Raw genomic sequence first — 57,671 nt, 5'->3', positions numbered from 1 at the left:
GTGGCCCCCCGTAGCAGCTGCCGAAGGCTGCGTTAAAGTCCGCAGGACTTTCATGCAATCATAAATCATGCGCACGCTTCGCGAGCGGACGCAGCCTTCGGCAGCTGCTACAAGGGTTACGGCATGCGTGGCTGTGATCAATCGCCGCCAGGCGCCAGCATCAGGTTCGGCGCCAGGCGTTGGTAACCTTCCAGGTCCAGACGCATGTCCAGCGCCAGACTGCTCAGGTCCGCCGAGAGGGCTTCGGCGTCGGCGTCATTTTCCAGGTAGAGCAGTTTCAGGTAGCTGTTGCAGCCGGGACAGATTTCAGCCCGCAGTGGCGCCTGGCTGGCCGTGTGGCGGTCATTATCGAGGCTGACGTATTTGAGCCCCTTGCTCTGTTCGCAGTAAACGCACTTGACCCGCACCACATGCCATTCGCAGGCGCACAGCGAACACACCAGGTAGCGCAGCCCGTTGTACTTGCCCCGTTGGTGGATCACCCCGGCCATGGCCGGCGAGCCGCAGGCCGGGCATTGGCCCAGGCTGGCGCAAGGTTTCAGCTCGCCAGCCTGCATGCTTAGCAGCCAGTGGCTCCAGGCCGCCTGCAAGGCAGCGCCGAGAAACGGCACCAGCGCCGCCGGCAGCCCTGCATATTGGCCGCTGAGCAAGGCAATCGCCCAGACTTTGCGTTGCGAGACACGGGCGCTGCGCAAGGTCGCCACGGCCTGTTGCACCGTAGGCTGCGGCGGTGCCTGGTAACGCCGCAGCAAGGCATCCAGGTACGGCAACCAGCCGTCCTCGCGCACCAGACTGTCGGCGGCCAGCGGCGGCATGCCATGTTGCTGGCACACCATCAGGTGTTCAGGGTCCAGTGCCGTCGACACCGGTGGCTCGTCCAACAGGCTCTGCTGGAGGTGGCACAGACCGGCGACCAACCGCAGGTAGTCGGCCAGTGGATGCCCGCTGGCCAACTGTTCCAGGCGCACAGCACGCAAAGTGAACAGGTTGTGCGGTGGCAGGCGCAGGAACGGCGGCGTGCTCGCCGACGCTTCGATCTGTCCGGGCTCCAGTATCAGGCTCAAGGTGTCATCCCTTTTTGGTTATCTGGCTGTCCGGCGTCTCGTCGCGGGTTACCTCACGGTACCAGAGCTCATGGTGTTTCTTCGCCCAGGCGCGGCTGACCCAGCCATGCACCATCGCGCTGACCGAGCCTTTGATCCAGATGGCGGCGTAAATATGCACGATGATGCTCAGCACCAGCACGAACGCCGCCAGGGCATGCAGCAGGGCTGCCAGGCGAATGGAGGTGATACCGAAGTACTGGCTGAAATAGGCCCGCCAGATCACCAGCCCGCTAAACAGTAGCACCAGCATGCAGGCCAGCAGGACCCAGAACAGTAGCTTCTGACCGGGATTGTATTTGCCAATCGGCGGTACGCCCTGCTCTTCGTTACGCATCACCCGGTCAATCCGTTTGAGCCACAGGCGGTCGTTGGCGATAAAAATATTAGCCCGCCAGAAGCGAATCACCAGCCCCAGAAAAAACACGAACATCAGCACGCCCATGAACGGGTGCAGGATGCGCGTCCAGGGGCCCCCACCGAACAGTTGGCTGAGCCAGAACAGCGCTGGATGGAACAGTGCCAACCCCGACAGAGCCGCCATGACGAACAGTATCGCCACCAGCCAGTGGTTGGTGCGTTCGTTGGCGTTATAGCGCAGGATCGTTTTGTCTTTCATGGTCGTCTGCCGTCCTGCGGTCCAGGTTTGTTCGGGTCATAGACATGCACGGCCGGGTCGACCTCGTGCACGCTGTCGTCCTTGCCGGCCGGGTGCTCGTCTTCCTCCACCCGCTGCGGGCCGATGCGTACGTAATGGAAGAATCCGGCCAGCACCGCGGCCCCCATGGCCAGTAACGCCAATGGCTTGCTCACGCCCTTCCACAGTCCTACCAACGGGCTGATGACCGGCTGATTCGGCAGGCCGGCGTACAGCGATGGCTGGTCGGCGTGGTGCAGCACGTACATCACGTGGGTGCCACCCACTCCCGCCGGATCGTACAGACCCGCGTTGTCGAAGCCCCGTGACTTGAGGTCAACGATGCGCTCGGCGGCATGCTCTTTCATGTCCTCCTTGCTGCCGAACACGATGGCGCCGGTCGGGCAGGTCTTGACGCAGGCTGGCTCCAGACCGACTGCCACCCGGTCCGAGCACAGCGTGCACTTGTAGGCCTTGTGGTCCTTCTGCGAAATACGCGGAATGTCGAACGGACAGCCGGTGATGCAATAGCCGCAGCCAATGCAATGGTCCTGGTCGAAGTCGACAATGCCGTTGGCGTGCTTGATGATCGCCCCCGGGCTGGGGCAAGCCGCCAGGCAGCCAGGTTCGGCGCAGTGCATGCAGCCGTCCTTGCGAATCAACCATTCCAGATTGCCCTGAGGGTTTTCGTACTCAGTGAAGCGCATCAGTGTCCAGGTCTCGGCGGCCAAGTCCTGGGGATTGTCGTAAGTCCCGTGGGTGTGGCCGACCTCGTGGCGCAATTCATTCCATTCCGAACAGGCGACCTGGCACGCCTTGCAACCGATGCACTTGGTGGTATCGATCAGCTTGGCCACTTCCTCCTGCTGTCGAACCGAGGGCGGCGCGGTGGTGGTAGCCGAACGGGCAATGATGTCTTGACTGGCCATTTATATTTTCTCCAGGTTGACCAGGAATGACTTGGATTCCGGGGTCTGGGTATTGCCGTCACCGAGGAACGGCACCAGGGTGTTGGTCAGATAGCCATGCCGGGTCGCTCCGGTGAAACCCCAGTGCAATGGAATGCCGATCTGGTGCACGGTCTGGTTGTTGACCTGCAGCGGACGGATCCGCTTGGTCACCACCGCCACTGCCTCGATATGCCCGCGTTTGGAACTGACCCGCACCCGGTCGCCGGCGGCAATGCCCTTCTCCTTGGCCAGCACTTCGCCGATCTCGACGAATTGCTCGGGCTGGGTCACGGCATTGATCGGGCAATGCTTGGTCCAGAAGTGGAAGTGCTCGGTCAGCCGGTAACTGGTGGCGGCATAGGGGAAGTCCTTCGCCGTCCCGAGCGACTCCCAGACGGAATCGAAGATGCGCCCGGCCGGGTTGCTGGTCGCCTTTTTGTTGTTGGGGTGCAGCGGGTTGATGCCAATGGGCGTCTCGAACGGTTCGTAATGCTCCGGGAACGGCCCTTCGTTCATCTTGTCGACGGCAAAGAACCGCGCCACCCCTTCGGGGTTCATGATGAAGGGGTTCATCCCCGCTTCCGGCGCCACGTCGGCCTTGTAGTCGGGCACGTCGGTGCCGCTCCAGACCTTGCCGTTCCACCACACCAGGCGCTTCTTCGGATCCCAGGGCTTGCCCTGCAGGTCAGCCGAGGCACGGTTGTAGAGAATGCGCCGGTTCATCGGCCAGGCCCAGGCCCAACCCAGGTTCTGCTTCATACCGTAGGGGTCGCTGTTATCGCGGCGGGCCATCTGGTTGCCCTGCTCGGTCCAGCTGCCGCAGAAGATCCAGCAGCCGGACGCTGTGCTGCCGTCGTCCTTGAGCTGGGCGAAACCGGACAGCTGCTGCCCGGCCTTGACCGTCGTCCCCGTGGCGTCGGTGACGTCGGCAATGGCGTAGCCGTTGAACTCCTTGGCAATCTCCTCGGGCGTCGGCGAGTCGGGCACCTTGTAGGGCCAGCTGAGCTTGAGTATCGGCTCGGCGAAGGCACCGCCGTTGGCCTGGTAGCGCTGACGCAAACGTATGAACAGGTCGCTCATGATTTTTACGTCGGTACGTGACTGTCCCGGGCCCTCGGCTCCCTTCCAGTGCCATTGCAGCCAGCGACCGCTGTTGACCAGCGAGCCGTCCTCTTCGGCAAAACAGGTGGTCGGCAGGCGGATGACTTCGGTCTGAATGCTGGCTGTTTCGACATCGTTGTAAGGCCCGACATTGCGCCAGAATTCCGAGGTTTCGGTGGTCAGCGGGTCCATCACCACCAGCCACTTGAGTTTGGCCAGCGCGACCATCACACGGTTCTTGTCGGGCAAGGCGGCGATGGGATTGAAGCCCTGGCAGACGTAGCCGTTGACCTGCCCTTTGCCCATCATGTCGAACACTTTCAATATGTCGTAGCCGGGAATGTCGAGCTTGGGCAGCCAGTCGTAGCCCCAGTGGTTGTCGGCGGTGGCGTTGGCGCCGTACCAGGCTTTCATCAGGCTGACGTGGAACTTGCCGTAGTTCTGCCAGTAGGACAACTGCCCGGGCCGCAACGGCTTGAGCGCACGCTTGGCAATGTAGGTGTCGTAGTCCTGTTCGGCATCGCCCGGCAGTGTCAGGTAACCGGGCAGCAGGTTCGACAGCAACCCGAGGTCGGTCAGGCCCTGGATGTTGGAGTGCCCGCGCAGGGCGTTGACGCCCCCGCCCGGCATGCCGACATTGCCCAGCAGCAGCTGCACCATGGCCGCGCTGCGGATCATCTGCGAGCCGGTCGAATGCTGGGTCCAGCCCAGGGCATAGAGGATCGTCATGGTCTTGCCCGGTTGCGAGCAGGTGGCGATCTCTTCCCAGATTTTTTTCATGGCATCTTGCGGCATGCCGCAGATCTGACTGGTCAGTTCCAGGGTGTAGCGGCTGTAGTGCTGCTTCATCAGCTGGTAGACGCAGCGCGGGTGCAGCAGGGACGGATCGACTTTGGCAAAACCGTCCTCGCCGATTTCATAGCCCCAGCTCGACTTGTCGCTGTAAGTGCGTTTGGTCGCATCGTAGCCGGTAAACAGCCCGTCCTCGAAACCAAAGCCTTCCTTGACGATGAACGACACGTCCGTATAGGCGTGCACGTACTCGTGCTGGATTTTGTTTTCAGTGAGCAAATAGTTGATCAGACCGCCCATGAAGGCGATGTCGGTGCCGGTGCGAATCGGTGCGTAATAGTCGGCCACCGAGGCGGTACGGGTGAAGCGTGGGTCGATCACGATCAGTCGCGCCTGGTTGTGCGCTTTGGCTTCGGTCACCCATTTAAAGCCACAAGGGTGGGCTTCGGCGGCATTACCGCCCATGACCAGGACCAGATTCGCGTTGGCGATATCAGTCCAGTGATTGGTCATCGCGCCACGGCCATACGTTGGGGCAAGACTTGCCACCGTCGGGCCATGTCAGACACGTGCCTGGTTATCAAACCCCAGCATGCCCAGACTGCGAACGACCTTGTGGGTCATGTAACCGGCCTCGTTGGAGGACGCGGAGGCAGCGAGAAAACCCACCGTCAGCCAACGATTGACCGTCTGGCCCTTGGCGTTCTTCTCGATGAAGTTGGCGTCACGGTCGGCCTTCATCAGATCGGCGATGCGATCCAGTGCGTCATCCCAGGACACCCGTGTCCACTCGTTGCTGCCCGGCTTGCGCACCTGCGGGTATTGCAGGCGGCTGGGGCTATGGATGAAGTCCAGCAGGCCCGCGCCTTTGGGGCACAGGGTGCCGCGGTTAACCGGGTGGTCGGCGTCGCCTTCGATGTGGATGATGCTCTGGGCGACGTTCTTGGCCGTATCGCCCTGGCTGTACATGATCAAGCCGCAACCCACTGAGCAGTAGGGGCAGGTGTTGCGGGTTTCATGGGTATGGGCCAGTTTGAAGTGGCGCACTTGCTCGGCGAAGGCGGGTGCCGGGGCCATGCCCAGCGCGGCCAGGCTCGAGCCTCCTAGGCCGATGGCGGCGACCTTGAAGAACTGACGACGGTTGAGGTCCATCGTGCACTCCTGATCAGGTGGAGTTACCCGGTACATGGCCGGGATCTCTTGGACGATCACGGCGACGGTTTTACGGCCGCCGACACTTGAAACTTTAGTCAAGATTGCAAGGAATGTATTGAAACCTGATCGTCGGTGGTGTGCTCAGCGTTCATGAACACATCTTGTGAGCAGCGCAAGGGAACAAGCATGATCTGGTCAAGTAATCCAGGACACCGGTAATGGTGTTTATGCGAGGCTTTTAAATGATATGAATGATCGACATGCCCCATAGGCTGAAGATCATAGTGTCCCTGCATTCCATGCAGTTGATCTCTTGAGTTCTCCGAACTAAAGACTCCCAGACCTGGAAACTAATGCTTCCAGATGGCGGTGCTCCCGCCAGTTTCTTTCTTTGGCACGTGATCCATGGGGGTCAAAGATCTGGTTACCGCCATTGCGAATCACCCATGAAGACCTGAATCTATCGGGAGGCGTCAGAGCGACTCCCTCCAACGGGCACTCCCATTTCAGGCTTGGTCATGAGGCGTTCAGCCGCCCCACTCCACAGGGCTTCAGAACGTCTTGCCGACGCTGGCCACCAGGGTTGCGCCGCACAAGTCGTCGTAACCGGTAAAGCTCAGGCATTCGCTTTTCGAAAGATCAGTATCGATGTAACTCACGCCCCAGGTAATGCCGACAAAGTCACGACTCAGTTTGATTTCCCAATCGTGGTAGTCGGGCCGGCTGTTGCCATTGGCGCTGAAGAATACGTCGTCCTTGTAGTCAACGTACTCAAAGCGCGCTTGCAGGCCGATTTCCGCGGGCAGCACGGTGTGGTAGCCGATAAACACCGAAGAAACGTCTTCGTCTTTTTTGCCCTTCTGGAAATTGCCATCTTCATCGACGTAGTCAGGGCCTTTCATATTGTTGACGTATTTGCCACCGAGCAAGACGCCATAAACATCAAGGGTGGACTGGATGTCGCTCTGGTTGTACTGGCTTGCACGCGGGTACTCGTACTTTGTGTAGAAGGTGTCGAGGCTGATGTTGTCGGCAATTTGCCAGAAATAGCCGCCATAGTATTCGAGCTCCTGACGCGTACTGGAGTCATCGCCAAAGTCGACATTCGAGGTCCAGATACCGGCATACAAGCCGCTGGAGTGGTTGAGGGTGATCGCCAGTTGCGCCGCAGGGTCGCCGAGGGTTTGCGAGATGCCGCTAGCGCGATAATCACTGACCAGGGTGGGAGTAATGGCGAGGACGAAGTTGTCGTTGAGTTCCAGCGCCTGAGCGCCGATCAGTGGCGACAGCGCAAGGCCGGCAAGCACGAAGACAGACAATGCGTTCATATGGATTCTCTTATTTTTATGAGTGCGCGGGTGATTTTGGGCAAGGCAGCGCCCAACGCCCCGCAACGCGCGGCGTCAGGTGTGTTACGTGGCGTGGGCGCGTGGGTTGTCAGGCGTCGGGGGCGTAAACCTGCTTGCCGGCGAAAAAGGTTTTCAGGACCTTGGTGTCGAACAACTCGTCGTCGCTGACCTTGAATACATCGCGGTCGAGGATGATCAGGTCGGCCTGTTTGCCGGGCTCCAGAGAGCCAATCTGCTGATCCAGACGCAGGGCTTTGGCGGCGTTGATGGTGTAGGCGTAGAACATGGTCTGACGATCAATGCTTTCCTTGGCATTCAGCACACCCAGCGGACCTTTCCGAGTGTTGGCCTGAGCAATGGCGTTCCACGGATTGGGGCTGGAAACCGGCCAATCGCTGGCCCCGGCAATCATGGCGCCAGCTTTATGCAGGGACTGCGCGGGATACTGGTAACGGTAGGCAAAGGCACTGATATAGGGTTTGACCAACTTCACCGTGTAGTCCTCACCAGTGGCCCAGAGTAGCTGCATGGAGGCGATCACCCCAAGCTGCTTGAAGCGCGGAAACTCTTTGGGGTTGACCAGTTGCAGGTGGCTGATGCTATGGGCCATCGGCGTCGGGTTGAGCTTGCGTGCATATTCAAAGCCATTGAGTGACTCACGGACCGCGCGGTCGCCAACGGCATGCATGTGCACGATCCAGTTGCGCTTTTCTGCCGCCACCACCAGCTCACCAAAGTGCGCCGGGTCGATTAGCAATTGGCCACTTTTAAGACTGTTCTTGAACGGGTCGATAACCGCGGCGGATTGCCCTGGAAATTCCATGATGCCGTCTGCAAAGACCTTGATACCCGGGAAGGTCAGGTTGGGTACGCCCTCGAATTTTTTCATCACCTTGGCCAGAACTTCCAGGTCGGCCGGCTTGCTTTTCGGATTGGTGATCAGCAAAGCGGCGACGTGTGCGCTGAGTTCGCCCTTCTCTGCCAGTTCGCGGTAGAGCGGCAGTACGCCGTAACTCTGCTCAGTCGGGGTGAATTCGAATAGTGAGTCACCGCTGCCGGCATTAGCCGCTGCGTCCATCCAGGCGGTGACGCCGTACTGGTTGTTGATTTTCACCGCCTCGCGGGTGGCGTTCAGCATGAGCTCTGCGGGGGGTGCGGGAAGTTGACTGCGGACCCGGTCCCAGCCATTTTCTGCAAAATAACCATTGGGTGTGAAGTCCGCTTCGTGGCCGATATAGTTGCGCTCTTTTTCCGGCAGGCTTTTGACCAGTGCAGCATCGATCTTCAGGCGCTTGAGCATTGCGTTATTGGCCCAGCCGGTATGACCGTCAATACCGTTCAGTACCACCGGTTGCTCGGCCCAGCGTCCCTGATTGAAGCGTTTGCCGAGTTCGCGGCTTTGTTCCCAATAGGCCGAGCTGACCCCGGCAATGCTAACCACGTCCGCCATGCGCGCGTGACCGGCCTGATCCTCAGTCAGGATCCATCGCTCAAGGTCGGCCAGCGGTTTTACTTCGTCATTTAGATTTGCGCGCAGGCTAGCCAGACCGGCCATCACCGGGTGACTGTGGCTGTCGATCATGCCCGGCATCAAGACCTTGCCGGCGAGATCGATCCGTTGCGTATGGGCGTCGGCCAGTGCGTTGATGTCTGCATCGCTACCGACTTTCAGGATCTTGCCGTTTTCTACCGCAACTGCTTTAGCCAAGGCTTGCCCGGGAATGCCGGTAAATACCTTGCCATTGGTGAGTACCAGGTCCGCCGCCGCCATGGCCTGCAGTGAGGGGAGCGTTAGCATTGCCGCCAGTAAGCACGGGGTAAATCGCTTCATCTGAACATCCTTTTATGTTTATATTTTTGTTTTTATCTTGGTTTTGCTCTTGGCGACTGAGCGAATCAGTGGCCTGCGATTTCCTTGAGCCGGTACCAAAACATGCCCAATGCCAACAACGGAGAGCGCAGCAGTTTGCCGCCGGGAAAAGTCATGTGCGGCACGCTGGCGAACAGGTCGAAACCTTTGCTGTGTTCAAGGCTGATGGCTTCAGCCACCAGCCGAGCCGCCATGTGCGTGGTATTGAGCCCATGCCCGGCGTAAGCCTGGGCGTAGAACACATTAGGCTGAGCCTGCAAGCGACCAATCTGCGGCAGTCGGTTGGCGCCGATGCCAATCATCCCGCTCCACTGAAAGTCGATGCGTTTAGCCGCTAGCTTTGGAAACACCTCGATCATTTTCGGGCGCATGTAGCCGGCGATATCCTTGAGGGTCCGTCCTGAGTAGTGACACGCGCCACCAAACAGCAACCGCCGATCCGCCGACAAACGATAGTAATCCAGCCCCACACGCTGATCGCACAGCGCCCGGTTGCCGGGTATCAGTGTCTGGGCAAGGGCCTCGCTCAACGGTTCAGTCGCCACGACGTAGCTGCCGGCAGCAAGCACCTTGCCGCTGAGTGCCGATTCCAGATCACCCAGATGGGCATTGCCGGCGAGTACCAGCGTCTTGGCGTGAACCACACCGTTGGCGGTGTGCACACGAATGCTGCTGCCATATTCGATACGAACGGCCGCACTGTTTTCGCACAAGCGTACGCCCAGACGTTGGGCCAGAGCGGCCTCGCCCAATGCCAGGTTGAGCGGATGCAGATGCCCCGATCCCTCGTCTATCAGGCCGCCGACATAGCGATCAGAACCCACTACTTTGTGCATGTCGCGTTGTTCGACCAGCTCGACCTTGTGAGGGTAACTCTGGTTTTTGAGTGCCTCCTGCTCCGCCAACAGGTTCTGAAAATGTCGGGGGGTGTTCGCCAGTTCACAGTGGCCCCAGCGCAAATCACACTCGATGCCGTGCTGCTGTACCCGCTGACGAACCAAATCAACCGCGTCCAGGCCCAATTGCTCAAGCACCTTTACGCCTTCGCTACCGATGGCTTTTTCGTGCGCACCAAGGTCGTGTCCAATGCCACGAATCAACTGACCGCCATTGCGTCCGGTGGCGCCCCAGGCTATCTGGTGTGCCTCCAGAACGATCACCGAGTGGCCCCGTTCAGCCAGTTCGATCGCGGTATTCAATCCGGTGAAACCAGCACCGACGATGCACACATCAGCCTGTGCCTGGCCTTCAAGTGGCGGGCAGTCGAGCTGACGATTTCGAGTGGCGCTGTAATACGACTGCGGTGAAGAAAACTGGGACGTCATAAGAGCTACTGCCTATCAGTTGCCGGGCGCAAGTTGCAACCCGGCGCAGGGGTTAACGCCCGGACTTGAGGTTGCTCCAGGAACGATTCATCCAGCGCATGATGTCGGGTGGCAGTTGCGTCGAGACGTAGAGCTTTGCCTGTACCGATTCGGGGGGATAGATCGATGGATTGCCGGTGATGTCCTCACTCATCAGTGCCGTAGCCGGGGTATTGGCGTTGGCGTAGCCCACATACTCGCTGACCTTGGTAATCACCTCGGGTTTGAGCAGATAGTTGATGAAGGCATGAGCTTGTTCGGGGTTTTTGGCATCGGCCGGAACGGCCAACATATCGAACCAGAGGTTGCCGCCCTCCTTCGGGACCGTGTAGGCGATCCTGACTCCGTTCCCGGCCTCCTGGGCACGATGGATTGCCTGGTACACATCGCCTGAATAGCCGAAGGCGATGCAGATGTTTCCGTTGGCCAGATCCGAGACGTATTTGGAGGAATGGAAATAGGTGATGTAAGGACGCAAGGTCAGCAGTTTGCGCTCCGCGACCTTGTAATCTTCCAGCCGGGTGCTGTTGGGGTTCAGTCCCAGGTAATTGAGCATTGCCGGCATAGCCTCGTCTGCGGAGTCCATGAAGGCGACGCCGCAGGCCTGCAGCTTCTTGAGGTTCTCGATCTCGAACAACGTGCTCCAGGAGTCGATGGTGTCGACGCCCAACACCTGTTTTATCTTCTGAACGTTGTAACCAATGCCATTGGTACCCCACAAATACGGCACGGCGTACTGATTTCCCGGATCGTTGGCTTGCAGGCGTTGCAGCAACACCGGGTCGAGGTTCTTCCAGTTGGGCAGTTGCGTCCTGTCGAGCTTTTGAAAAGCCCCGGCCTTGATCTGCCGACCGAGAAAGTGATTGCTCGGCACCACCACGTCATAGCCGGTATGCCCGGCCAGCAACTTGCCTTCCAGGGTTTCATTGGAGTCGAAAACGTCATAGACCGGCTTGATGTCGGTTTCCCGCTGGAAGTCAGCGAGCGTGGTTTCAGCGATGTAATCGGTCCAGTTATAGATATTCACCATACTTTGCGCAGAAGCCTGGCCAGCCAGACCGCAGAGCGTTGTGAGCATGAGTTTTAGCGCGAAACGTTTCATTCACATGTCCTTGCTGTGGGTACATTTGAGAATGTGGGGCACTACACGCTGAGCAACAGGAACTCCCGTTCCCAGGAACTGATGACCTGCTTGTAGTTCTCGTGCTCGACCCGTTTGACCGCGACAAAGCCTTTGGTGAAACGCTCGCCCAGATACTCTTTGGTCATGTCCGAGTGCTCCATGCGTTCGAGCGCCGCCTCCAGGGTCAGCGGCAGGCGCAGGTTGCGCCGCTCATAACCGCGGCCGACCACCGCCGGGCTTGGCTCGATCCCCTCGACCATGCCCACGTAACCGCACAGCAGGCTGGCCGCCAGGGCCAGATAAGGGTTGGCATCAGCACCGGCCAGGCGATTTTCGACCCGACGATTCTGCGGATCCGAATCCGGCACACGCAGACCGACCGTACGGTTTTCCTCGCCCCATTCGACGTTAACCGGCGCCGAGGTATCAGGTAGAAAACGACGGAACGAATTCACATTGGGCGCGAACAGCGGCAGGGTTTCGGGAATGTATTTCTGTAACCCGCCGATGTGGTGCATGAACAACTCACTCATGCTGCCATCGGGATTGGAAAACACCGATGCACCGGTTTTCAGGTCCACCACGCTCTGGTGCAAATGCATCGCGCTACCCGGCTCGCCGGTCATTGGCTTGGCCATGAACGTGGCGCTGACATCGTGTTTGAGAGCCGCCTCGCGCAGCGTCCGCTTGAAAACGATGATCTGATCGGCCAGGGACAACGGATCTCCGTGACGGAAGTTGATCTCCATCTGCGCAGTGCCTTCTTCGTGAATCAAGGTATCCAGGTCCAGGCCTTGGGCCTCGCTCCAGTCATACATGTCTTCGAACAGCGGATCGAATTCGTTGGTCGCCTCGATCGAATAGGACTGACGCCCTGTTTCCTGGCGACCGGAACGGCCAATCGGTGGTTTTAACGGGTAATCCGGGTCAGGGCTGCGTTGAGTCAGGTAGAACTCCATTTCGGGCGCAATGATTGGCTTCCAGCCGCGCTCCGTGTAGAGCCTCAACACCTTTTTCAGGATGTTGCGCGGCGACAGTTCAATCGGATTCCCTTGCTTGTCATAAGTGTCGTGAATCACCTGTGCGGTGGGCTCCAGAGCCCATGGCACGATAAACACCGCGCCTTCGTCCGGGCGGCAGTGCATGTCGATATCCGCCGCATCCAGCAGGTCGTAGTAGATATCGTCTTCGACGTAATCGCCGGTGACCGTCTGCAACAACACACTCTCCGGCAGGCGCATGCCCTGCTCGTTGAGGAACTTGTTGGTTGGAGATATTTTGCCCCGAGCAATGCCGCTCAGATCAGAGATCAGGCACTCGACTTCAGTGATTTTGTTTTCTTTGAGCCATTGGCTCAGTCGATCCAGATTGCCTTTCATAACGCCTCGTACAGGGAAATGCCCGAGCGCCCCATGGCGGCCCAGTTCCGTGCTTCAAGGAGATAGTGCAATCGTGAGGCGGCTGGCTTCTATCCGATTTGCGCGTTTGTTCATGCCCCATTTTGGGGCGTGAACGCGTGGGCGTTGGCTACTTAGCGCGAGCGCAAGAGTGTGCAGCTGGGAAGCTCGCCGAACAGGCCGCGATAGGCCTCTGAGAAACGCCCCAAGTGCCAGAATGACCAGCGCATGGCGATTTCCGCCACGGTGGTTTCACCTGCCGAGGTGCGCAGCAAATCACGGCGTGCGAAGTTCAATCGGCGCAGTCGTTGCCATTGGCTGGGAGACACACCGGTAAAGGAGGTGAAGCTTTGCTGCAACTGACGCACAGACACCCCGGCGCCACTGGCCAGTTGCAGGGCATTGAAATGCTCTTGCGGGCAAGCCATGACCAGATCGAATACCCGCTGAATGAGCCGGCGGTCATGGGCCAGATGTTTTTGGCTTGCCCGATCCAGGGTCTGGCTCGGGCAGTCGAGGATATACAGGCAATCGTCGACCAGCTGTTGCGCCAGGCCCTCTTCGACCACCTGGGACGGTCCTGCGACCAGTTGTTGCAGCGTGCTGCTCAACCAGCGACCGAAGACCTGGCTTTGCTGGGAAACCAGCGGCGTCAGGAACAATCCATCAAGACTGCTCAAGTTCAGGCTATTGAGTTGTTTGAGGTACTGAGGACCAATCACGACGGCTACTTCTTTATAGTTTTCCGGCGTGATCCAGGTGTTTTGACTTTCCTCGTTGAGTAAATACAGCGAGCCATTGCGAGTATCGAAACTGAATACCAATGAATCAGCGGGCGCATGGAAATGCTGTTCTATCCGCGTATTCATGCGCTCTTCATACACCTCAACGCCACCCAGCTCCATGTGCACAACCTTGCCCTGGAAACAACCGGGTGACATTTGCTGGTAATGCTCCTGCCAACCGGCGATGACAAGTTGCTGATCCACATCCGCAGTGTCGTGGGATTGAATCTGCATGCTGTTTTCCTTCCTTGTATCCCCGCCCGGAGGCGCCGGACGAAGCCAGTAATAATTATTATCAGCGCACCCTATCAGCGTGTAAAAAACAGCGCAAACAGACTTGAAACCAGCGACATGCAGGCGTTCGTCAAATAGCAACGGGGGGCGCCGATTCAGCCATCGGGGCCTGGTTGGTGGGGCACCGGTTGAGGAGCATCTGCGCCTTCCCCTCTACAAAGGTGCTGGCATCAGGCCCAGTGGCGTGGGTCGTTCATGACTGCCTCATGCTCGGCAAACAGCTTGGGCAGCTCCACCTTGAGAAAGTCCACCCAGGTTCTGACCTTGGCATCGAGGAAACGCCGCGATGGATAGACTGCGTAGACATGCCGTTCACGTAGGCGATAGGCCGGCAGCACACGCAGTAACTTGCCTTCGCTGACCGGACGGGTCGCGGTATAGAAAGGCAGCAGGCTGATGCCCATGCCCGCTTCAGAGGCCTTGACCATAGACTCGGCGACATTGCTCTGGAAGGTCTTGCCGGGTACGAGGCTGTACCCGCCCCGCTCGTCATGGAATACCCATTCATCGTGGTACAACGGATCGAGCATGCGTAAGCAGCGATGCTCATTCAGGTCCACAGGCGCTCCCGGTACACCATGGCGTTGCAAGTATTGCGCGCAGGCGCAAGGCAGGCTGTAAATCTGCCCGATGACCTGTGCGACAAATTGCGAGTCGGCCAATTCCTGGGCAATCGAGATGACCACATCATGACCTTCTTCCAGCGGGTCCGGATTGCGCTGAGACAGGGTCAGCTCGAACACCACCTCAGGATGGAGCTCGCTATAACGGGCGATCAGCGGTGTGATCAGCACACCCAAACCGCTCAGGCTGTGCACCCGAAGCCGACCACTGGGGTTGAGATGGGCGTCGCGGGCTTCGGCGGTGGCTTCGTCCATTTCCTCGAGTATCTGCCGGCCACGCCGCAAAAAGCGCTCGCCGGCTTCGGTCAACCGCAGGCGCCGGGTGGTGCGTTGCAGCAGGCGCGCCTGCACATGCTGCTCCAGATCCGCCACCAACCGTGAAACTTGCGCGGTAGAGAAATCGAGTGCCTGCGCTGCTGCGGTAAAACTGCCGCTATCGACCACGCGGACGAATACCCGCAGGCTATTGAGCAGGTCCATATGCCCTCCGGGCGCACTGACTGTTGCGTTTCATGTAAGGCTGCATCAAGCAAACCCCTCTTTATCTACAACAGGCAAGGAATAGACTTCAGGCATCAGGATCACCAAGGAGAAAAATGAAATGAAAACGTTGATCAGTCTGTTTCTGGCAGTCATCGCCACCTCGGTCATGGCGGCCGGCGACGAACAAGTCCCTGCGACTCAGTACAACCCCGCGCAGCCACTCGATATCGCCAAGGTCATCTCGGTATCGCCCACTGCAAACGCCTGCGAAGTGGTGCCCGCGACCATGGTCTATGTCGATCACCAGGGTGAAACCCATCGCCTGGTTTACCAGGTCATGGGCGGCTGCTCGGGCAACTCTTGATCAAGCCCGGGCAGCGCTACTCATGCGACAAGCCGCGCCGCATGCAATGCCAGTTCATGCAGGCTGGCCAGCCGTTGCATGATGCGTTCGACCACCTCCACCCTGGCCACCGCACCCGTGCGCAGCTCGCCCATTGAGTGCAACGCGACCTCGGCCTTCTCCAGCCCCAACCGGGTTGAAACCGTCAGGTGCTCGATGCCTTGCCGCGCGTCCTCGGCGGACTTTTCCAGACCCGTAGCGATCTGCCTGATCTGAGCACTGGAGTCGGCGGCCTGGCGGGATAGATTGCGCACCTCGTCTGCCACCACCGCAAAACCTCGGCCATGGCTGCCGGCTCGTGCTGCCTCGATGGCGGCATTCAACGCCAGCAGATTGGTCTGTCGGGCGATGTCCTGAATGCTGCCGACAATGGAACCGATTCGTACCGACTGACTGCCCAGCTCGTCGAACACCTGATCCAGACGCTGCAAATAGAGGTTCAGATCACTGAGCACGCTCGCCGAAGATTGCATACTCTGCGCGCTGGACTTCACTCGCTCGCCCGCCGCCCGCGCCAACTGATCGGCGAAGCGCATGTCCTCCTCAGTCTGTAGCACCGCCTGGGTCAACTGCTCCAGGGTGGCCTGCACTTGTGCGCCCGGCCACACAGGTTCGGGCACCTGCGTCAGCGTCTGCACCACGGCCACTGGCGCACTGAGCACAGGCGGTTGCGGTTCGCGCTCCACGTCATCCTCGAGCACCACCACTGGCTGGCGGTGATAGAGCACGGCCCCGAGCAGCAACGCCAGATTTATCCCTGCGGCCAGCAACAGGCGCCCGCTATCGCCCCAGGCCAACACCACTGCACCTATGCCTGCTGCAGACAACAGCAACCCGGCCCAGACTTTTCGTGCCATATGAACCTCCATGCCGATCAACGCAGCGTCCAGGTGTAACTGAGGATCAGGCGGTTTTCGTCGATATCGCTGCGGTAGTTGGAGCGCGCCACGGCGTTGCGCACCCGCATCCCGAGCCCCTTCAAGGTTCCGCTCTGTACCACGTAGCCGAGATCGAGGTCGCGCTCGCGATCCTTGCCTTCGAAGCCCTTGCCGGTGTCGACGTTATTGCCTGTGATGTAACGCACTGTGCTAGTCAGACCGGGCAACCCCAAGGCCGCAAAATCGTAGTCGTAACGCACCTGCCAGGAACGCTCATCGGTGAAGGCGAACTCGTAGGTCGGTGCTTCGTTGCCCAGCGGCGAGACGTTGGCGAATACCCGTGGGAAGGCGCTATCGCCATACATCCCCTGATACCCGAGGTAGAAGGTATGGCCGCCGTGTCTGGCCGACAGCAAGGAGAAGAACGCCCGATTATCGATCGTGCCCAGCAGCTTTTTACCGTCTTCGCGGGCATCGTAGTAACCCAGATTGGCGCCCAGGGTCCAATCACCGAAAGGCTCGCTGTGTTTGAGGCCCAGGAAGCGCTGGCTGTAGATGTCCTCCAGTTGCCCATACCAGGCACTGACCGAGGTACGCTTGTTATTGAACGCGTAATCGGCGCCCGCATAATTGAAGCCATCACTGCTGACCTGGCGTTGCGGCAGATGACCGAGCATGGCCTGCAGTTTTTGCTCGCCAGCTTCGTTGCGCAGGCTGGTTGAGCTCAAATGACCGCCCTGCAGGGTCAGGCCATTGATCTCGCTGGAGGTGATGCTCGTGCCCTTGTAGCTGGGAGGCAGCAGACGGATATCGCTGAAGGCCAACACCGGGAGATTGGGTTGCAACTCGCCGACCCGCAGTTCGGTCTTAGAGTAACGCAGCTTCAGAGCAGCCTCCAGACGGCTGTAATCATTCGGCGCGCGACCATCGCCCTGCACCGGCAACAACCCGGTGTTGGCCCGGTCCGGGCTGCTGTCGAGCTTGAGGCCCAACAGCCCCATGGCATCCACGCCTACCCCGATCGGCCCTTGGGTATAACCCGATTTGAGGTTGAGGATAAAGCCTTGCGCCCACTCCTCGGCCTTCGACTGCTTGTTCGCCCCGACGATGTCGGAAAAGTCGCGGCTGAAGTAGTAATTGCGTGCCTGCAGGGTAGCGCTGGCATCCTCGACAAAGCCACCCTCGGCGGCCATCAGGCCGCTGGAAAAACTCAAGGCGACAGCCAGGGACAACACTGAACGAGTTGCTGGAAAAGTCTGTTTCATCGTTTTGCTCTTATTGTTATTGATCGACAGGTTGCAGTGCTCCACCCGCATCGGTTTCGATGTGGATGTCTTGGATCTCAGCGCGCCACCTCCTCCTGGCCGCGGGTTATCCGAGTAACGGAGTCGGGTCGCCGGGCACTCAGCAACAGGTGCGTGGACATGCCGAAAATCAGCCCCCAGAAGGCAGCGGACAAACCAAACAGGGACATACCCGATGCCGTGGTGAGCAAGGTCACCAGCGCCGCCTCGCGGTCATTCGGTACCGCCATGGCCCCCGCCAGTGCACCTGCGATTGCGGCGAACAACGCCAGCCCGGCCAAGGCTGCGATCAGCTCTTTGGGGAAGGCGGAAAACAGCGAGACCAGAGTGGCGCCGAAGATGCCCAGCAGCAGGTAGCAAAGGCCACCCACCACCCCGGCGACATAACGTTTGCCTGGGTCTTCGTGGGCCTCACGCCCTGTGCATATAGCGGCGGTAATCGCCGCCAGATTCAGACCATGGCAGCCAAAGGGGGCAAGAAGCGCAGTACCCAGCGCGCTGCTGGCGATGATCGGGCTGGCCGGCGTGGCATAACCGCTGGCACGCAGAACCGCCATGCCCGGCACGAATTGACCGGTCAGCGCCACCATCACCAGTGGCAAGGCGATATTCAGGGTCGCGCTCAGGCTGAAATGCGGTGTGATCCACACCGGTGTGGCCAGGCCGATCACCAGCGCCTCGCGATGCAAGTCACCCGCCAGCAAGGCGATGGAGCAACCGACCAGCAGTACCACCAACACCGCGTAACGCGGTATCACGCGCTTGCATACCAGGTAGGTGGCAAACATCGCCAGCACCAGTAGCGGCTTGCCTTGCAAGGACACGAACAACCCGGTACCGAAGCTGAACAGAATGCCGGCCAGCATCGCCGCCGCGATCGCCGCTGGCAGCTTGCTGATAATCCGGTCGAAGGCACCTGATACCCCCACCACAAAGATGATCAGACTGCTGATCAGGTAGGCGCCCACTGCCTCGTGCATGGAAATGCCCGGCAGCAGTGCCACCAGCAGCGCCGACCCGGGTGCCGACCAGGCGATGATCAGCGGTACGCGGTAACGCAGGCTCAGGCCGATGCCAAGCAATGCACTGCCAATGGAAATGGCCCACACCCAGGACGACAACACGTCACGTGGCAAATGGGCAGTCTCGGCCGCCTGAAAAATGATCACCAAAGGCCCGGCATAGGAAATCACCGTGGCGATAAACCCGGCGACCGCGGCGGACAGGGAAAAGTCGTGGAGCAACGCTTTCATGGGACCTCGCCGCAAGGCTCATCAGGCGATCCGTGGCACGCGGCCCGGATGCTCTTGTCAGGGGGAAATCGATTGATTCAGGAGCAACCGGGGAACACGGCGAACGCCATGCTCCCCTTCATCAGCCTCAGGCCCTGGCCGTAATCAGCGCGGACGCAACGCTGTTGGCACGGCGCCGGCTACTGATGGCGAACAAGGTCATGGCGATGGCGGCGATCGCCCCCGGCAAGGCAAAGGCCATGAAGTTAAGCTGCAACGGCAGGCTGATACCCAGCAGAGCGCCGCCCAACAGCGGACCGACGATGGCACCGTTGCGACCGATACCCGACGCCCAACCCAGCCCGGTGGAGCGAATGGCCATGGAGTAGAACTGTGCGGCACAGGCATACAGCAGGATTTGCGAACCGATGGTGGTGGCGCCGGCGATGGCGATCAGCAGGTAAAGTACCGGCGTCGGGCTCTTGAAGCCGAGCAAGGTGATTGACACTGCAGCGATGGTGAAGAACACCGCCAATACCCGTGGCAGATTGAGTTTGTCGCCCAACATCCCGCCGCCCACCGCGCCGAAGATTGCACCGAAGTTCAGCGCCAGCAGGAAAGACAGGCTCGAGCCCAGGCTGTAACCGGCGTTGGCCATCAGTTTGGGTAGCCAGGAACTCAGTGCGTAGACCATCAGCAGGCAGCAGAAAAAAGCCACCCAGAGCATCAGCGTGCGCAGTGCACGGCCTTCGCGAAACAATTGCAGGACGGGAGTGCCGGTGCCTTTCACTTCCGTCATGTGCAGACGGTCGCTGTCTTGCCAGGCATAGCCAGGATCCACGCGTTCGAGGATTTTGCGCGCCTCGTCATTGCGCCCCTGACGCAGCATGAAACCCACCGACTCGGGCAGGAAGTACATAATCAGCGGCAACAGCAGCAACGGCAGAACCGCCACATAAAACACCGCCTGCCAACCGAAGCTGGGGACCAACACGATGCCCAGGCCAGCGGAGAGCATGCCGCCCACCGAATAGCCGCTGAACATGATCGCCACCAGCGTGCTGCGGATTTTCTTCGGCGCGTATTCGTTCATCAGCGCCACCACGTTGGGCATCACGCCGCCAATGCCCAGACCGGCAATGAAACGGCAGATACCAAACTGCGTGGGGCTGCTGGCAAAACCATTGAGCACGGTAAAGCCGCTAAACAGGATGACGCACAGGGTGATGGTTTTCTTTCGCCCGATCTTGTCCGAGAGCGGCCCGAAAAACAGCGCACCGAACATCATGCCGAACAGCGCATAACTGCCCAGCGCCCCAGCCTCCAGCGGGCTCAACCCCCACTCTTTCATCAGCATGGGCAAGACAACGCCATAGATCACCAGGTCGTAGCCATCGAAGATGATGATCAGGGCACACCAGAACAACACCATCCAGTGGAAACGGTTGAAGCGCGCGTTGTCGATAACTTCATGTACGTCGATATTTCGCATGGCGTCTGTCTCTTGTTGTTATTTTTAGAACTGCATGGGTAAACCCCGAAACCCTCGTCGCCACCCACCACCGACAGGGTCACGCGGGTGATACAGCAGGCGTCATCCCCGGCACCTTGCTTGAGCATGTGCGGCAGTGCCGCGTGGCAGCTCCTCGATTGTTCTTGTTCAGGCCATGTGAGGTTATGAAGGCGAAGCGAGAGGCGATATCCGCTTTGTGCAGATCGCTATCCGTTTTGTGCAGGGGGGGTGAAATGCCAAGAACTTGGCCAGAGGGGAACACCGCTAGAGTCAGCGGAGCAATCGGCCGCGCGGCCGGGACTCGACGTTACTCACGCCTCTCTCGTGCGCATGCACCGCAAGAATCTCTACACCAAGCTGGAAATCAGCTCGCAGGCGGAGTTGTTTTCACTGTTCATCGACTGGTTGACGCAGAACCGGGAGACCCGAGTAGCCTGACGCCGAGCCGGCCATATCGGCACTCAACCTGGCGGGCCTGCCCCCTCCTCGGCGGTCATGCAGCACGTTGCGATGGCTTGCCTGCGTGCACTAACCCAGCAACTGACTCAACGCTGCGCGCAACTTTCCGGGTTTGACCGGTTTGTTCAACAGCGGTGCGCCGAGTTTTTGCAACGAGCGTCGACACTGATCACTGCGGTCAGCCGTGATGATGACGGCCGGGATAGGCCGGGCAAAATGTTCGCGCAGATGCTTGACCACCTCACAGCCGACGACGCCGTGATCCAGGTGAAAGTCCGCCAGAATCAGTTCCGGTGCCCGCCCTTGCAACGCCTGCAGTGCGCTGACCTCGTCGGTCGCCGTCACCACCTCACAGCCCCACTGCCCGAGCAGTGCGCTCATGCTTTCAAGGATGCTCAATTCGTTGTCCAGCACCAGCAAACGTCGGCCCGGCAAGGGGTTGCCTGTACCTGGCTGAGGCGCTGCCTGACTGATGGGCAGCGGCACTTCGCGGGAGATCGGCACGTCAATGCTGAACATCGAACCGCGTCCCGGCCGTGAGTGAACCTGGACCCGATAACCGAGGATTTTCGCGATGCGCTCGACGATGGCCAGACCCAGTCCCACCCCCTTGCGGTCGGCGGCGCGGCCGACATCCAGTTGGTTGAACTCAAGGAAAATTGAATCCAGCCGGTCGGCGGCGATACCGCGACCGGTGTCCCAGACTTCCAGGCGCAGGCAATTGCCCCGCCGTCTGGCGCCGAGCAGGATGCTGCCCCGATCGGTATAGCGGCAGGCGTTGCTGAGGAAGTTGCGCATGATCCGTGTCATCAGCCGCAGGTCGGTACGTACGGCAAAATCGCCAATGCGTACCCGCAGGTTCAAACCGGACGCCTCGGCGACTGACTGGAATTCCGAGACCAGCGGCGTGAGCAATTCATCGAGGCGGTAAAGCGCGATGTCCGGTTTGACCGCGGCCTGATCGAGTTTGGAGATATCCAACAGGTCCGTGAGCAAGTCTTCGGCCCCTTCCAGAGCCTGATGGGTGCGCTCGACCAACACCTGTTCGACGTCCGGCAAATCCCGCTCGCGCAAGGTCGAAATCAACAAGCGTGCGGCGTTCAGCGGTTGCAGCAAGTCATGGCTGGCGGCGGCCAGGTATTTGTCCTTGCTGCGATTGGCGGCCTGGGCGGCATCCCGGGCCTCGCGCAAGGCGTGTTCGATCTGTTCGCGCCGGGCGATCTGCTGTTGCAGATTGCGGTTGGCTTCCAGCAACTCGTCGGTGCGCGCCGCGACACGTTGCTCCAGTTCATCATTGAGTTGTTGCAGACGTTGCTGGGCCAGTTTGCGTTCGGTGATATCGGTGACAAAGCCTTCTACCAACCCATCCTGATCGGGTTTGAGCAGCAGGTTCATCAGCACATCGAGACAACTGCCATCCTTGCGCCGCAGCTGTGTTTCGTAACCAAGCAGGCTGCGCTGGCGTTGCAAGGTCTCGCCGATAGACTGCAATTGGGCGACACCGCCAATAAACAGATTGCCGGCCAGATCCTTCAGGGAAAACAACACTTCCTGTGGATCTTCGTAGCCGAGCATTCGTGCCAGTGCCGGGTTGGCAGCGCGCATCCCTTCTTGCAGGCTGGCCTGGAAAATACCGTGTACCGCATGCTCGAACAGCCATTTATAGCGATTGCGCTCGGTCTCCAGATCATCCAGACGCGCCGCCAGCTCCGGGTAATGGCTCTTGCGCGCCGAATGGCTGCCCAGCCCCAACAGCCCGGCCAGAGCACGCTGTTGTTCGTCAGAGGGCTTCGCCATAGACGACCTCGACATCACGCTGGCTCGACTCGCGCGGATTGGTAAGGATGCACGGGTCGTCCATGGCGTGCTGCGAGAGGAACGGAATGTCCGCCATGCTGACGCCGTGCAAGCCGAGGGTTTCATGGAAACCGATCGAGTGTTTGAGGGCGATCAGGTGTTCCACCAGTCGCCCACAAATCTGCCGGTGATTGAGGCCACGACAGTCGATACCGAAGGTCTCGGCAATCACCTTGAAGCGCTCCGGTGCCGAGCTGTAGTTGAACGCCACCACATGCTCGACCAGCACCGCGTTGCACAGCCCATGGGGCAGATCAAGAAAGCCGCCCAGGCTGTGGGACATGGCATGCACCGCACCGAGAATCGCATTGGAGAACGCCAGCCCGGCCTGCATGCTGCCAAGCATGATTTTTTCCCGCAGCGCGATGTCTGAGGGGTTGGCGATCATTTGCAGCAGATTGCCGTTGATCAGGCGCATCGCCTCCAGCGCATGAGGATCGGTCAACGGTCCGTGGCCCGTGGAAACGAAGGCTTCGATTGCGTGCACCAGGGCATCGATGCCGGTACAGGCAGACAGGAACGGGTCCATGCTCAGGGTGGTTTCCGGGTCGATCAATGACACGTCCGGCACCACCGCTTTGCTGACGATGGAGAACTTCATCCGCTCCTGCTGATTGGAAATGATCACGAATTGCGAGACGTCGGCCGAAGTACCGGCCGTGGTCGGGATCAAAATCAGCGGCGGGCTCGGCACCCGAATGGTGTCCACGCCTTCGAACTCAAGAATGCTGCGCCCGTGAGCGACAACGATACCGATGCCTTTGCCGCAGTCCATCGGGCTACCGCCGCCGACGGCGACGATCACATCGCAGTGGTTTTCCCGGTACATCTCGGCACCCAGCATGACCTCTTCCGCCCTGGGGTTGGGCGAGACCGCGCTGTACAAGCAGTAGTCGATACCTTGAGCCTGCAGGCTGGCTTCGATATCGGCGACCCAACCGGCGGCGATCACCCCGGGATCACTGACCACCAGGACCTTGCGTGCACCGAAGGTTTTTGCGTAGTTGCCGACGTTATGCCGGCAACCGGCACCAAAGATGATTTCAGGAGAAACGAATTTACGCAGCTGGCTGAGGTTCTGGCTCATGGAAAGCCTTTTTTATTGTTTTGAAGATAAACGCCAGCCTAAAGCATCTTGTTACGAATGCAATGAGACCAATGGGTAGCCTGTCATGCCGCTTTCGCGGGCAAACCCCAATGCCGGTGTAGGAGCGAACTTGCTCCGGGCGGCGTTCCGACGATGGACCTGAGTGCGACGCGTTTATCCAGAAAATCCGCGTTACCGTTAACGTCCATATCGCGAGCAAGCTCGCTCCTACAGGGATTACAGGTCGATATCCATCCCATCGAACGCCACTTCAATCCCGCGCCGCTCCAGCAGTGCGCGCTCGGCCGAGTCTTCGTCGAGGATCGGGTTGGTGTTGTTGATATGGATGAGAATCTTGCGCTGTTCGGGAAAACCCTCGAGCACCTCGAGCATTCCGCCGGGCCCGCTTTGCGGCAGATGCCCCATCTCGCTGCCGAGTTTGTCACCGACTTCACTGACGCGCATTTCATCGTCGCGCCAGAGGGTGCCGTCCACCAGCAGACAGTCGGCGCGGTGCATCCAGTCGAGCAAGTGGTCGTCGACTTGTCCAAGCCCCGGGGCGTAGAACAGGCTGCGACCGCTGCGCAGGTCTTCGATAAACAACCCGATGTTGTCGCCAGGTTGTGGATTGCCGCGATGGGGCGAATACGGTGGCGCGCTGCTGCGTAAGGCAATGGCCCGCAGTCGCAGGTGGCTACAGGCGGGAATGCTGAACGGTTCGCCGCTCAAGCCGATGGGCTGCCACTGCAGCCCGCCATTCCAGTGGCTCAGCATGGTGAACAATGGAAAACCGCTGCTCAGGTCCTGATGGACCATCTCGGTACACCAGACCTGATGCGGGCAGCCTTCGCGCAGGCTCAGCAAGCCGGTGCAATGGTCGATCTGGCTGTCCAGCAGGATCACCCCGGCAATCGCCGTATCACGCAACTGGCGGGCCGGTTGCAGCGGTGGGAATGATTCCAGCTGAACCCGAATGTCCGGCGAAGCGTTGCACACAATCCAGTCCACACCGTTATCGCTCAGGGCAATCGAAGACTGCGTACGCCGTTGCGCCCGCAGGCTGGCATTACGTACGCCTGCGCAATTGCGGCAGTTGCAGTTCCATTGCGGGAAACCACCGCCAGCGGCGGAGCCAAGAATCCGGATGTGCATAGGGCAGCGCTCCAATGTGCAGGCCCCGGCCAATGCAGGGATTGGCCGGGAAAACGATCAACGGCTGGCGAAATACATGGTCACTTCAAAGCCAATACGCAGATCGGTAAACGCGGGTTTAGTCCACATGGGTCAATCCTCTTCTTATGCCGGGCAATTCCGGTAGAGGCATTAATACACGGGCTGTGGCGCGACCGAATGCTACTTTCGAAGGAGGTTGCAGGGTGCATTGGTAGGGGGTGTTGGCGGGGGTGTCAGGCAGGGCCTCATCGCGGGCAAGCCTCGCTCCTACAGGATTGTGCAAATCCGTAGGAGCGAGGCTTGCCCGCGATGGGGTTGACGCGGTGTCCGCTAGATCAGAAGAACCCCAACGGGTTGATGTCGTAGCTGACCAGCAGGTTTTTGGTCTGCTGGTAATGGTCGAGCATCATCTTGTGGGTTTCACGACCGACACCGGACTTTTTATAGCCGCCGAACGCGGCGTGCGCCGGGTACAGGTGGTAGCAGTTGGTCCAGACACGCCCGGCCTTGATCGCCCGGCCCATGCGGTAGGCACGGTTGATGTCACGGGTCCAGAGACCGGCACCGAGACCGAACTCGCTGTCGTTGGCAATCGCCAGGGCTTCGGCTTCGTCCTTGAAGGTGGTCACGCCGACCACCGGACCGAAGATTTCTTCCTGGAACACACGCATTTTGTTGTGACCCTTGAGCAATGTCGGCTGGATGTAATAGCCGCTGGACAGGTCACCCTCAAGCCGCTCGGCAGCACCACCGGTGAGCAGTTCAGCACCCTCCTCCTGAGCGATTTTCAGATAGGACAGGATCTTGTCGTATTGCTGCTCGGACGCCTGGGCGCCGACCATGGTGTCGGTGTCCAGTGGATTGCCGCGCTTGATCTTGACGATTTTTTTCATCACCTCGGCCATGAACGGTTCGTAGATCGACTCCTGCACCAGCGCCCGCGACGGACAGGTGCAAACCTCGCCCTGATTGAAGAATGCCAACACCAGGCCTTCGGCGGCTTTTTCGATGAACTGCGGCTCGGCGTTCATGATGTCTTCGAAGAAAATGTTCGGCGACTTGCCGCCCAGCTCCACGGTGCTCGGAATGATGTTCTCGGCGGCGCAATGCATGATGTGCGCGCCCACCGGGGTGGAACCGGTGAAGGCGATCTTGGCGATGCGCTTGCTGGTGGCCAGGGCTTCACCGGCTTCGCGACCGAAGCCCTGAACGATGTTCAAGACGCCCGCCGGCAGTAAATCAGCGATCAGTTCAGCAAACACCATGATCGACAGTGGCGTCTGCTCGGCCGGTTTGAGCACCACGCAGTTACCGGCCGCCAGCGCCGGAGCGAGTTTCCAGGCGGCCATCAGCAGCGGGAAGTTCCACGGAATGATCTGCCCGACCACGCCCAGCGGTTCGTGGAAATGGTAGGCGGTGGTCAGTTCGTTGATCTCGGCGGCGCCGCCTTCCTGAGCACGGATGCAACCGGCGAAATAGCGGAAGTGATCGGCGGCCAGCGGCACGTCGGCGTTCAGGGTTTCGCGTACGGCCTTGCCGTTGTCCCAGGTTTCGGTGACCGCAAGGATCTCCAGATTCTGTTCGATGCGCTCGGCGATTTTCAACAGCACCAGGGAGCGGTCCTGAACCGAAGTCTTGCCCCAGGCATCGGCTGCGGCATGGGCAGCGTCCAGTGCCTTGTCGATATCGGCGGCGCTGGAGCGAGGGAACTCGGCAATCACTTCGCCCGTCACCGGGGAGGTGTTGGTGAAGTATTCGCCATTGACCGGTGCGACGAACTCACCGCCGATGAAGTTGCCGTAGCGTGGTTTGAAAGACACAACGGCGCCTGGTGTTCCGGGTTGAGCATAAATCATGGTGGGCCTCTATTTGGGTCGATGCCTGTCGGGCGGACAGGCGATGAATCGATGGTAGAGAGCCCCGCGTGCCGGACGAATGCGCCGTTGGCAGGGGGACTCTCGTTATTTGGTCGTAGTTTTCGTGTGTGTGTAGATCGTTCCCACGCTCTGCGTGGGAATGCAGCCCGGGACGCTCTGCGTCCCAAAAGCGGACGCAGAGCGTCCGTTGAGGCATTCCCACGCGGAGCGTGGGAACGATCATGGGCTTGCGTCCGATCAATGCTTGGCCACCACCAAGTCTTTCGGCAATTTGAAGGTCCAGAGCATGCCGCCCTGGTTGAAGTCTTTGACGCGCTTGGCCACTTCTCCACCCCACAACGGAACGGCGCCGCCCCAGCCGGAAAGCACCGAGATGTACTGTTCGCCGTCCATTTCCCAGGTGACGGGCGAGCCAAGCACGCCAGAACCGGTCTGGAATTCCCAGACTTTCTCGCCGGTTTTGGCGTTGAACGCTTGCAGGAAGCCCTCAGGCGTACCGGTAAAGACCAGGTTGCCCTTGGTGGTCAGCACCCCGCCCCAGAGCGGCGCGTAGTTCTTGTGACGCCAGACTTCCTTGCCGGTTTTCGGGTCGATGGCGCGCAATACGCCAATGTAGTCTTCGTTCAACGGCTTGATGGTGAAGCCGGCCCCGAGGAACGCCGCGCCTTTCTTGTAGGCGATACCTTCGTTCCAGATGTCCATGCCCCATTCATTGGACGGTACGTAGAACAGACCGGTGTCCTTGTTGTAGGCCATCGGCATCCAGTTCTTCGCCCCGAGGAAGGCCGGCGCGACGAACACTGAGCTGCCCTTGGCTTCGCTGCCCGGAGCGCCCGGACGGCTGGCCTCGTTGTAGACAGGTCGACCATCCTTGTCCAGGCCGCTGGCCCAGGTGATTTTGTCAACGAACGGGAAGCCGCGGATGAACTTGCCGTTGGTACGATCGAGCACGTAGAAGAAACCGTTACGGTCGGCCGTCGCCGCGGCTTTGATCTCTTTACCGCCTTCGGTGTAGTTGAAGGACACCAGTTCGTTGACGCCGTCATAGTCCCAGCCGTCGTGAGGGGTGCTCTGGAAGTGCCATTTGATGGTGCCGTCGTCCGGGTTAAGCGCCAGACGCGATGACGAATAGAGGTTGTCGCCAGGACGCAGGTGCGAGTTCCAGGGCGCCGGGTTGCCGGTGCCGAACAGCAGCAGGTTGGTTTCCGGATCGTAGTAGCCGCCCAGCCAAGGCGCGGCACCGCCGGTTTTCCAGAGATCGCCCGGCCAGGTCTTGCCCGCTTCACCGCCGGAAATGCCGCTCTCGATCGCTTTACCGTCCTTGTAGACGTAACCCATGTGGCCTTCTACAGTCGGCCGGGTCCAGAGCAAATCGCCATTTTTCGGGTCATAGGCCGAGATCTTGCCGACCACCCCGAACTCACCACCGGCCACCCCGGTAATCAGTTTACCGTTGATCACCAACGGCGCTGCGCTGATGGAGTAGCCTTCTTTATGGTCGGCGACTTGCTTGCTCCAGACCACCTTACCAGTGTTTTTATTCAGGGCCACGAGCTTGGCGTCGAGGGTGCCGAAAAACACCAGATCGCCGTACAGCGCGACACCTCGGTTGATCACGTCGCAGCAGGGGCGAATATCATCGGGCAGGCGCGCATCGTATTGCCAAAGCTTCTTGCCAGTGCGTGCATCCACCGCGAACACCCGCGAGTAAGAGCCGGTCATGTACATCACGCCGTCCTTGACCAATGGCTGCGCCTGCTGACCACGCTGTTTCTCGCCACCGAAGGAAAAGGCCCAGACCGGTCGCAACTCTTTCACGTTGTCGACGTTGAGGGTATCCAGCGGACTGTAGCGCTGGCCCTGGACACCCAGGCCGTTGGTGACGATCTGCTCCGGGTTTTTCGGGTCCTGGAGGATATCTTGATCGGTGACTGCGGCCAGGGCCGAGCCGGACAACAGCATAGCGCTGAGCAGCACGCTCAAGGCGAAGGGTTGGCGACGTGCGGGTTGGGTCATGACGGCTACCTCTGCGGTTTTTGTTGTACCCGGGAAATTTTCCCGGTCTGGTGCAGATTCTTGGTCGCCGCCGTCCTGCCAACAATTGCCCGCAGTGCGGAGTTTTCTAGTTCCTTGGTACAAGGAACGTGTAGGAGCCGAGCTTGCTCGCGATGGACGTTAACGATAACGCGTGTTTTCTGAATAAACGCGCCGCCCTTGAGTCAATCGCGAGCAAGCTCGCTCCTACAGGGGGGTGCATTACCGAGAGTTGTTATCCACCCGCTTCATCTGCCCACGCTCATAGCGCGGATACAAATGGCTGACGCTGCGGATCAGTTCATAGCGGCTCAGGCTGATACCCGCGAAGCGCTCGGGAATCGGGCTGCGGATCATCTCGCCCATTTCGCTGCCAGTGGCGGCACCCTCGCGCATCAACCGGTCGAGCCAGCCGAGGTAGTCGCGCATCTGCACGAAGGGTTTGTGGTCGGTGGCAATCGGGCCGTGGCCGGGCACGATCTGTTTCCACGGCAGGGCTTCGAGCTGATCGATATCCGCTTGCCACACTTCCAGTCCCGGGGAGTTAGGCGTGGTCAGGGCTCGCTCATAAAACACCAGATCACCGGCAAACAGCACACCGGTTTTCTCATCGAGGATCGCAAGATCGGCGCCGGTATGCCCGCGCAGCCCCAACAAACGCAACGGGTGACCACCGATGTTCAGGAGGCCGGGCGTTATCTCCTGGGTTGGCAACACCACCTCGGTGCCGCGCATCCAGTCGCCCACCAGTCGATACATGTTCTCGGCCATGGCATCGCCTTGCTGTCGCAACAATCCGGTAGTACCGGCCAGAGCACCGATGGGAATATCGCTGAACGCCTGGTTGCCCAGCACATGATCGGGATGATGGTGCGTCAACAAGACCTCAATCAGCGGTTTATCGGTGGTTGTGGCAATCGCTTTACGCAAGGCTTCGCCGTAGCGTTTCGACGGTCCTGTATCAATCACTACGACCCCGCGCTCAGTGACGATAAACGCGGTATTGACGATATTGCCGCCGTTGGCCTTGGCGAAATTGTCGGTGCTGCCTTCCAGCAGCCAGGTGTCCTCGGCGATCTGCCGGGGTTTGAGTTGATAGTCGAAGTCCGCCAGGGCTGGCAGGCTCAGACTCAGACATAACAGCAGCATCCAGCGCATGGCGCTCTCCTCTGATCAGGGAATCGCCGCATCGAATTCATTGCCGCTGTTATCGCGCAGCAACAGACGCGTCTGCCCTGCTCCTTCAATGTCAAAAGCCAGGTTCGGGTTCTCGCTGACCGCCGGGAACAGCTCAAGATTGGCCAGCACCTTGCCGCCGTCATCGCGCAACTCGGCATGATTAAGGAAGAACTCCGGAATCCCGCTGACCATGCCGTTATCCATCGGATGCGCTACCTGCACTCGCAGGCGACTGAACCCGCCGCGCGGATAACGCCCGCCAAGGACTTCGCCGATATGCTCCTCCCAGCCCGGCTGGGTGCGCACCACGCTGGGCGCCGTGCAGCCACCGCCAGCGGCGTCGATCAGGGTCGAGCCGACATGCCAGAGACCGTCGCGGGTCAGCACCGCCGCACGCAACGGCGTGGCCTGTTCGATACGGATGCGGATCGACAGCCAGGGCAACACCCGCTCCCCCGGCTGAAAATCGACGATTTTCGGCAACGGGTTGAGCTCGGCCCAGGCGAGAATCTTCACCACCTCACCCTTGAACACCCGGGCGTCAATTTCCAGCGGCACCTGCCGGGCATCCTCGGCGAACGGCGGCGCCAGCAGCTTGACCCGCTCATCGAACACGAACGGCGCATCGCCAAGCATCTGTTTGTGATAAAAGGCCCACATCACCGAAGGCACCGGATCCTTGCCCGAATCGACCTCGATGGCCTGCGCCGCCAATGGCAGCCAACAGGCCAACAGACAACTCGCTCGCCAGTTCATCGCCCGCTCCTATTGATACATCTGCGGTACTTCATAGCGCAGCCCGTACCCGGCATAGATCGCCTTGAGCGTACCGTCGCGGATCAGCCCTTCCAGCGCTTCTTCCACGGCATAGGCCAGTTGGCGATTGCTTTCATGCACCGCCATGCCAATCTCCCAGAGCTGTTTACCCATGTTCGGGTAGGCGTTTTGCGCCAGCGCCAATTGCGGGTCCTTTGCCAGATGCACCTGCCAGTCGATCTCGCCGCGCATTGCCATCACCGCATCCACCTCTGCGGCCTTCATTGCGGCAAAGGCTTGCGGCACGCCGGGGTAATGGTGGGTCCTGGCGCTGAGCATGCCGTTGAACACCGAGGTCAGGTAGAACGACGGCACACTGTCCACTTCGACGCCGATGGGGTGGTGTTCAAACACCGCGACGCTGCCCACCGAGTCGAGTCGGCGGCGGTCATACGCGACTTGCCAGGATTCGTTCTGGTAAGGGCCGAACATCACCACATGGCCGTTTTCCAGCTCGCCGAATTCATTGCGTTTTTGTGCGTAATCGCGGTCGTAAGGCACGCGCATCATCAAGTCAGCCAACTGCTGGTTGCGCAGCTGATTACCGCGCCAGATATAGTCGCGCAGGTCATCGTCGAGCTTCTCGCCTGCCGGTGCCCAAACCAACTCCAGGCGCACCCCGAGGGCTTTGGCCAACGCCTGCGCAAGCTCCACATCGACGCCCCGCGGCTGGCCGCCGTCTTCAAAGCTGTAGGGTGCGAAATCCTTGTAGACCGCAACCTTCAGCTCGCCCGCGGCGATCATCTGGTCGAAATTGCGCACCTGCGCCTGCACCGTCTGGCAGCACAGCAGCACAACGGTGAAAAACACAGTGAGCAGGCGCATGGGTTACTCCTCGACGTGCACGCTGTCCAGGTAGGTGCGTACTGCCCACAAGGCTTCCTGACTCAAGTAGTCGGCCATTTTCGGCATGTAGACACGACCATCGCGGACCGCGCCATGACGCACGCGCTCGACGAACCACTCATCCCCGGCGTCGCCGACATCGAGCTTGCGAAGGTCCGGTGCAATACCCCCGGACTTGGCTTCCAGGCCATGGCAAGCGGCGCAATTCTGGTTATAGGCCGAGGAGCCGATTTCCAGCGCCTTGTCGTGTTCCGGGGAGGTGCGATAGGGGTTCACCGCAGCCCAGCCATCACCATCAACCTGTACCCCGACGTCCTTGATCGGTGTCAGGCCTTTGGTTTCCACGGCTTGCGGCACGACGTTGCCGTGGGCCATTGCCGAACCCGCGCTGATCAAACCGGCCAGCAGCCCGGCGGCAAGCATGGCGTTGCGTATTGTTGTCATTGTTATGCCCTCAAGATTGCACGCAAAACCTCTCTGCAGAGGCTATGCCGCCATCTTAAGAACTGGCTTCGGTGAGCCGTATGCTGCTTTGGTTGTCGCCCTCTACTCCCTTGGTAGTAGGGCTTGCGGCGAGGGCCTGAAGCATGTGATCGTTCCCGCGCAGGAGCGCGGGAACGATCACATCTTGGACACGACTCGATTGTGTAGGGGCGTGGAGTTCCGGACTACACCGTCAGGTTGTGCGCCAGAGTGCCGACATGCCTAGCGCCCTGCGCATGCCTTGAGTTACGACCTTGGTACTGGCCCATTGGTACTTTCTGCATATTTCCCCGTACCCCGTCACTTCCTATGCTGGCGCTACCTGTAGTGGAGTGCCCTATGCGCCAGCTTGTCGGTTACGCCTTGTTCTACCTGCTGGCGATTGCCAGCGCCGCGTTGCTGGCGACCCAAAGCCAGGCGCAGGACGCCGGGTTGCAGGTCCGCATCGGCTACCTGGGCTATCGGCCCGATCCCGGCCCGCTGCTGTCGAACATCATTCCCGAACCCACCGACGCCGGGCTGCGCGGTGCCGAGCTGGCGATAACCGACAGCAACAGCACCGGGCGTTTTCTCAATCACAGCTACAGCCTGGTCAGCGCCAGCGTCGACAGTCCCGAAGCCTTGCTCGACGCAGCGAAGGTCCAGCACGACCAAGGCCTGCGGTTGTTCGTGGTGAATGCGCCGGCCGACAGCCTGCGCCAGCTCAGCGCCGCCCTGCCCGACAGCCTGCTGTTCAATGCCGGCAGTGCCGACGACAACCTGCGCAGCACCGACTGCCTGGCGAATGTGCTGCATAGCCTGCCGAGCCGGGCGATGCTCGCCGATGCACTGGCGCAATTTCTGGTGGTGCGCAAATGGCAGCGCCTGCTGCTGATTGTCGGCCCGACCCCGGATGACCAGGCCTATGCCGCCGCACTTCGGCGCGCGGCGAAACGCTTCGGGTTGCAGATCGTCGCAGAGAAACCCTGGTCCTTCGACAATGACCAACGCCGCAGTGCCCAGGCCAACATGCCGCTGTTCACCCAGACGGCTGAATACGACGTAGTGCTGGTGGCCGATGAGCGCGGCGACTTTGGCGAGTACCTGCCCTACCAGACCTGGTACCCGCGGCCGGTCGCCGGCACCCAGGGCCTGACCCCGACGGGGTGGCACAAAACCGTGGAAACCTACGGTGCCGCGCAGTTGCAAAAACGCTTCGAGGCCATGGCCGGACGCTGGATGAACGACCGTGATTTCGCCGCCTGGATTGCCGTGCGCAGCGTCGCCAGCGCCGTGAGCAAATTGCGCCAAACCGATACCCAGGCGATTCGCCAACTGGAGCTCAGTGATCAGTTGCCACTGGATGGTTTCAAGGGCCGCAAGCTCAGCTATCGCCCGTGGAATGGCCAGTTACGGCAACCGATACCGATCGTTCAGCCCCGGGCATTGGTCAGCACCTCGCCGCAAGACGGCTTCCTGCACCCCTTCAACGAAATGGACAGCCTGGGCTACGACAAGCCCGAAGTGACCTGCCGCTTTCCCTGACTCCTACAACGACAACAACAAGGAACCTGCCATGCGCCGCACCCTGCTTGCATCCGCCTTACTGCTCGCCACCGCGCCCGTGCTGGCGAGTACCGCCTGGGTTTCCAACGAAAAGGACAACAGCCTGAGCCTGATCGACATGCAGACCCTGCAAGTCACCGACACCCTGTCGGTCGGTCAGCGTCCACGCGGTCTGTTGCTGTCCCATGACAGCAAGCTACTGTACATCTGCGCCAGCGACTCGGACCGGGTCCAGGTGATGGACGTCGCCACCCGCAAAATCATCAAGGAACTGCCCTCCGGCAAAGACCCGGAGCAATTCGCCCTGCATCCCAATAACCGTTGGCTGTACGTATCCAACGAGGACGATGCGCTGGTCACGGTGATCGACACTGAAACCTCCAAGGTGCTTGCCCAGGTCAATGTCGGCGTCGAGCCGGAAGGCATGGCGGTCAGCCCCGACGGCAAATGGGCGGTGAACACCAGTGAAACCACCAACATGTTGCACTGGATCGACACCAGCACTCAGACCCTGGCCGACAGCACCCTGGTGGATCAGCGACCGCGCTTCGTCGAGTTCAGTCAGGATGGCTCGCGGCTCTGGGCCTCGGCCGAGATTGGCGGAACCGTGACGATTCTCGACGTGGCGACCCGGAAAATTCTCAAGACCTTGAAGTTCCAGATCAAAGGCGTGCACCCGGACAAGGTCCAGCCGGTTGGCGTCAAACTCAGCGCTGACGGTAAATACGCTTTCGTTGCCTTGGGCCCTGCCAACCATGTCGCGGTGGTCGATGCCAAAACCTTCGAGATTCTCGACTACCTGCTGGTGGGCCGTCGGGTCTGGCAGATGGCGTTTACCCCGGATCAGAGTCAGTTGCTGGCCACCAATGGCGTCAGCGGCGATGTGTCAGTGATCGATGTAAACAGCCTCAAGGTCATCAAGTCGGTCAAGGTCGGCCGTTATCCATGGGGCGTGGTGGTGACCCCATGAACGCCCTGGAAGTGACTGACCTGAGCTTCGCCTACGGCCCCCGTGAGGCATTGCGCCACGTGACGTTCAGCCTGCTGCCTGGGCGTTTCGCCGCATTGTTGGGGCCAAACGGCGCTGGAAAATCGACCCTGATCGCCCTGCTGACGCGATTGTATGATGTGCAGCGCGGTGACATCCGGGTTGGCGGTCACTCCCTGCGCAGCACCCCGCGTCCGGCCTTGCGCCAACTGGGTGTGGTGTTTCAACAGAGCACGCTGGACCTGGACCTCAGCGTCGAACAGAACCTGCGTTATCACGCAGCGTTGCATGGCTTGTCCCGTCGCCAGGCCCAGGCGCGGGTCGAGGCCGAACTGGCGCGCCAGGCACTGACCGAGCGGCGCCGTGAACGCGTCCGCGAACTCAATGGCGGCCACCGTCGTCGAGTGGAAATTGCCCGGGCACTGCTGCATGAGCCGCGCCTGTTGTTGCTCGATGAAGCCAGCGTCGGTCTCGATCCGGCCAGCCGCCTGGCACTTAACCAACACATTCGCAGCCTGTGCCGCGACCACGGTATCAGCGTGCTCTGGACCACCCATCTGCTGGACGAAGTGCAAGCCCGTGATGACCTGCTGATTCTGCATCAAGGGCGCCTCGTGGCCAGCGGCCAGGCCGATGCCCTGAGTCTCGAACACGGCGGTGACCTGACGTCGGCGTTCCAGCGCCTGACCACTTCAACGGCTTCGGGAGTCGCAGTTCGATGAACGCTTATTGGCAGTGTTTCAGCGGTATCGTGCTGCGTGAATGGCTGCGTTTTATCTTGCAGCGCACGCGTTTTCTCAGTGCGCTGGTGCGCCCTCTGCTGTGGCTGCTGGTGTTCGCCGCGGGTTTCCGGGCGGCGCTGGGCATCGCCATCATCGAGCCCTATGACACCTACATTCCGTACGAGGTCTACATCATCCCCGGTCTGGCCTGCATGATCCTGCTGTTCAACGGCATGCAGGGTTCACTGTCGATGGTCTATGACCGGGAAATGGGCAGCATGCGGGTGTTGCTGACCAGCCCCCTGCCCCGGGCCTTTCTGTTGAGCAGCAAATTGCTGGCGACCTCATTGATCTCACTGCTGCAGGTCTATGCCTTTCTCGCCATCGCCTGGGTCTACGGCGTGCAACCACCAGTTTTCGGGTTGGTTGCCGCGCTGCCGGCGTTGCTGCTGGTGGCGTTGATGCTCAGTGCGCTGGGGTTGTTGCTGTCCAATGCCATCCGCCAACTGGAGAACTTCGCCGGGGTGATGAATTTCGTGATCTTCCCGCTGTTTTTCCTGTCCTCGGCGCTGTACCCGCTGTGGAAAATGCGCGAAGCCAGTGAGTGGCTGTATTGGCTCTGCGCCCTCAACCCGTTCACCCATGCGGTGGAATTGGTGCGTTTTGCCTTGTACCAGCGCTTTAACCTGATGGCTTTGGTGGTTTGTCTGGGGTTGACGCTGCTGTTTTCACTGCTGGCGGTGCTGACCTTCAATCCGCAGCATGCGGCGGTACGACGGGCTGGCTGATCCAAAACCTGTAGGAGCGAGCTTGCTCGCGATGGACTCAAGGGCGGCGCGTTTATTCAGATAACACGCGTTATCGTTAACGTCCATCATCGCGAGTAATCGAGCGTCGACCGGCTGCTCCTACAGAGGTTTGGTGTCGCCCTCCCGAACGCAAAAATTACTACTTTAGTACTGGTTTCCCTGTCTATCGTCGCATTCACAAAGCACCAGCACTGGCATGTAATGGGTCTATAAAAAGAAGGACCAAACCCTATGCTGCGTGCCCCACGTTATCTGCTCTGCCCGCCCCTTGCAGCCTTGTCGCTGAGCCTGTTGCTGGGTGTCGCGCAGGCCGAAACACCGCTGTTTTCCCCTGAAGGCTATCGCACCAGCCTCTACCGCAGCCCCACGCCGAATCATGTGGACGGCGCCAGAATCATTGACACCGAGAGCCTGAAAACCCTGTTGACGCAAATACCCAGGCCGGTACTGATCGACGTCTATCGTCGGCAATGGCTTGAGGGGCGTTTCATCGAAGACCAGTCCCATGCCAACCTCCCCGGCAGCCACTGGCTGGCCAACACCGGTGATGGTGAACTGAGCCAGCAAGTGCAGGACTACTTCGCGCGCAACTTGCAAAAGGCTACGGCCGGGCGCGAGGATCAACCATTGGTGTTCTACTGCCGCGCCGATTGCTGGCTGAGCTGGAACGCGGTAAAACGCGCCACCGCGTTGGGCTATAAAGAGGTGTATTGGTACCGTGACGGGCTGGATGCCTGGGAAGCGGCGAACCTGCCAGTGGAACCGTCCCGACCCGAGCCTTTTCCCTGACCCGCCAGGCTGCGTGCCCCCGCCACACCATAATCAAAATAACGAGGTGAAAGGCCATGTACAAAATTCTGATTGCCGACGATCACCCACTGTTTCGCGAAGCCATTCATAACGTCATCAGCGACGGTTTCCCTGGCAGCGAGGTCATGGAAACCGCCGACCTGGACAGCGCCCTGGAGCTGACGCAGCAGCATGACGATCTGGACCTGATCCTGCTTGATCTGAACATGCCGGGCATGCACGGTCTCAACGGCCTGATCAATCTGCGCAACGAGGCACCGACCATTCCGGTGGTGATTGTCTCCGCCGAGCAGGACAAGCAGGTCGTGCTGCAAGCCATTACCTACGGTGCGGTGGGTTTCATCACCAAATCCTCCCCCCGCTCACAAATGACCGAGGCTATCCAGCAGATTCTGAACGGCAACGTTTACCTGCCCTCAGACATCATTCGCACGCAAAAAACCGGGACACGGCGCAGCATGAATGACACGCCGAATTTCCCGCCGGAACTGCTTCAGGCCCTGACCCGCAAGCAGCTGTTGGTGCTGGAACGGATGACCAAGGGCGAATCGAACAAACAGATCGCCTATTCCCTGGAAATTGCCGAAACCACGGTAAAGGCCCACGTCTCGGCGATCCTGCGCAAACTCAACGTGCACAACCGGGTGCAGGCGATTCTCAGCGCCGGCGATATTGATTTTGCGGCGTATTTGCGGCGCTGACATTTCACTCAAAGGTCTGTGATAACCCTGTAGGAGCGCAGCTTGCTCGCGATGGACGTTAACGAAAACGCGTGTTTTCTGAATAAACACAGCGCCCTTGAGTCCATCGCGAGCAAGCTGCGCTCCTACAGGGGCAGGGCAATGCCCCGCCACAAGTTACGCGGCGCGTCTCACGGCCGCCCCAACAAATGACTGATCGCCATCTTCAGCTTCATCGGCCGTACCGGTTTGTGCATCAAGGTATGGCCCAGCTCGCGCATTTGCAGCTTCAGTTCATTGCTGTAGTTGGCGGTGATCATCAGGGCCGGCAAAGGTGATGCACGCCGGGCATTGATCAGCGCCACGGCATCGACGCCGTTTTTGCCATGGTCCAGGTGGTAGTCGGCGATCAGCAGTTCAGCCTCGGCGTGGTAGTTATCCACCTGGCGCGCCAGGTCTTCTTCCGAGAGTGCCGTCACCACGTGGCAACCCCAACTTTCCAGCAGCGTGCGCATTCCTGCGCAAATCGCCGCGTCATTGTCCAGCACCCAGATCCGCGCCCCGTGCAAGCGCTCCAGCATCGGCTCGCTGATGGGCAACTGCGGCGCAACCTTCGGTGCACTGTGGGTCAGTGGCACCTCGACGGCAAACATCGAACCCTTGCCCGGCCAGGAGCGCACGGTGATCCGGTGCCCGAGAATGCCGGCGATTTTTTCGACGATCGCCAGACCCAACCCTAAACCACGATCCTGATTCGGCCGCTGCACATCGCCGCGTTTGAACTCCTGAAAAATCTCTTCCAGCCTATTGTCCTCGATGCCCATCCCGCTGTCCCAGACCTCAATCGACAGCCGCTGACGATGCCGACGACAGCCCAGCACCACGCGGCCACGGACGGTGTAACGAATGGCGTTGCTCAACAGGTTGCGCAAAATCCGTGCAAGCAACTGAATGTCGCTGCGCACCAGCGCCGAACTGGCCACGAAGTGCAGTTGCAGGCCTTCGCTGCGGGCCACCTGGGCGTACTCGGCCGCCAGGTTTTCCAGCAACTCGCTGAGGGCAAACGGTGCGATATCGGCCTTGATCACCCCGGCATCGAGCTTGGAGATATCCACCAATGTACCCAGTAGATTCTCCACGTCCTCCAATGAGTTGCTGACGTTGCGCACCAGAGCGGCGTTGGCCACCGGTTCGCGGCGTTCGAGCAGCGCGCTGGTGAACAGCCGCGCGGCGTTAAGCGGTTGCAACAGGTCGTGGCTGACCGCGGCGAGAAATTTGGTTTTCGACAGGTTGGCCTGTTCCGCCTCCAGCTTTGCCTCACGCAATCGCGATTCGACGCGACTGCGCTCATCGATCTCGCGCAGCAATTGACCATTGAGGGTGGTCAGCTCGGCGGTGCGCTCGCGAACCCGCACTTCAAGGTTCTGATAAGCCTGATGCAGCGCCTCGGCGGTGCGTCGGCGCTCGGTGATGTCGCGGATCAACACAAAAATTCCCACCACCTCGCCAGTGGCCAAGCGGTTCGGCACGTAGGAGCGCAGCATGTAGCGCTCCTGATTGTTGATGTTGGTTTCGGGGAACTCGAACGTCACACTCTCCCCGGCCAGCGCCCGCGCCACATAGGATTCCAGACGCTGGTAATGCTCTTCGCTGTGGACCTCGCGCAGGCTCTGGCCGAGCATCACGCCGCGTGGCCAGCAGTACCATTGTTCATAGACCTTGTTGGTGAATTCGTAGACCAGATCGGCATTCAGGTAAGCGATCAGCGCTGGCACATGGTCAGTGATCAGGCGAATCCAGCGTTCGCTCTCGCTGAGGGCTTCAGCGTGCTGGTAACGCTCGGTGATGTCGGTGAATGTGTTGACGAAACCGCCGGTCGGCAACGGATGAGTGCGGATTTCCAGCACTCGCCCATCGTAGAGCCGCTGTTCGCACTCATGGACGATCCGCCCGTTGGCATCGCGGCTGGCGGGGGTCAGCAGGCTTAACTCGCTGTCGCCAATCACTTCGGTAAACAACCGATGGGCCGCCACCGGCGCCAGGCCGCTCAACTCGAGGAATCGACGATTCCATAACTCCAGCACGCCCTCGGCGTTAACCATCGCCACGCCCTGAGACAGGTTGTCGACGGCGCGCTGCAGCAAGTGGGATTTTTGCGCGACAGCCTGCTCACGGCGCACGGTTTCGCTGAGTTTGACTTCGGTGATATCGGTGAAGAGGATCACCCGCCCGCCTTCCTGAGTCGGCCGTTCACTGACCTGCAACCAGCGACCGTTATGCAACCGGTAGAGCAAATGTTCATCGGCATGCCCTCGCGGCTCTTCGTTGAACAGGCCGGTGCCGGTCATCAACCGCTTGACCTCGGCCAGCCGCATCCCGGCAATGATCCGTATCCGGCTATTGGCCCAGAACGCCTTGAAGCGGCTGTTGAACAGCACAATGCGCTGATTTTCATCGAACAACACGAAGGCGTCGGAGATGCTTTCGATCGCATCGATCAGGTGCCGGTGAGCGGTTTCCGCCCGCAGCCGGGCTTCGCTGAGCAGATGATTGCCGGCCTTGAGTTCAGCCATCGCCTGATTCAGCGCATCGGTGCGCTCGCGTACCTGTTCGGCCAACACCACCGAATGCTGAAACGCCGAATACGGATCGTTGCCACGGGTCCCCCCGGATTCGATCCGTTCGATCAGCGCGCCGTTGATCCGTTGCAGCTTGCGGTTTTCATGCTGCAACCGGGCGATCTGCTCGTAGAGATCAGCGGCTGACGGGGGGCCGGTTTCGAGCAATGGCAACGCCGGTGAAGGTCTGGTTGATGTGCATGCCATTGAACTGTTCTCCGTAGGTGTTGAAGCCCATCACCCGCTGCTCGCGCAGGAAGGCGCCGATTTGCTCAAGGCTGCCGTTGTCTTCGAGCTCAAGACGCCTGAGGAAACAGTCACAACCGATCGTCAGCAGCAGCGTGCCAAGACGCGCCTCAAGGCCTTCGAACAGCGTCTGCAAGTTCGGCAATAGCGGCCCGGGGGTCATGGCGGTGAGCACGATGCCGTTTTCCACTGCGCAATAGAAACTCAGGCTCAGGTCCGGGTGCACCTGCTGAATGGCCCTGACGTAGTACTGCTCATTGATGCGCACCGCCAGTGGATGGGCGGCGAACACCCGGTGATCGAGCTCGGCCACCGGCACGCCGATATGTCGGGCGTATTCCTCGGCGGCAGGCTCGGCATTGAGCTCGTAGACCCGGCGCGAGGCGCTGTCGGCACGGGTGACCACCAGTTTCTCTTCGCGCGGCAGGATGTGATGGGTGGTGAAGACCTCGAAGTCCAGCCAGGTATTGACCAGCACCACCACCGCAGCACCGCTGTGGAACTCGCCGCCAAAATACACATGGGTATGGGTCAGGTAGTTGTCATCGCCGGCCGAGCCGCCGAAATGCGGGATGTCGCCGAGGGCTGCGCTCAGCGCCGCAAGGACCATTTCCTCGCGGCTGGACAGGCCATCGAGCAAGGTCAGCGCGAAACTGTTGCCCTTGATCGGCGCCAGGGTATTGCTGCGACAGTCGCCCACCAGACGTTCGACCATTTGCTGGGCATCGATCAGGCTCAAATGCTCCATCTGATCGATCAGCTCGATGGCGATGGAAAAATGCCGGTGATCGAAACCCACCGCGGTGATGCAGCCCCGGCCATAGCCATTGGGAGTGATTTCTCCGGCGCTGGTACAACCCACCAGGCGGATTCCGCCAAAGCTCTGTTGCAAGGCCGGGCCCAGGGCCTGCAAGTCGTACTCGGCGGAACAAAAGAACAGTACGAAACCCAAATGCGGATGCAGCAGTTGCCGCGCCAGATCCTGGGCGGCCTCCTGCGCATCGGTGGCCTGGGACATTGCACTGACGACGCCATCGGCCTGGCCCTGTTGCATATTCGCCTCCCGCAGGTGCGCTGTCTGAGCCATGAGTGTACGAAGCCAGCGACGCGGCCCGTATGCTACTTGGGTAGCGGGTAGGCGGTTCCATGGGATGAAGTGCGGGTGGCTGACAGCAAACATGAGCACCCTCGCCACGGGGCCGCAAACCTGAGACCAACTGTAGGGGCTGCTGTCGAAGGCCGCGCCCGGCTCACGTAGCAGCTGCCGAGCCCGCGAGGCTGCGTTCGGTTCACGTAGCAGCTGCCGAGCCCGCGAGGCTGCGTTCGGTTGCGCAGCAGCCGTAAAATCAGGCACTGCGGTCTTTCAGACAAACCGTGGAATCAGGATTTACGGCTGCTGCGCAACCGAACGCAGCCTCGCGGGCTCGGCAGCTGCTACGGGGGGATGTACGGAGTCAGAGATTCCTTATCGGCACCACGCCGCGATGCGCGCAGCGCGGGCAGATCCGGTCGGGTTACCAGGTCAACACCGCTCCCACGGCGAAGGTATCGGTGTGTTCATTTTGGGCAACGGTGTCGTGCCCGTTGATTTTGAATTGGTTGTACTCGGCCACCAGCTTGAGGTTGTCATTGACGTCATGGAACAGCGCTATCCCCCGAGTGTCGTAGTCCGCACCACTGCCGACCACACCGTTGCCATCGTCGTTGGTCTTGCCATAGGACAGCGCGAGGCGGTTTTTACCGAGCTTGTAGGAGCCCTGTAGCAGATAGCCGTCGCTATCGACTTCGCGCAACGTCGCTTTGCCGGCGTTGTTGGTGAAGAACGGGTTGATACCCTTGGCCTGGAAGCCCGAGCCGGTCAGGGACAAACCGCCCATCTTCGCCTGCACACCGTAACCGACGCCTTTGGAGGTCACCGACTTGACCGTGGAGTCGGTGTTGTCCGAGGTCTGGTAACTGCCGTTGACCCAGCTGTAGATCTTCGCCCCGGCGACATCGAACTGGTAGGTGATCTCGCTCTCAGTCCGTGGGTTTTCCTGATGGGCCTTGCCCAGTGCGCTGCTGTCGTTGGTGTCCACCGGATCCATGATCCCTACCGCAACCCGCAAGCCGTCCATGAGCGGTGTGCGGTAGGTAATTTGCGAGGTGGGAAACGGGTACGGGTAACCGGTGCCAATGTTGCCGAACGACACCCCGCCGCCATCCACCAGCCCCAGGCTGTCACTGACCTGGCCGTAACCGGCAAGCATTTCGTCGAGCAGGATGTTGGAGCGAGCGAACAGGCCGAAGTCTTTACCGATCAGCACTTCACCCCACTCGGGGTTGGCGACGGTGCCGTAGAACTGGCGTACATCGATGGCGGTGTCGGTGCCGTTGGTTTGACTGTCGTTGATGGTTACCCAGAACGACGCCCGCGCACCGAGCTTCAAGTCGTCGACTTGCTTGCCCATGTTGAAGCCCAGGTAGTTGGGCAAGAAGCCCATCTTCACTCGCGCCTGGCGCCGATCGAATTGATCGCCGGCGCGGTCGACTTTGCTGTTGACGTAAAAGGCGTTGATGTAGCCATCGGTGGAGAACGTGGTCTGATCCTTGTCGTATAGCATGATTTCGGCTTCGGCCATCGAACTGACGCCCAGGGTCGAAAAGCTGACAATCAAGGCAGGCAAGAAGCAGTGCTGGAATTTCTTATTGTTGTGCATGGCGCGCTCCGCAAACGGGGGACGAAATGTCGGACGCGATTATCAAAAGGCGGTGCGCCGGCTTATATGCTGCCTTGGCGGCAATAGGCAGGTGCTTTGGATTGGGCGGGAGCGGCCCGGCAAATTCGGTGTAAGACCGGGTTGCCAAGAGGGGCGAGACTTAAGACTTGCACGGGCTTGCCAATGGGATGACCGACTAACCCGTCGCCGCTCCCCGTAGCAGCTGGCGAAGCCTGCGTTCGGCTGCGCAGCAGTCGTAAACCCTATGTCCACGGTTAACCTGAAACACCGCGCTGCCTGATTTCACGACTGCTTCGCAGCCGGACGCAGCCTTCGGCAGCTGCTACGGAAGCCATCACCAATGCCAGTTTTCTGTCAAATATTGACTTAATGACAGAAAACATTCACCTTCTGCTCCAAGCGCTGAATAACAACAGGAAACAGCCTTGAGCCAGCCCATCAAACAACGTCTTGAAAGTAGCCTGTCGACCGCCTCCGCCTCGGGCCGGGCGATCGCCAATTACATGCTGGCCAACCTCTATGAGTTACCGTTCCAGACCTCGGCCGATATCGCCGCCAGGCTGGGCGTCAGCGAATCCACCGTCGGGCGCTTCTGCCGCTCCATCGGTTACAGCCATTTCAAAGACCTGAAAAACGACCTGAAAGTCGACCTGGGCGAAGGTCCGTGGCTGGTGGGTGACCGTTTGCAGGAGTTCCGTCAGCAGTCCAGCCAGAGCCCTGAAGGCTTGCCGCGCAGCTTCGAACTGGAAGTCGGCGCGCTGATGAAAGTCTACGAATACAGCCTGACCCCGGCCTGGCAAACCGTCAGCCAGCGCCTGGCCACTCGGCGCAAGGTATTTGTTGCCGGATTCCAGACCGAACGCGGCATCGCCGCGTCCATGGTCCATCTGCTGCAGTACCTGCGCGACGGCGTGCAACTGGTGGACGGCGCCGCCGGGCATTTCGCCGACGTGCTGCTCAGTAACCCTGAGGAGTGCGCGCTGGTGGTGTTCGAAGCCCGGCGTTATTCCCGTCACGCCCTGAACCTGTGCCGCAAGGCCCGTGAAGCCGGGATTGCGGTCACCCTGGTCACCGACACTTTCTGCGACTGGGCCGAGCAAAACGCCGACGAAGTGTTCCGCGTACCCACCGAGTTCAATCTGTTCTGGGAGTCCACGGCGTCGATGCTGTCGCTGGTGCACCTGTTGGTCAACGAGGTGTGCAAGCAGTTGGGCCCCGAAGTCGAAAGACGTCTTGAAGCAACCGCTGCCTTACATAACGAGTTTGTTGGATACACATCCTCACCAGGACCAAAACAATAATCGAGGTGTTAGATGAAAAACGTCATTCGCTTTGCAAGTGCGTGTGCAATGGTCATCGCCGGTGTATCGGGCGCCCAGGCTGAAGTGCTGAAAATCGCCACCGAAGGTGCCTACCCGCCGTTCAACTACGTTGACTCGGACAACAAACTCCACGGCTTTGACGTCGACATCGCCAACGTCCTGTGCGAGCGAATGAAAGTCGAATGCACGATCGTCGCTCAGGACTGGGAAGGCATCATCCCGGCACTGATGGCCAGGAAATACGACGCAGTAGTCGCCTCGATGATTGCCACCGATGAGCGCAAAAAGAAGATCGCTTTCACCAATCACTACTACCGTACGCCGCTGTCGATAGCCGTGGCCAAGGACTCGAACATCACTGATGCCCAGACCAACTTCAAAGGCCGGTCGGTCGGTGCCCAGTCCTCCTCGACCCAGGCGATCTACGCCGAAGAGCATTACGGCCCGGCCGGTGCCGATGTGAAGTTCTATCCGACGTTGGACGAAGCCAACAGTGATCTTGTCTCCGGTCGAATTGACGGGGTGATTGCCGACAAGTTTCCGTTGGTGGCCTGGGCTCAAAGTACCGGCAAGGACTGCTGCAAGATCATTGGTGACGTCAACGGCACCACCGCCGACGCCTCCATCGCGGTGCGCCAGGGTGACGATGCCCTGCGTGAGCGCTTCAACAAGGCGCTGGATGAGATCGTCGCTGACGGCACCTATAAAAAGATCTCCAGCCGCTACTTCGCCTTCGATATCTATTGATCCCTCAGGTCCAGGGCACTGGCTCTGGACCTTCTTCTCCGGCACCCCTGCCCCGCGCTCCGTGTGAGCGCGTCGGCGGCGTGCAGGCTTAATTTCGCGAGAGGGTTCGGGCATGTTCGAACATCTGTCACTGTTATCTTTTGCCAGCGGCGGTTGGGGTTCGGCCTTGTTGGCCGGTGCTGTGGTGACCATCGCCCTGGCCCTCAGCTGTGTGCCGATCGGCTTGCCGCTGGGCCTGGGTGTGGCGCTGGCGGCGCGCTCCAGACGACGCTGGCTGCGGGTCTGGGCCACAGCGTTTTCAACCGTATTCCGTGGGCTACCCGAGCTGCTGACGCTGCTGATCATTTATTACGGTTGCCAGATCGCCGCGCAGAAGATTCTCGCCGCAATGGGCTATCAGACCGAAGTGACGATCAACACCTTCGTTGCCGCGATGATCGCCTTCAGCCTGGTGTTCGCCGCATTTTCCAGCCAGATCTGGCTCGGTGCCTTCAAGACCGTGCCCAAGGGGCAGTTCGAAGCGGCCGCGGCACTGGGGCTGTCCAAGCGCACCACCTTTCGCAAAGTCGTGCTCCCGCAACTGGCGCGCATCGCCCTGCCGGGTCTGTCGAATAACTGGCTATCACTGCTCAAGGACACCTCGCTGGTATCGACCATTTCACTGGTAGACCTGATGCGTCAGACCAACCTGGCCGTCAGCGTGACCAAGGAGCCGATGTTTTTCTACGCCGTGGCCTGCTTCGGTTATCTGTTTTTCTCGGCACTGTCCGGTCGCTTGTTCCACTTTCTCGAGCAGTACTTCAGCCGCCATCAACGGAGTGCCCGGCCATGAGCTTCGATGATGTGCTGAACCTGTTCCTCAGCCCCGAACTGATCGAGCGCTATGGGGCGCGCTTTATCGACGGGTTGCTGGTGACCGGCAAACTGGTAGCGATTTCCTTCACGCTGGGCGCCCTGCTCGGCCTGCTGATCGCCCTGGGCCGGCTATCGAGCAACCGTTTTGTGCGCAGCTTTACCGGCGCCTACGTGTACTTCTTCCGTGGCTCGCCGCTTCTGGCGCAGCTGTTCATGCTGTATTACGGCCTGGGTTCGTTCAAAAGTTTCTGGCAGGACGTCGGTCTGTGGTGGTTCTTCCGTGATGCCTGGTTCTGCACATTGCTGGCGTTCACGCTGAACACTGCGGCCTATCAGGCCGAAATTCTGCGTGGCAGCCTCCTGGCGGTCGCCCAGGGCCAGCGCGAAGCCTCGAAAGCCTTGAGCCTGTCGCGCTGGACGACCTTTCGCAAAGTCATCCTGCCGCAGTCGTTGCTGGTGGCCATCGGGCCGCTGGGTAACGAGCTGATCCTGATGATCAAGGCCAGCGCCATTGCCTCGCTGGTGACCATCTACGACCTGATGGGTGTGACCAAGCTGGCCTTCTCCCGCAGCTTCGATTTCCAGATCTACCTGTGGGCCGCGGTGCTTTATCTGCTGATCGTTGAAGTGGTGCGACGCAGCCTGAAACTGATCGAAGGCCGCCTGGGCCGTCATTTGAACTGAACCGACTTTCCCGGGCGGCCATCGCTGCCCGTGTACCAAGGATCTATCCATGCATTGCGAAACCATTGTTCTTGGCGCCGGGATTGTCGGCGTCAGCACGGCGTTACATTTGCAGGCTCGCGGCCGCAAAGTGCTGCTGCTCGACCGCCAGCAACCGGGCAACGGCACCAGCCACGGCAACGCCGGGTTGATCGAGCGCGCCAGCGTGATCCCCTACGCGTTCCCGCGCCAGTTCTCGAAGTTGCTGCGCTACGGTCTCAACCAACAGTCCGACGTGCGCTACAGCCTGCGCCATCTGCCCAAGGCCGGCCCATGGTTGCTGCAGTACTGGCGCCATTCTGGCCCCAAAGGACTGGCCGCGGCCACCCGCGCCATGCTGCCGCTGGTGGAGCGCTGCGTCAGCGAACATGACCTGCTGGCGGAACCGGCAGGCATGACCGGACTGATTCAAGGCGACGGCTGGATCGAAGCCTTTCGTGATCCGGCCGCATTCGAAAAGGCCCAACAGGATGCCTTGGATCTGAGCGAGTACGGGTTGAACTATGTGGTCCTCGACCAACAGCAGATCCACCAGCGCGAATCCGGGCTGCATGCCGACATTATCGGGGGCCTGCACTGGCTGGACCCCAAGACCGTCAGCGATCCGGGCGGCCTGACCCGGGGTTACGCCGAGCTGTTCAAAAAACGCGGTGGAACCTTCGTCCTTGGCGACGCCCTGACCCTGCGCCAAAACAACGGCCAATGGCAGGTGCAAAGCGACGAGGGCCTGATCACCGGCAACGAGGCAGTGATCGCCCTCGGCCCCCAGGCCCGAAATCTTTTCGAACCTCTGGGTTATCGCATTCCATTGGCGATCAAGCGCGGCTACCACATGCACTACGCGGCCAAGCCCGGCACACATTTGCATCACCCTATTCTCGATCCGGTGGGCGGCTACGTGCTGGCGCCGATGATGCGCGGCATTCGTTTGACCACCGGCATCGAGTTCGCCGACAGCGATGCCCCGATCAATGAAATCCAGCTGCGCCGCTGCGAAGAGCATGCCCGGCACTTCTACCCGCTGGGCGAACGCCTCGATGCCCTACCCTGGCTCGGTCGCCGGCCGTGCCTGCCGGACATGTGCCCGGTGATTGGCCCGGCCAGTCGCCACCCGGGGCTGTGGTTCAACTTCGGCCACGCTCACCACGGCCTGACCCTGGGTCCGGTCAGCGGTCGCCTGCTGGCTGAAATGATGACCGGCAGCATGCCGTTTACCGACCCGGCGCCCTACAGCGCCGATCGCTTCCATTGATTGCTGGAGACCTGAGCATGCAAACCAGTACTGCCCTGCTGCAACCCCCTGTGTTCGCTGCCCCCGATACCCGCAAAGTAGTGGTCGATATCAGCGGGCTGGACAAGTTCTACGGCGCCTTCCATGTGCTGCACGGTATCGATTTGAAAGTCCGCGAAGGCGAACGCATCGTCCTCTGCGGACCGTCCGGCTCCGGCAAGTCGACCTTGATCCGCTGCATCAACCGTCTGGAAATCGCCGAAAAAGGCAGCATCCTGATCGACGACACCGACCTGTCGCAGAACACCCGCCAAGCCGCCAAAGTGCGCAGCGAAGTAGGCATGGTGTTCCAGCACTTCAACCTGTTCCCGCACATGAGCGTCCTCGACAACTGCACCCTGGCGCCGATGTCGGTACGCAGCCTGTCGCGTAAAACAGCCGAAGAACTGGCGCGCAACTACCTCAACAAAGTCGGCATCGAAAACCAGGCCGACAAATACCCCAGCCAACTCTCCGGAGGCCAGCAACAGCGCGTGGCCATCGCCCGGGCGCTGTGCATGGAACCGAAAATCATGCTGTTCGACGAGCCGACCTCAGCGCTGGACCCGGAAATGGTCAGTGAAGTCCTCGACGTCATGGTCAAACTCGCCGGCAGCGGCATGACCATGCTCTGCGTCACCCACGAAATGGGCTTCGCCCGGCAAGTAGCTGAAAGGGTGCTGTTTCTGGACGGCGGAAAAATCATCGAGGATGCACCGCCGAATGACTTCTTTGGCGCGCCGAAGAGCGCACGGGCCAAAGCGTTTCTTGCGCAGATTGTGCATTGAGACGGGGCCGGGATCGGCCCCCTTTATCAGTCCGAATCTCTACTGATTCGACGGCGTAAGATTCCTGACAGGAATGCAATCCAGTCGAAACATGAATTTCCTTTATTCAATTGCTGGCGCTAACGTGGCAGCGAATTGACCAAGGAGGACATCTGATGCAGGACTCAAATCCCGACGCCGTTCAAAAGTTCGACGCCTCACGCGCAGGCGAATATGCCCGGCAGAGCCGTATCGCCCTGGCAGGCTATGAGGCGTGCCATGAGTTGGTTGCCTGTATGCTCGCGGCAAGTATTGGTTCGGGGCGCAAAGCCCGGATTCTGGTTGCCGGTGCAGGCGGTACAGCACAAGAGATCCTTACGGCAGCATCGTTAGAACCGCTCTGGTCATTTACGGCTGTAGACCCCTCATCACCGATGCTTGAGCTGGCAGTCGCTCAATTAAAGGCACGGGATTTACTGGATCGCACCGAGATTCATCTGGGTACGGTCGATGACCTTCCGCCAGGAGAGTTGTACGACGCTGCCACGCTGATTGGTGTTTTACACCACCTGCCGGGCGATGAAGCCAAACAGGACATTCTTGAATCGATTGCCAGGCACCTCAAACCGGGTGCTCCTCTGATCCTGGCCGGCAATCATTACGCCTACTCCAGCCAGCCGCTGTTACTTGCCGCTTGGGGCGAACGCTGGCGTCAGCAGGGAGCCAGTGCTGAAGACGTGCAAGCCAGGCTCGGTAAAATCCTTCAGGGTGCCGATCCTCCACATTCCGAAGCCGCGATACAGCAATTGCTCAACGATGCAGGTTTTGGCACCGCTACACGATTTTTCAGCAGCCTGTTCTGGGGCGCCTGGATAACCTGCAAAGAGGGCTGAACAGTCCCATTGCCCCTCTGTGAGAAGAACGTGCGATGGCCCGCATAGGCCATCGACGCTTCCAGCGTTTCAAACCGATCAGAGTGTATTCGGCGACACGATGATCTTTACGTTGTGCTCCTTGTTGTTGACCAGTTCTTCAAAGCCCTGACTGACGATCTGTTCCAGGTTGATTCGCCCGGTCACCAGTGGCGTGATATCCAGCCGGCCATCGGCAATAAAAGCGATCACATCGGCAAATTCGCCGTTGTAGGCCAAGGCCCCCAACACCTGTTTCTCGGTGGCTACCAGCTCGAAGAAGTTGAACTCGCTCGGCTCTTCGAAGATGCCCACCAGCACACATTTGCCTGCCTTGCGGATCAGATCGATGGCCAGTTTGGCCGTGTGTTTGTTCCCGATACATTCGAAGCTGACGTCCGCGCCCAGGCCACCGGTCAGTCGGCGAACTTCGGCCAGTGCGTCGCATTGGTTGGGGTCCAGCACGTGGCTGGCGCCGACTTCCACTGCCTTGGCCTTTCGCGCACTGGACATTTCCAGGGCGATGACCTGGGCGGCTCCGGCCGCTTTGGCGCACATGATGGTGCACAGGCCGATGGTCCCGGCGCCGACCACCACCACGTTCTGCCCCAACAGGCTGCCGGCTTTTTTCACCGCATGCATGCCTACCGCCAGCGGCTCGATCAGCGCGCCGGCTTCGGCGGGAAAGTTGGCCGGCAGTTTGTACAGCAGGTTGGCCGGGACGTTGACCAGTTCGGCGAAGGCACCGTTGTTCATCAACCCGGTGAAGGCCAGGTTCTCGCAAATGTTGTACAGCCCGTGGGTGCAGTAGTAGCAGGTGCCGCAATGCTGACAGGCATCGGCGGCCACTTGCTCGCCGACCGTGAAGCCGCTTACATCGGCACCCATCCCGACAATCTCACCGCAGAACTCATGGCCGAGAATGCATTGGCCCTTGATCCCGGTCAGCGGATGCGGCGCGTCTACCGGGATGAACACCGGCCCTGCAACGTATTCATGCAGGTCGGAGCCGCAGATGCCGCACCACTTCACGCGGATCTGCACCCAGCCGGCAGGTGGCGCGATGGGCAGCGGCACGTCTTCCACGCGGATATCGTTGCGGCCATGCCAGACGGCTGCGCGCATGCTGCGGGTTTGCTTGCTTAAAAGACTCATGGATCGTTTCTCCTTGAAATCGCTCAGTCCCGACTGCCGCGAAGGCAGCCGGGGACGCCGTCAGTGTTGTTGCACAAAGTCGAGAATCAGCCGGTTGACCTGCTCCGCCGCTTCCATTTGCACCATGTGCGCCTGGCCCGGGAGCAATTGGACCTGCGCTGACAAACCCTCGGTGTGCGCAACCGGAATGATCGCGTCATCGCTGCCCCAGATCAGCAGCACCGGTTGCGGTCCGTCTTGCACCACTGCACGCAGGTCGACCTGCTGTTGCCCTGCGGCGAACAGCGTCGAGGCCAGCTGGCGCAAGGCGCTATCGACACCTTCCAGTCGCTTGTACTTGAGCATGTCTTCGAGCATCTGACGGTTCACCAATTCTGCATTGGAGAACAATTGCACCAGTTGTGGCTTGAGCGCGTTGCGGTTGGTCGCGTCAATAAAGCCTTGCAGGTAATCGCCATTGATCTGCGCCCCCAGACCAGCGCTGCCGATCAGGGTCAGCGAGCGCACCCGCTGTGGTGCAAGCCGCGCGGTGTTCAAGGACACCGCCCCGCCCATGGAATGCCCGACCAGATGCACCGCCTCAATGTCCAGATGATCAAGTAACGCCAGTACCACCTCACTCAATTCATCAAGGTCACCGCGCAATAGCGTCTTGCCCGACTCGCCGTGGCCCGGCAGATCCAGTGCGATCGCCCGTCTCCCTGCGGCCAGCGCTTCGTGGTTGAACATCCAGTTGTTCAGATCACCGCCCAAGCCATGTATCAATAGCAGCGGCGTGCCGCCGTCTCCGCGCTCGAAATAGCGAATGATGCGCCCGTCCAGCTCGATCTTTTGCGGTGCTGGCCCGCTGTCTTCATCACCAGCATCTCCCGGCACGAAGCTGGCCTGGAACTGCTCGACCACCGCGTCGATTTCTTCCTCACTGGCTTCTCCCTCGACGATGATGCCGAGCAAGGCACCGACCGACAGGGTTTCGTCCTGACGCGCAATGGTGCGTCGCAATACCCCGGAAAACGGCGCTTCGACACTGCTGGAAATTTTATCGGTTTCCACATCGAGCACTTCATCGCCCTTGACGATGGCATCGCCCTGCTCCTTGAGCCAGACGTCGACCCGCCCTTCAGTCATCGACAGCCCCCACTTGGGCATGGTCAGGGTGTGGATCTGGCTCATGGGCGCGTCCTCCACTCGATGAGCTTGAGCACCGCGGCTTCGATCTTCGCCGCGTCAGGGATGTACAGGTCCTCCAGGGCGTCGGAGAACGGCACCGGAGTATGCGGCGCGGTGACCATTTCGGTCGGTGCCCGCAAGGCCGAAAAGGCTTTTTGCGCCACCAGTGCGCAAATGTCGGTGGCCATCGAACAGCGCGGGTTGGCTTCGTCGATCACCACCAGGCGTCCGGTCTTTTCCACGCTTTCAAGGATGCTGTCCTCATCCAGCGGGCTGGTGGTGCGCAGGTCGATCACCTCGCAGTCGATACCGCGCCCCGCCAGACTGCGGGCCGCGTCCATCGCCAGATTAACCGTGCGGCCGTAGGAAACCAGGGTTACGTCCTTGCCATCGCGAAGGACGTTGGCCTCGCCAAAAGGAATCGCATAGAGCTCTTCCGGGACCTCGCCTTGCATGCTGTAGAGCATCTTGTGCTCACAGAAAATCACCGGATCGTTGTCGCGAATCGCCTGGATCAACAAACCTTTGGCGTCATAGGGCGACGACGGGCAGACCACTTTCAAGCCGGGGATGTGGGTCCACAGAGAGGTGAGCATTTGCGAGTGCTGAGCGGCCGCCCGCAGGCCGGCGCCGACCATAGTGCGGATGACCAGCGGCGTAGAGGCCTTGCCGCCGAACATATAGCGGAATTTCGCCGCCTGATTGAGGATCTGGTCCAGGCAACAGCCGGCAAAGTCGACGAACATTAACTCGCATACCGGCCGCACACCGCAGGTCGCAGCGCCGACAGCAGCACCGACATAGCCCAGTTCGGACAAGGGAGTGTCCAGTACCCGTCCGGGAAATTGGTGGTAAAGCCCTTTGGTGACCCCCAGCACACCACCCCAGGCGTCGTTTTCACCGGGGGCACCGGCGCCACCCGCCACGTCCTCGCCCATGATGAATACACTGGGGTCGCGGCGCATTTCCTGGGCCAGGGCTTCATTGATTGCCTGTTGATAGCTGATTTTTCTCGCCATGATGAAGGTCTCGATTCTTGTTATTGGGGGCGTTCAGGGATAGGAGACGTAAACGTCGGTGAGCAGGTCGGCCGCCGTCGGTTTGGGATCGGATTTGGCCTTGCGCACCGCGTTTTCGATCAGCCGCTCGACCTCATCGTCGATCTGGTCCAGTTGGCTGGCATCGACCAGCCCGGCCCGAGTGGTGCGCTCGCGAAATTGCATCAGGCAGTCGTTATGCTCGCGAAAATGCTTCACTTCGTCAGGGGCCCGATAGGTCTGGGCATCGCCCTCGAAGTGGCCGTAGTAGCGAGTCAATTTGACCTCGATCAGCGACGGACCCTCGCCGGCGCGGGCACGTTCGACGGCGGCGCCGGCGGCTTCTTGAACGGCGAAGAAGTCGAAACCGTCCACCGTGACCCCAGGCATGCCAAACCCGGCGGCACGGTCGGCAATGTGATCGCAGGCCACTGACCAGTTGGACGCCGTGGCCTCGGCATAACCGTTGTTCTCGGCAATGAACAGGCACGGCAGATTCCACACCGAAGCCATGTTCATCGCTTCGAACACCGCGCCTTCGTTAGAGCCGCCGTCACCGAAAAACACCACCGCCACGCTGTCGGTGCCCTTGAGTCTGGCCGCCAGCGCCGCGCCGACTACCAGGGGTGCTCCGGCACCAACGATACCGTTGGCGCCGAGCATGCCTTTCTCGAAATCGGCAATATGCATGGAGCCGCCCTTGCCCTGGCAGACCCCGGTTTTCTTGCCGTAGATCTCGGCCATCATCCCGTCCACATCGACGCCTTTGGCGATGCAATGACCGTGGCCACGGTGGTTGGAGGCGATGCAATCGTCATCGCCAAGATGGGCCATGACCCCGGCAGCGGAGGCTTCTTCGCCAGCGTAGAGGTGGACAAAACCGGGAATCTCGCCGGTGGCGAACTCCACGTGCAGGCGCTCTTCGAAAGCACGGATGGTGCGCATCACCTTGTAGGCATGCAGCAATTGATCAGCGGACAGGTGTGTCGACATTTTTATTCTCCAGGGTTGTCTCGAGTCGAAAGATTCATGGGGTGTTGCGGGTGTTCACGGCCGATGGACAGCAGTCGGCGTCGCGCCGCGTAGGCCAGTGCGGCGGTTACATCGATGCTCAGCGGGCCGCAGGCGTCGAGGGTGACGGTGGGCCGGTCATGGGCGTTGAACTCGATTTCCCGTTCGCCATCCAGGGCCAGGGTGCCGCTGGGCAACGACAGGCAATGGGCGACACCCGGCTCCAGGCTGCCGGCGGCGAGTACCCCGCAGCCTTGCAACAGACCAGGCGCCAGCGGTACCAGCAGCGCCTCGCAAGATTGCGGATCAAGGCGCATCCAGGCTCCGCCCGGGGCCTGGCGGGACACCGGAAACCACAAGCCGCACAGCGCCGAAAGCCCGATGGCCTGGGGCTCGGCGAAAGTCACGAAAACCTCCGCCAGGTCCGCTGCGCGGCTGATCGCCCGAGCGCCGATAAACGGCAACGACGACACTGCAACGTCCACCAATGCCCATTCGCACACACCTCGGGTGGGCTCGCGGACTAACAGGCGTTTATTGCGTCGCAGGGCAATCTCGGGAGGAATCCGCCCGCTGGCGAAAAGCCCGCCAGCCAGTCCGGCACTGGTGGCTTCGCGCAATTCGGGAAAGGCGTTGTTAGTGCCGGTGGACAGGGTCAGTAACGGGATATCGCCAATCTCGGCCGCCACCGCTTTGTGGGTACCGTCGCCGCCCAGGACTGCAATCAGCGACACGCCGCGCTCGGCCATCAAACGCGCCGCCTTGCGGGTGTCTTCGACGCTCTGGCGCAGGGTGATGTCGAGAAATTCCAGAGCTGGCCAATGACTGGCGCGTGCCTGTCGGCCCTGGCTGTTCTTCAGCACTGCCGCGGCGATGCCGGTCATGTCGGTGGGGATCAGCACCTGCTCGACGCCAGTAGCACCGAATGCGGCCAGCAGACGCTGAATCACTGAGACCTTGTCGGTGCTGGAAAACAGCCCGGCATTGGCGGTCAACCGCCGCAGGTCTCGACCCGACGCCGGATTGGCAATGATCCCCACCGTCAATGGCGCACGGCTCATGGCGTAACCCGGACAGTCGAACAGCCAGGTCGGGAGCAGCCCAGGGAAACGGATCGGCAGTGGGACATAAAGGAACCTCTCGTTATTGTTATGGTTGCCTGGGCTAGAGCAAGGCCGATGCCATAACGCTGTAAGTCGCTGAAAACGCCCGAACTAGAGAGGTTCATGAAGAATATGGGAGCACCCGGGGCACGCCGTTTCTGAGACGCGGCATGTCAGGTTGCGCGCAAGGAAAGCGAGACGCTGAGACGTTGCGTCTCACCTCGATCGGTCGGCGTCCTGTCGCTTGTCTGAAGGCTATGAACAGCGCTTAATGGCCGCACAACTACAAAAAGCTGGAAACGGAGGCCCTATGCTTTCCGCACACTCTAAGGCCCATGTGGATTGCGTCAGTCGCGTACTGAAGAATGCCGCGCACTTGCCGCAAGTGCCGGTACCGAGCCTGATTCTCGATTCCTGGCGCCGCTCCATGGAGCAGCACCATCTCGACCCTGGCTCGTTGCAGGGGCCGCGTATTCTTTCGCAGAACGTGCTCAATGAATGCCGCGAGCGCTCCGAGCTGTTCCTGCGTATCGCCAGCGAAGAAGTTGCCCGCCTCCATGGCCGGGTACGCGACGCTGACTACTGCGTGCTGCTTACCGACGCACAGGGCCAGACCATCGACTATCGGGTCGAGGCGGCAATTCGCAATGACTGCCGCAAGGCCGGGTTGTATCTGGGCACCTGCTGGTCGGAAGGCGAAGAAGGCACCTGCGGAGTCGCTGCGGTACTCACCGCCAAGGCGCCGGTCACGGTCCACAAACGTGATCATTTCCGCGCAGCGTTCATCGGTCTGACCTGCTCTGCCGCGCCGGTCTTCGACCCACAGGGCGAGTTGCTCGGGGTACTCGATGTGTCGGCCGTGCAGTCCCCCGATGACCGCCGTTCCCAGCACCTGATCCGGCAAATGGTGGTGCAGAGCGCCCGGGAAATCGAACACGCATTTTTCATGAACAGCGTCCAGGGTTACTGGGTGCTGCGTGCCCACAGCACCCCCGGTTATGTTGATAGCCAGCCCGACTTCCTGTTCGCCTGGGATGAGGACGGCAGCCTCAAGGCGCTGAACCCGGCAGCACGCCAGTTTTTGCTGCAGCGCTACGGTCAACTCCCCGAGCATATCGGCCAGGTATTCGACCAGCAGATCCTGCATCGAGCGACGGACGAGTCCCTTTGCCTGCTGCGCAATCACGGCGGGCAGAGTGAACTGCATGCACGCTTGAGCGCCCCTCGCCGTCCTGCCAAAAGGTCCTCGCGGGTTGAAATCGCCGCCACGGAACTTGACCCGCGTATCGCCGAAAGCCTGCGCCTGGCGGTACGAGTCAAGGACCGTAACTTGCCGGTGCTGATTCAGGGGGAAACCGGATCCGGCAAGGAAGTGTTCGCCCGTCAACTGCACCAGGCGAGCAGCCGACGCGAGCGCCCTTTCATCGCGGTGAACTGTGCAGCGATCCCGGAGAGCCTGATCGAGAGTGAACTGTTCGGCTATGTTGCCGGGGCCTTCACCGGCGCATCGAGCAAAGGCCTGCAAGGCCTGCTGCAACAGGCCGATACCGGCACGCTGTTCCTCGACGAAATTGGTGACATGCCGCTGGCTTTGCAGACCCGGTTACTGCGGGTCCTGGCGGAGGGTGAAGTAGCGCCACTGGGCGCTTCTCGGTCCAGGGTCGTGGATATTCAGGTGATCTGTGCGACCCACCGTGACCTGGAAGGACTGGTCAGGAGCGGAGATTTTCGTGAAGATCTGTACTTTCGCCTCGGCGGAGCGCGCTTCCAGTTGCCGCCCTTGCGCGAACGCAGTGACCGTTTGGCGTTGATCAACCGCGTTCTCGCTGAGGAATCGGAGCTGTGCGGTGTGTCGGTGAAAATCAGCACCGCAGCGCTGGAGTGCCTGCTCGGCTATCGCTGGCCGGGCAATGTCCGTGAGCTGCGCCATGTCCTGCGCTACGCCTGCGCCGTGTGTGAGGCGCACGTCATCCAGCTGAGTCATTTGCCGGGGCAACTACAGGGTTCAGGGCTCGACGCCCTGCCCTCGACCGGCGGCAACGAAACCACCGATTGTCCAGAGCGTCAGGCGCTGCTCGATGCATTGGTCCGTCACCGCTGGAAACCGATAGCCGCCGCAAAAGCTTTGGGTATTTCCCGTGCGACGCTTTATCGACGGGTGCATCAGCACCGGATAGAGATGCCCGGAAGAAGCCCGGCTTGAATCGCGCCGGCCATGGCCAGGCTCTCCATCACCTGAGTGACCGCCCGAATGCGGTGATCGGCAGCCTCCAGTAACACATCGAGGGGAGCTTG

The 57,671-nt window shown here is 60.3% G+C and carries 47 protein-coding genes and 2 pseudogenes; 16 read left to right on the top strand and 33 right to left on the bottom strand.

Annotated elements, in window-relative coordinates; genetic code table 11:
* Nucleotides 1-137: 137 nt before the first annotated feature.
* The 11 genes from fdhE to AC07UI_RS12720 all read right to left on the bottom strand — a co-directional run bounded on the left by fdhE (nt 138) and on the right by AC07UI_RS12720 (nt 15,023).
* Nucleotides 138-1,064 carry a formate dehydrogenase accessory protein FdhE gene (gene fdhE / locus AC07UI_RS12770; RefSeq protein ID WP_494992827.1) on the bottom strand — a complete coding sequence of 309 codons (927 nt, stop codon included), beginning with the start codon at nt 1,062-1,064 and terminating at the stop codon, nt 138-140.
* A 4-nt stretch (nt 1,065-1,068) separates the two neighbouring features.
* Complete coding sequence (locus AC07UI_RS12765) at nt 1,069-1,722, bottom strand: formate dehydrogenase subunit gamma (protein WP_494992826.1); 654 nt, start codon at nt 1,720-1,722, stop codon at nt 1,069-1,071.
* Complete coding sequence (gene fdxH, locus AC07UI_RS12760; RefSeq protein WP_494992825.1) at nt 1,719-2,669, bottom strand: formate dehydrogenase subunit beta; 951 nt, start codon at nt 2,667-2,669, stop codon at nt 1,719-1,721. The genes AC07UI_RS12765 and fdxH overlap by 4 nt, the downstream gene beginning before the upstream one ends.
* Nucleotides 2,670-5,735, bottom strand: coding sequence for a formate dehydrogenase-N subunit alpha (gene fdnG / locus AC07UI_RS12755; protein WP_494992824.1), 3,066 nt, complete (start codon nt 5,733-5,735; stop codon nt 2,670-2,672).
* Nucleotides 5,736-6,289: 554 nt separating this feature from the next.
* Nucleotides 6,290-7,066, bottom strand: a complete 777-nt coding sequence (locus tag AC07UI_RS12750) for a TorF family putative porin (RefSeq protein WP_494992823.1) — start codon at nt 7,064-7,066, stop codon at nt 6,290-6,292.
* Nucleotides 7,067-7,175: 109 nt separating this feature from the next.
* Nucleotides 7,176-8,918 (bottom strand): amidohydrolase, encoded by a 1,743-nt coding sequence (locus tag AC07UI_RS12745; RefSeq protein WP_494992822.1) that lies wholly within the window; start codon nt 8,916-8,918, stop codon nt 7,176-7,178.
* Between the two features lie 65 nt (nt 8,919-8,983).
* A complete protein-coding gene (locus AC07UI_RS12740; RefSeq protein ID WP_494992821.1) occupies nt 8,984-10,282 on the bottom strand; it encodes an NAD(P)/FAD-dependent oxidoreductase in 1,299 nt (432 codons plus the stop codon).
* A gap of 52 nt (nt 10,283-10,334) precedes the next feature.
* On the bottom strand, nt 10,335-11,423 hold the full coding sequence (locus tag AC07UI_RS12735) for a polyamine ABC transporter substrate-binding protein (protein ID WP_494992820.1): 1,089 nt from the start codon (nt 11,421-11,423) through the stop codon (nt 10,335-10,337).
* 41 nt (nt 11,424-11,464) lie between these two features.
* Nucleotides 11,465-12,823, bottom strand: coding sequence for a glutamine synthetase family protein (locus AC07UI_RS12730; RefSeq protein WP_494992819.1), 1,359 nt, complete (start codon nt 12,821-12,823; stop codon nt 11,465-11,467).
* A 152-nt stretch (nt 12,824-12,975) separates the two neighbouring features.
* Nucleotides 12,976-13,860, bottom strand: coding sequence for a helix-turn-helix domain-containing protein (locus tag AC07UI_RS12725; RefSeq protein ID WP_494992818.1), 885 nt, complete (start codon nt 13,858-13,860; stop codon nt 12,976-12,978).
* Nucleotides 13,861-14,090: 230 nt separating this feature from the next.
* Nucleotides 14,091-15,023, bottom strand: coding sequence for a LysR family transcriptional regulator (locus AC07UI_RS12720; RefSeq protein WP_494992817.1), 933 nt, complete (start codon nt 15,021-15,023; stop codon nt 14,091-14,093).
* Nucleotides 15,024-15,144: 121 nt separating this feature from the next.
* On the opposite strand from AC07UI_RS12720, the gene AC07UI_RS12715 reads away from it, so the two are divergent.
* Nucleotides 15,145-15,390, top strand: a complete 246-nt coding sequence (locus tag AC07UI_RS12715) for a DUF2790 domain-containing protein (protein WP_494992816.1) — start codon at nt 15,145-15,147, stop codon at nt 15,388-15,390.
* A gap of 20 nt (nt 15,391-15,410) precedes the next feature.
* Here AC07UI_RS12715 and AC07UI_RS12710 read toward each other — a convergent pair.
* From AC07UI_RS12710 to AC07UI_RS12695, 4 genes and pseudogenes are all read right to left on the bottom strand, one after another.
* A pseudogene (locus AC07UI_RS12710) lies at nt 15,411-15,788 on the bottom strand (methyl-accepting chemotaxis protein); the annotation flags it as partial.
* A gap of 515 nt (nt 15,789-16,303) precedes the next feature.
* Complete coding sequence (locus AC07UI_RS12705) at nt 16,304-17,572, bottom strand: OprD family porin (protein WP_494992815.1); 1,269 nt, start codon at nt 17,570-17,572, stop codon at nt 16,304-16,306.
* Nucleotides 17,573-17,649: 77 nt separating this feature from the next.
* Entirely contained in the window at nt 17,650-18,864 is a 1,215-nt protein-coding gene (locus tag AC07UI_RS12700; RefSeq protein WP_494992814.1) for a benzoate/H(+) symporter BenE family transporter, read from the bottom strand.
* A gap of 127 nt (nt 18,865-18,991) precedes the next feature.
* Complete coding sequence (locus AC07UI_RS12695; protein ID WP_494992813.1) at nt 18,992-20,335, bottom strand: aromatic acid/H+ symport family MFS transporter; 1,344 nt, start codon at nt 20,333-20,335, stop codon at nt 18,992-18,994.
* 345 nt (nt 20,336-20,680) lie between these two features.
* Between AC07UI_RS12695 and AC07UI_RS12690 the strand changes: the two are divergent.
* Nucleotides 20,681-20,794: pseudogene (locus AC07UI_RS12690) on the top strand (LuxR family transcriptional regulator); the annotation flags it as partial.
* A gap of 90 nt (nt 20,795-20,884) precedes the next feature.
* Here the strand turns inward: AC07UI_RS12690 and AC07UI_RS12685 are convergent.
* The 10 genes from AC07UI_RS12685 to pedF all read right to left on the bottom strand — a co-directional run bounded on the left by AC07UI_RS12685 (nt 20,885) and on the right by pedF (nt 32,128).
* On the bottom strand, nt 20,885-22,612 hold the full coding sequence (locus AC07UI_RS12685; RefSeq protein WP_494992812.1) for a PAS domain-containing hybrid sensor histidine kinase/response regulator: 1,728 nt from the start codon (nt 22,610-22,612) through the stop codon (nt 20,885-20,887).
* Nucleotides 22,596-23,759 carry an alcohol dehydrogenase-like regulatory protein ErcA gene (ercA, locus tag AC07UI_RS12680; protein ID WP_494992811.1) on the bottom strand — a complete coding sequence of 388 codons (1,164 nt, stop codon included), beginning with the start codon at nt 23,757-23,759 and terminating at the stop codon, nt 22,596-22,598. Before ercA ends, AC07UI_RS12685 begins: the two co-directional genes overlap by 17 nt.
* A gap of 237 nt (nt 23,760-23,996) precedes the next feature.
* Nucleotides 23,997-24,911, bottom strand: coding sequence for a pyrroloquinoline quinone biosynthesis protein PqqB (pqqB, locus tag AC07UI_RS12675; RefSeq protein ID WP_494992810.1), 915 nt, complete (start codon nt 24,909-24,911; stop codon nt 23,997-23,999).
* A gap of 57 nt (nt 24,912-24,968) precedes the next feature.
* Entirely contained in the window at nt 24,969-25,040 is a 72-nt protein-coding gene (gene pqqA / locus AC07UI_RS12670) for a pyrroloquinoline quinone precursor peptide PqqA (RefSeq protein WP_010209364.1), read from the bottom strand.
* Nucleotides 25,041-25,267: 227 nt separating this feature from the next.
* Nucleotides 25,268-26,788, bottom strand: a complete 1,521-nt coding sequence (gene exaC / locus AC07UI_RS12665) for an acetaldehyde dehydrogenase ExaC (RefSeq protein WP_494992809.1) — start codon at nt 26,786-26,788, stop codon at nt 25,268-25,270.
* Between the two features lie 258 nt (nt 26,789-27,046).
* On the bottom strand, nt 27,047-28,825 hold the full coding sequence (locus AC07UI_RS12660) for a PQQ-dependent methanol/ethanol family dehydrogenase (protein ID WP_494992808.1): 1,779 nt from the start codon (nt 28,823-28,825) through the stop codon (nt 27,047-27,049).
* Nucleotides 28,826-29,065: 240 nt separating this feature from the next.
* Nucleotides 29,066-30,001 carry a quinoprotein relay system zinc metallohydrolase 1 gene (locus AC07UI_RS12655; protein WP_494992807.1) on the bottom strand — a complete coding sequence of 312 codons (936 nt, stop codon included), beginning with the start codon at nt 29,999-30,001 and terminating at the stop codon, nt 29,066-29,068.
* Between the two features lie 15 nt (nt 30,002-30,016).
* Nucleotides 30,017-30,778 (bottom strand): quinoprotein dehydrogenase-associated SoxYZ-like carrier, encoded by a 762-nt coding sequence (locus AC07UI_RS12650; RefSeq protein ID WP_494992806.1) that lies wholly within the window; start codon nt 30,776-30,778, stop codon nt 30,017-30,019.
* Between the two features lie 9 nt (nt 30,779-30,787).
* Nucleotides 30,788-31,663: a substrate-binding periplasmic protein gene (locus tag AC07UI_RS12645; protein ID WP_494992805.1), complete on the bottom strand. Its 876-nt coding sequence runs from the start codon at nt 31,661-31,663 to the stop codon at nt 30,788-30,790.
* Between the two features lie 3 nt (nt 31,664-31,666).
* Complete coding sequence (pedF, locus tag AC07UI_RS12640; RefSeq protein ID WP_494992804.1) at nt 31,667-32,128, bottom strand: cytochrome c-550 PedF; 462 nt, start codon at nt 32,126-32,128, stop codon at nt 31,667-31,669.
* 378 nt (nt 32,129-32,506) lie between these two features.
* Here pedF and AC07UI_RS12635 point away from each other — a divergent pair, with 378 nt between their 5' ends.
* The 6 genes from AC07UI_RS12635 (at nt 32,507) to AC07UI_RS12610 (ending at nt 37,742) form a co-directional block, all read left to right on the top strand.
* On the top strand, nt 32,507-33,691 hold the full coding sequence (locus AC07UI_RS12635; protein WP_494992803.1) for an ABC transporter substrate-binding protein: 1,185 nt from the start codon (nt 32,507-32,509) through the stop codon (nt 33,689-33,691).
* A 31-nt stretch (nt 33,692-33,722) separates the two neighbouring features.
* Nucleotides 33,723-34,682, top strand: a complete 960-nt coding sequence (locus tag AC07UI_RS12630) for a YVTN family beta-propeller repeat protein (protein ID WP_494992802.1) — start codon at nt 33,723-33,725, stop codon at nt 34,680-34,682.
* Nucleotides 34,679-35,422 (top strand): ABC transporter ATP-binding protein, encoded by a 744-nt coding sequence (locus AC07UI_RS12625; protein WP_494992801.1) that lies wholly within the window; start codon nt 34,679-34,681, stop codon nt 35,420-35,422. Before AC07UI_RS12630 ends, AC07UI_RS12625 begins: the two co-directional genes overlap by 4 nt.
* Entirely contained in the window at nt 35,419-36,210 is a 792-nt protein-coding gene (locus tag AC07UI_RS12620; RefSeq protein ID WP_494992800.1) for an ABC transporter permease, read from the top strand. Before AC07UI_RS12625 ends, AC07UI_RS12620 begins: the two co-directional genes overlap by 4 nt.
* A gap of 252 nt (nt 36,211-36,462) precedes the next feature.
* On the top strand, nt 36,463-37,020 hold the full coding sequence (locus AC07UI_RS12615; protein WP_494992799.1) for a PQQ-dependent catabolism-associated CXXCW motif protein: 558 nt from the start codon (nt 36,463-36,465) through the stop codon (nt 37,018-37,020).
* Nucleotides 37,021-37,076: 56 nt separating this feature from the next.
* Nucleotides 37,077-37,742: a response regulator gene (locus AC07UI_RS12610; protein ID WP_494992798.1), complete on the top strand. Its 666-nt coding sequence runs from the start codon at nt 37,077-37,079 to the stop codon at nt 37,740-37,742.
* A gap of 170 nt (nt 37,743-37,912) precedes the next feature.
* On the opposite strand, the gene nahK is transcribed toward AC07UI_RS12610, so the two are convergent.
* The 3 genes from nahK to AC07UI_RS12595 all read right to left on the bottom strand — a co-directional run bounded on the left by nahK (nt 37,913) and on the right by AC07UI_RS12595 (nt 43,284).
* Nucleotides 37,913-40,546, bottom strand: coding sequence for a hybrid sensor histidine kinase/response regulator NahK/ErcS' (gene nahK / locus AC07UI_RS12605; RefSeq protein WP_494992797.1), 2,634 nt, complete (start codon nt 40,544-40,546; stop codon nt 37,913-37,915).
* Nucleotides 40,476-41,639 (bottom strand): nitric oxide-sensing protein NosP, encoded by a 1,164-nt coding sequence (gene nosP / locus AC07UI_RS12600; RefSeq protein ID WP_494992796.1) that lies wholly within the window; start codon nt 41,637-41,639, stop codon nt 40,476-40,478. Before nosP ends, nahK begins: the two co-directional genes overlap by 71 nt.
* A gap of 460 nt (nt 41,640-42,099) precedes the next feature.
* The gene (locus tag AC07UI_RS12595; RefSeq protein WP_494992795.1) at nt 42,100-43,284 is read right to left on the bottom strand and encodes a porin; all 1,185 of its coding nucleotides are present in this window, start codon (nt 43,282-43,284) and stop codon (nt 42,100-42,102) included.
* 446 nt (nt 43,285-43,730) lie between these two features.
* Here AC07UI_RS12595 and AC07UI_RS12590 point away from each other — a divergent pair, with 446 nt between their 5' ends.
* The 7 genes from AC07UI_RS12590 (at nt 43,731) to AC07UI_RS12560 (ending at nt 49,882) form a co-directional block, all read left to right on the top strand.
* Nucleotides 43,731-44,606, top strand: a complete 876-nt coding sequence (locus tag AC07UI_RS12590) for a MurR/RpiR family transcriptional regulator (RefSeq protein WP_494992794.1) — start codon at nt 43,731-43,733, stop codon at nt 44,604-44,606.
* A 12-nt stretch (nt 44,607-44,618) separates the two neighbouring features.
* The gene (locus tag AC07UI_RS12585; RefSeq protein ID WP_494992793.1) at nt 44,619-45,374 is read left to right on the top strand and encodes a transporter substrate-binding domain-containing protein; all 756 of its coding nucleotides are present in this window, start codon (nt 44,619-44,621) and stop codon (nt 45,372-45,374) included.
* A 112-nt stretch (nt 45,375-45,486) separates the two neighbouring features.
* Nucleotides 45,487-46,206, top strand: a complete 720-nt coding sequence (locus tag AC07UI_RS12580) for an ABC transporter permease (protein WP_494992792.1) — start codon at nt 45,487-45,489, stop codon at nt 46,204-46,206.
* Nucleotides 46,203-46,913, top strand: a complete 711-nt coding sequence (locus AC07UI_RS12575) for an ABC transporter permease (protein ID WP_494992791.1) — start codon at nt 46,203-46,205, stop codon at nt 46,911-46,913. The genes AC07UI_RS12580 and AC07UI_RS12575 overlap by 4 nt, the downstream gene beginning before the upstream one ends.
* A 49-nt stretch (nt 46,914-46,962) precedes the next feature.
* Nucleotides 46,963-48,204, top strand: coding sequence for an NAD(P)/FAD-dependent oxidoreductase (locus AC07UI_RS12570; protein WP_494992790.1), 1,242 nt, complete (start codon nt 46,963-46,965; stop codon nt 48,202-48,204).
* 17 nt (nt 48,205-48,221) lie between these two features.
* Nucleotides 48,222-49,010 (top strand): amino acid ABC transporter ATP-binding protein, encoded by a 789-nt coding sequence (locus AC07UI_RS12565; protein WP_494992789.1) that lies wholly within the window; start codon nt 48,222-48,224, stop codon nt 49,008-49,010.
* 155 nt (nt 49,011-49,165) lie between these two features.
* Complete coding sequence (locus AC07UI_RS12560) at nt 49,166-49,882, top strand: class I SAM-dependent methyltransferase (RefSeq protein WP_494992788.1); 717 nt, start codon at nt 49,166-49,168, stop codon at nt 49,880-49,882.
* Between the two features lie 78 nt (nt 49,883-49,960).
* Here AC07UI_RS12560 and AC07UI_RS12555 read toward each other — a convergent pair whose 3' ends face one another.
* From AC07UI_RS12555 to AC07UI_RS12535, 5 genes are all read right to left on the bottom strand, one after another.
* Nucleotides 49,961-51,025, bottom strand: coding sequence for a 2,3-butanediol dehydrogenase (locus AC07UI_RS12555; RefSeq protein ID WP_494993085.1), 1,065 nt, complete (start codon nt 51,023-51,025; stop codon nt 49,961-49,963).
* Nucleotides 51,026-51,115: 90 nt separating this feature from the next.
* Entirely contained in the window at nt 51,116-52,228 is a 1,113-nt protein-coding gene (locus AC07UI_RS12550; protein ID WP_494992787.1) for an acetoin dehydrogenase dihydrolipoyllysine-residue acetyltransferase subunit, read from the bottom strand.
* The gene (locus AC07UI_RS12545; protein ID WP_494992786.1) at nt 52,225-53,244 is read right to left on the bottom strand and encodes an alpha-ketoacid dehydrogenase subunit beta; all 1,020 of its coding nucleotides are present in this window, start codon (nt 53,242-53,244) and stop codon (nt 52,225-52,227) included. The genes AC07UI_RS12550 and AC07UI_RS12545 overlap by 4 nt, the downstream gene beginning before the upstream one ends.
* 33 nt (nt 53,245-53,277) lie before the next feature.
* Nucleotides 53,278-54,255 (bottom strand): thiamine pyrophosphate-dependent dehydrogenase E1 component subunit alpha, encoded by a 978-nt coding sequence (locus AC07UI_RS12540; RefSeq protein WP_494992785.1) that lies wholly within the window; start codon nt 54,253-54,255, stop codon nt 53,278-53,280.
* Nucleotides 54,256-54,257: 2 nt separating this feature from the next.
* The gene (locus tag AC07UI_RS12535) at nt 54,258-55,334 is read right to left on the bottom strand and encodes an ATP-NAD kinase family protein (RefSeq protein ID WP_494992784.1); all 1,077 of its coding nucleotides are present in this window, start codon (nt 55,332-55,334) and stop codon (nt 54,258-54,260) included.
* 352 nt (nt 55,335-55,686) lie between these two features.
* On the opposite strand from AC07UI_RS12535, the gene AC07UI_RS12530 reads away from it, so the two are divergent.
* Nucleotides 55,687-57,579 (top strand): sigma-54-dependent Fis family transcriptional regulator, encoded by a 1,893-nt coding sequence (locus tag AC07UI_RS12530; protein WP_494992783.1) that lies wholly within the window; start codon nt 55,687-55,689, stop codon nt 57,577-57,579.
* The last annotated feature ends 92 nt before the right edge of the window (nt 57,580-57,671 follow it).

Source organism: Pseudomonas sp. GW821-FHT04C07 (assembly GCF_059420325.1).
Note: the sequence above shows the minus strand (reverse complement) of the source record. Positions and strands in the feature narration are given on the sequence as shown.

Coding starts and splice junctions, on each gene's coding strand:
- AC07UI_RS12765 (WP_494992826.1), bottom strand. CDS start 1,722: ATGAAAGACAAAACGATCCTGCGCTATAACGCCAACGAACGCACCAAC.
- fdxH (WP_494992825.1), bottom strand. CDS start 2,669: ATGGCCAGTCAAGACATCATTGCCCGTTCGGCTACCACCACCGCGCCG.
- AC07UI_RS12750 (WP_494992823.1), bottom strand. CDS start 7,066: ATGAACGCATTGTCTGTCTTCGTGCTTGCCGGCCTTGCGCTGTCGCCA.
- AC07UI_RS12745 (WP_494992822.1), bottom strand. CDS start 8,918: ATGAAGCGATTTACCCCGTGCTTACTGGCGGCAATGCTAACGCTCCCC.
- AC07UI_RS12740 (WP_494992821.1), bottom strand. CDS start 10,282: ATGACGTCCCAGTTTTCTTCACCGCAGTCGTATTACAGCGCCACTCGA.
- AC07UI_RS12735 (WP_494992820.1), bottom strand. CDS start 11,423: ATGAAACGTTTCGCGCTAAAACTCATGCTCACAACGCTCTGCGGTCTG.
- AC07UI_RS12730 (WP_494992819.1), bottom strand. CDS start 12,823: ATGAAAGGCAATCTGGATCGACTGAGCCAATGGCTCAAAGAAAACAAA.
- AC07UI_RS12725 (WP_494992818.1), bottom strand. CDS start 13,860: ATGCAGATTCAATCCCACGACACTGCGGATGTGGATCAGCAACTTGTC.
- AC07UI_RS12720 (WP_494992817.1), bottom strand. CDS start 15,023: ATGGACCTGCTCAATAGCCTGCGGGTATTCGTCCGCGTGGTCGATAGC.
- AC07UI_RS12715 (WP_494992816.1), top strand. CDS start 15,145: ATGAAAACGTTGATCAGTCTGTTTCTGGCAGTCATCGCCACCTCGGTC.
- AC07UI_RS12705 (WP_494992815.1), bottom strand. CDS start 17,572: ATGAAACAGACTTTTCCAGCAACTCGTTCAGTGTTGTCCCTGGCTGTC.
- AC07UI_RS12700 (WP_494992814.1), bottom strand. CDS start 18,864: ATGAAAGCGTTGCTCCACGACTTTTCCCTGTCCGCCGCGGTCGCCGGG.
- AC07UI_RS12695 (WP_494992813.1), bottom strand. CDS start 20,335: ATGCGAAATATCGACGTACATGAAGTTATCGACAACGCGCGCTTCAAC.
- AC07UI_RS12685 (WP_494992812.1), bottom strand. CDS start 22,612: ATGGCGAAGCCCTCTGACGAACAACAGCGTGCTCTGGCCGGGCTGTTG.
- ercA (WP_494992811.1), bottom strand. CDS start 23,759: ATGAGCCAGAACCTCAGCCAGCTGCGTAAATTCGTTTCTCCTGAAATC.
- pqqB (WP_494992810.1), bottom strand. CDS start 24,911: ATGCACATCCGGATTCTTGGCTCCGCCGCTGGCGGTGGTTTCCCGCAA.
- exaC (WP_494992809.1), bottom strand. CDS start 26,788: ATGATTTATGCTCAACCCGGAACACCAGGCGCCGTTGTGTCTTTCAAA.
- AC07UI_RS12660 (WP_494992808.1), bottom strand. CDS start 28,825: ATGACCCAACCCGCACGTCGCCAACCCTTCGCCTTGAGCGTGCTGCTC.
- AC07UI_RS12655 (WP_494992807.1), bottom strand. CDS start 30,001: ATGCGCTGGATGCTGCTGTTATGTCTGAGTCTGAGCCTGCCAGCCCTG.
- AC07UI_RS12650 (WP_494992806.1), bottom strand. CDS start 30,778: ATGAACTGGCGAGCGAGTTGTCTGTTGGCCTGTTGGCTGCCATTGGCG.
- AC07UI_RS12645 (WP_494992805.1), bottom strand. CDS start 31,663: ATGCGCCTGCTCACTGTGTTTTTCACCGTTGTGCTGCTGTGCTGCCAG.
- pedF (WP_494992804.1), bottom strand. CDS start 32,128: ATGACAACAATACGCAACGCCATGCTTGCCGCCGGGCTGCTGGCCGGT.
- AC07UI_RS12635 (WP_494992803.1), top strand. CDS start 32,507: ATGCGCCAGCTTGTCGGTTACGCCTTGTTCTACCTGCTGGCGATTGCC.
- AC07UI_RS12630 (WP_494992802.1), top strand. CDS start 33,723: ATGCGCCGCACCCTGCTTGCATCCGCCTTACTGCTCGCCACCGCGCCC.
- AC07UI_RS12625 (WP_494992801.1), top strand. CDS start 34,679: ATGAACGCCCTGGAAGTGACTGACCTGAGCTTCGCCTACGGCCCCCGT.
- AC07UI_RS12620 (WP_494992800.1), top strand. CDS start 35,419: ATGAACGCTTATTGGCAGTGTTTCAGCGGTATCGTGCTGCGTGAATGG.
- AC07UI_RS12615 (WP_494992799.1), top strand. CDS start 36,463: ATGCTGCGTGCCCCACGTTATCTGCTCTGCCCGCCCCTTGCAGCCTTG.
- AC07UI_RS12610 (WP_494992798.1), top strand. CDS start 37,077: ATGTACAAAATTCTGATTGCCGACGATCACCCACTGTTTCGCGAAGCC.
- nahK (WP_494992797.1), bottom strand. CDS start 40,546: ATGGCATGCACATCAACCAGACCTTCACCGGCGTTGCCATTGCTCGAA.
- nosP (WP_494992796.1), bottom strand. CDS start 41,639: ATGCAACAGGGCCAGGCCGATGGCGTCGTCAGTGCAATGTCCCAGGCC.
- AC07UI_RS12595 (WP_494992795.1), bottom strand. CDS start 43,284: ATGCACAACAATAAGAAATTCCAGCACTGCTTCTTGCCTGCCTTGATT.
- AC07UI_RS12585 (WP_494992793.1), top strand. CDS start 44,619: ATGAAAAACGTCATTCGCTTTGCAAGTGCGTGTGCAATGGTCATCGCC.
- AC07UI_RS12580 (WP_494992792.1), top strand. CDS start 45,487: ATGTTCGAACATCTGTCACTGTTATCTTTTGCCAGCGGCGGTTGGGGT.
- AC07UI_RS12575 (WP_494992791.1), top strand. CDS start 46,203: ATGAGCTTCGATGATGTGCTGAACCTGTTCCTCAGCCCCGAACTGATC.
- AC07UI_RS12570 (WP_494992790.1), top strand. CDS start 46,963: ATGCATTGCGAAACCATTGTTCTTGGCGCCGGGATTGTCGGCGTCAGC.
- AC07UI_RS12565 (WP_494992789.1), top strand. CDS start 48,222: ATGCAAACCAGTACTGCCCTGCTGCAACCCCCTGTGTTCGCTGCCCCC.
- AC07UI_RS12560 (WP_494992788.1), top strand. CDS start 49,166: ATGCAGGACTCAAATCCCGACGCCGTTCAAAAGTTCGACGCCTCACGC.
- AC07UI_RS12555 (WP_494993085.1), bottom strand. CDS start 51,025: ATGCGCGCAGCCGTCTGGCATGGCCGCAACGATATCCGCGTGGAAGAC.
- AC07UI_RS12550 (WP_494992787.1), bottom strand. CDS start 52,228: ATGAGCCAGATCCACACCCTGACCATGCCCAAGTGGGGGCTGTCGATG.
- AC07UI_RS12545 (WP_494992786.1), bottom strand. CDS start 53,244: ATGGCGAGAAAAATCAGCTATCAACAGGCAATCAATGAAGCCCTGGCC.
- AC07UI_RS12540 (WP_494992785.1), bottom strand. CDS start 54,255: ATGTCGACACACCTGTCCGCTGATCAATTGCTGCATGCCTACAAGGTG.
- AC07UI_RS12535 (WP_494992784.1), bottom strand. CDS start 55,334: ATGAGCCGTGCGCCATTGACGGTGGGGATCATTGCCAATCCGGCGTCG.
- AC07UI_RS12530 (WP_494992783.1), top strand. CDS start 55,687: ATGCTTTCCGCACACTCTAAGGCCCATGTGGATTGCGTCAGTCGCGTA.